The sequence below is a fragment of the Treponema vincentii genome, from assembly GCF_010365865.1.
Classification (GTDB): domain Bacteria; phylum Spirochaetota; class Spirochaetia; order Treponematales; family Treponemataceae; genus Treponema.
In genome coordinates, this window is the sequence record NZ_CP048020.1 from 1381611 (window position 1) to 1438692 (window position 57082).

Consider the following 57082-nt stretch of genomic DNA (forward strand, 5'->3'; position numbering starts at 1 on the left):
ATATACTCTTCGGGGTTATCTGCAAAAAATATGTGTAATTCGGCTTCGCAGTGGTACTCATCTATGCTTTTTAATAATAAGGTTTTAATCTCTTCAAAAGTAAATTCAGCCGCACTGTTTGTTTTTTCAATCCACACAATATTTTCTTTTGAGTTTTCCGCTATTATTTTACATTCTTCTACCGTGTCAAAAAAATAATCACTAACTGTGTTGAATTTTTCATCACAGAAAAACAAATAAAAACCTTGCTCATTTGCATAACTGCAAATTGCAAGATGTTTTATATCGAGAGTTTTCTTTCCGTCATTGCAGTCGACGGTACCAAAATCATCTTTTTTTGTATAGTATTTAACCTTTGCACCGTCTAAATAATTTGGGAACACTTTTTACCCCTATTAACTATATTATGTGTTGTCTATTCAAATCCCATTAAAAGACCATACATTTCGTCTTTTACAGTCTTTGATTTCTCCAAGTCTTTTTCTGAAAGCTTTTGAGCAGTTTTTGAAAGTACATATATGCAGTCGATACAAATTTCAAATGCTCTCATCGGTACAGCTCCATTTTTCTTCCATTGCTTAAATCTTTCATTTAATTTTTCAAAGAATATATTAATAAGTCTTCATCAAAAAATCCGTTTTTCTGTTTAGACACAAACCGAATGTATGTTTCCCTTAATTCCATTCATCATACCATTTGTTTATGCCCTTCTTTTAGCGACGCTTTTTTCATTTTTATTTAAACACACCATAAATAAAAATACCTCCGACAATAGCAAAGAAAATACCGCCTACAAAACCTATTATGCGGGCAACAGGACGGCCAAAATAACGACTTATCTGTCCCATTCCCCATTTACTTTGATAGTGAGCGTCCGGCGCATACAGCCAATCCCAATCTCTGATGGCGCCTATAATGAGGCAAACTCCGAAAACAAAAACCACAACCGCTATTATTTTTCCGAAAATAGCAGGATTATTTTTTATCCATTGCTCAATACGCTCGTCCATAGTTTACCACCTCCTCTTGTCCCATTTTTCTAAAGATTATTGAATAATTTCTAAACCATGTAAATATGCAAATTTGATTAAACTTGCACCGTAAAAGTCTTCAAAATGCAAATCGATGTTTTCTTTTGGAATTTCTTTTAATGAGTTATAAAACGAAATATATTTTTTCTTTAACTTATTTTCTTTGATAACTTTATTAAAGTATCTTTCAGCCGGCTCTTTACCGCCAAAATAGTAGATATAGTAGAGCAAAGCATACCCTTTTAATGAGCCGTTTAAAATTCTTTCGATATTTTTATTTGTATCTTCAAAGTCTGCAAATAAAGGCATAATGTGTTTATGTAATAATCCCGTAATTTGCGTTACGGTATCTTTATAGCTTGCTCCGGCCAACTGCCACCAAGCACCCGTTTTTCTTCCGGCTAAAGAACTAAGCTCTCCGCCGTAAATAATTCCCTCACCGGTTTTTCCTGCTTTTTTCATAGCCTTTGAATAAATGTTGATATGCGGGATAAACTCAACATTAGATTCACAATTGTATTTATTAGCTTGAAAATATATTTCAAAGATAATGTCTTTGTTATTTGCAATTTTTCGTAAAGTCTTTCCTTTACCTAACACTTTAAAGTCAGGGAAATTGCGTGCTATTTCTTGCCATGCTTTTTCGCAAAGTTCTCTTGGTTTCATAACTTCCTCCTAAAAACTCATTTTCGTCATCTTTTTTTTGTATAGTATTTAATCTTTGAACCGTCTAAATAATTTGGGAACACTTTTAACCCCTATTAACTATATTATATAAGTCTTCATCAAAAAATCCGTTTTTCTGTTTAGACACAAACCGAATGTATGCTTCTCTTAATTCCTCTTCTTGTTCCGTCTTTTCATTTTGGAGAACTGATTTTTCATATTTATTCTCACTATTAAGATAATATTGTTTTTGTATTTCTTCTTTTTTTCTACCTTGAAGATAACCTATATTCCTCAAAATTTCTTGACTACAATCCAAATCAAACACATCTACCCAAGCATTTTGATTTTTGACATGCCCATACAATGTTGGGTTTCCACCCGCCAATGTTCCACCAAAGGCTAAAAAAGAAAACAAAAAACGCCTCGATTGAAACGCGTGTGAATTATATAATTTCACCTATTTCTAAGAATACAACATTTTCATAATTGTTGTTTTTACAAAACTCTTTTACTCGTTCTGTACACAATAAAAAACCAGAGTTTGTAAGGGTAAAGAAGTCAAAGTCGCCGATTACATCAGAACTAAAAAACAATCCTTTTCCTTGCTCTCTTGGAATAATGACATCGCCTCTTAAATCTGCAACTCCTATTATTTCTTCTATCCCCCGTTCACTCCTTATTATCGTACTTTGAGGAAGACAGTCGAAACTTATCGGACTAAAAAAAGCGGTTAAGGGAATAGCTTCCTTGGGTAGCCATTTTAAACGTCTGATTTCTTTTGCGTTTAACTCTTTATCTGTTTTATTGTATCTCAATTCCACACTTTTCAGCTCTTTGAAATTTTCTTTTAACAATTTAAAAATCGAGTCCTTACAGACATTTATCGCATAGCAAAAAACAAAATCACCAATTTTATCTCCACCGCTACACCAATCATCCCACCAAACATCCAAAACATCAACTTCTTTAATGTTTTGTTTATTACTTGGTCGAAGAATGGCAAAACTATCTTTTCCCGCATAGCTCGTTATATTATATATTTTCATTTTTTACACTTCAGTTTATATTTATCTATTCCAAATTCTTTTGTTAATTTATCCCTTATATTCAATTATCGGATATCACTTCAATCGTAATCCCTGCAAATACGCCATTTTAAATTCCCCGGCTCCGACAAATTCATTGTATTTAGGATCGATTTCATTTTCATTCATATTCAATAAGGTATTATATAATTTCATATATTGCCATTTGTACCGGCTTTGGTTTATCTTCGTTTGGAATACTCGCTCTGCCGTTTCTTTTCCTCCGAATACAAGAAAATATGATAATGAAATATCAAAGTCCTGCTTGATGCCGTATTCGATAATTTCGTCCGGCGATTTACAAAAGACATCGAACAACGGAAGTACCGTATCGGTAAGGTTTTTTTATATTTCAGAAACTGTCCGTGCATAATTGGTTTTTGCAAGATCCCATGTTTTATATTCAGGGCCGAGGATATAGCAAAGCTGTTTTCCCCAAACTATTCCGGTGCAATATTCGTTTTTATAGGCTTTAATATCAAATATTTTTACGGCTTTTGAATACACAGTGATATGCGGAATGATGGTAACGGAATTTTCATCATTATAGTGTGAGGATTGAAAATACAGCTGCAACGTAATATCCTTATTCGGTTTTTTTGAAACGGTTTGTCCTTTTTGGACCGCTTTAAATCCATGCGGAATTAAGACCTCCGCTATCTCGTTGCAGCCCTTTAAAAACAATGCCCTCGGTTTTTCACTCATAAAATACACCCTCTGTATCGTTCAATATATGTACCGATACTTTTAAACTTTATCATACTCATGGTTCGTCCGTGCTATACAACAACATATCTAAAACATTACCGGTTTTAATTAGAATAATCACCAAACGCTCGTAAAATCTGAAAATTGAGATATATTTTTTAGAAATATATCCTCATAGTGAACTTTCGTATTTTTGATGCGTATAAATCCAAAACCTGTATCATCATGAGGATAAGCAATAAATCCTAATTCATCAAAACCAAAAAAACAATGCCCGTCAATTCCTTCATCCATCATCATTAATAAAGAGAACATAGATATAATATCATAATCCGTAGTGAGAAATTTTTTGAATCCTAAAGATAAGCAATTATCATTATCATAAATAGAAGCACTAATTGTTCTTATATATCCAAAATCAATTAAATATTTTTCTATGTATTTTATGTAATTGTTTATGTTGCTGTTATTTAGATTATATTCTTTTACTTTGAAAACATTAGAGACTATGATTATATTATTTGTATATTTTCTAAAAAAATGCATAAAATACCTGACTATTTTATTTGCACGAAAAATAGTGAAAGGTTTATTTCTTCTGCAATATCCTTTCCAGCCTTTACTATCGGTATAAGAATTCAAATTTACCAATTCTTGAATATTAAAATTTGTGTTATTCATTATCGTGTTCATCTATCTACTTTCTATACCCCGCATCTACTTGTATCATCAAGATAGGCGAAACAATCATAAATCTTCCATCAGTTTTTGGTAATACTTCTCTAATTGTTTTATATTCCGTGCTCTTTTTAAAGAATCGGCATCATTTTTATCCGTATAGGTCAGCCATTTATTATATAAGTCATATAAAATTTTCTGTCCGGTTTCGGTTAAATCGAGATTCGTATATAAGAGTTTTATCATTCGGCCTTCTCTGTCTACAGGATTTTCCTTTATCAGCTTTTTTTCATAGGCAAAATTAAGAAATGTAAGATTTTCTTCATATAGTTTATAAATGGTTCCGGGATAGCCTCTATAACTTTGAAATAAAAATCCTATATCAATGACCACTTCTTTTAGAAAATATAATTCACGATAGACATAATGTATGATTTTTTCAAGGTTCTCCTTATCTTCAAGATTTGTAACTTCAATGAATTGATAATACTTCCAATTAAATAAATTTATCGTTTTAAAACAAGGCAGTATATTCTCCGTTTTTTCAAAAGTTGGTGCATAAAGGACATAAAACTTTTCCTGATACAGCACTCCGATTCGTTTCCCCGACACAAGTACAATATACTCTTCAAAAATAGCCTCCAGTGAAAAATTATTTATTCCTTTGCATTGTTTTTCCATATATTGAGCAAATTTTTTAGTAGTCATTTATTTCCTCTCTCCTAATCCGAACATAAGCCATATCCGGTTCTAATGTATCAAATTATACACGATTTTACGGTATTTTTCTATCCTTTAAAAAGCGTAAAAACAGCTATTCTTATTATAGAAAAAAACGATTAAAAATGATATAATATAAACAATATTTAATTGGTGAAGGGCTTTTACATGGCAAAAGAAACAAATACTTTAGAAACTGATGTTTCTTTAACTGTTGCATTTTAAGGAAGGTTTATTTTCAGCCGCTAAAATGGCGCGGCTGAAAAACACGTCAAGTTTGCTTTGTGCAAACTTGCGGATTATATGTGCGCATTCTGCGCACGAATGCAACAGTCTCCAAAATTGATATTTTGTTCGACTGTTGCATTTTAAGGAAGGTATGAAATGGCACGATACGAACTTGGCGCAATTTACGAAATAGATGCAGGCGAAAAATCCTATTATGCCCGCCTTTTAAATTGCGATTTATACGGAGTATTCGCCCCCCTTTCCGGTAAAATATCCGAAGAAGCATTTGAAAATACACCATATCGCCTGTATATTTCTACCGGTAGCTATGCAGTAAAACGAGGCTTTTGGAAAAAGCTTTTTCCTTCGCCCGATAAAACGGATATTGAACGCTGGAGCCGCCCTCTGCATTTAGTTGTATTTACACCTTGGGACATTGAGGGGGCACTCAACCGTCGAACTTCATTTGACAAATGCGGCCATACTGAAATACTTGATGAAAAAACATATATTCAATGCCTTAAACAGGGCTTTATTTCAATCATTCAACCTATGTACGAAAAAATCCCTCAGTTCCTCAATAATTATTACGATGATTGGCCTGCAAGTGAAATTTACAGCGACGTTCTAACAGGAATCGGCGCGGCAGAATATCAACAAAAACAAATGAGCAATTTAAAGAAATTGGGATTTGATATTTATGAATATCAGCATAAGAGGGGCTAGGTAAAAACCATGGTAAAAGCATATCCGTTAATATTGGAAAATACGACCTTTGTAAGTCATTGTATAGTCGGAATATATCCGCTAAAAGATAAAATAGCGGTTGTTCACTGTGCTTTCAATCATGCCGATAAAGAAAAAAATAGTGCAGAAAAGTGCATATGGACTTATATCCTGCTCGATGTTTTTTCTAAAGATTTTACCGAGCATACTAAGAGCCATCTTATATATCATCAAGAAGAAATTGTCTATCAAAGAGATGCGGCTTGTTATATAAAAGATGGTAGATTCTTATTGAATACTAGAAAGTATAAAGGTCTTGATTCTTCAATATCAAAGCTGATAGAAATATCCGATACTAATCTCGTTGAACTCGGAAAATCACCTGAACCTATTGATAAAATATATAATGACGGTAAAACATATTACTTTGATGAATCTGAAATATATATGTTTTCACAATATATAATGGCATGTAAAAATAGTAAATCAAAAGAAATAATATGGAAGCTGAAATTAGGTTCATATCTTTATACTGAAGTAAAAGAAGAAAATGGTGTGTTATATTTTGGAACCGCCGGGCACGGAGGAAGGTTTTTTGCCGTGAATATAGATGACGGCAGTCTCCTTTATAGTTATAAAACAGGCGGAACTGAAAACTTTATACAGTATAAGGATTACATCTTGCTTGCCGATATAAAAAACAAGCCAATATTGTTAAATAAAAAAAAACGGTACGGAATTTAAAAAAATAGATTTTAATAATTTTCAAATTACAGCAGATCAACAAATGATTGTAATTGATGATACTTTGTACACAATAGCTTTTAATGATAATACAGTTTATGCGGTATGCACTGATTTAGTATAATTAATATAAGGAGAAATAAAATGCTTACATTGAAAGAATTAATTAAAAATCAAAAAAAATTTAATGAAAGCTTCTTTGTGGAAGTTTCGAGTAAACTATGGAAAATTGGAGAAATAGAAGAAATTAAAAATCAAACCGATGAGGATTTATTCCTTTTTCATATTGCCGTTAACATCATCGGAAATTGGAAGGGAGATGGTTGGTGGGAATTTATCTGTAATTATCCGCAGCTTATCCGTTATGTTCCTGACACATTGGCAGCATTAAAATTATCCGATATGAAAACAGCTTTTGAAAACGTGATAAAATGTTTCCCTGAAAATACGGTTTTTGAATATTCGAGCACCTATGTAGATACGGTCAATTTTCTTCAAAATGTCAGATTCAAAATAAGCGATACATATTTAAATTCGATTCCTGCAGATAAGAGAAAAGAAATGTCCGAGGCGTTACATAAAAGCATTGACGACCTTGAATCCTTGACGGATAAACGCTGGGCTTATGATGCAAAAGATGACGGCTGGTCGGATGTAATTAATTTTATCGGAGAAAAGGAATAACAGAGAAAATGATAATGCAGTATATCGGAGAATTAACAACATACGGTTACGGAATGGCTATTATTCCTATTGATTTGCTTACGGAATATCTTGCTTCAAAAAAATGCAGGGCAAAGAAGCTTTTAAGCTATCTGCAAAAGAACTTCGAGCTTTTTCTGGAGCTTGTAGAAAAAGGCAAGCTTGTCCCATTTTATCGTATCAATTCTTTTGAATATCATATATTCGCCTCTATAAATGAAGAAACTGTCATACCTAAAGGATTTAAAGAAATATGCAAGTTTGAAAAATTTTATCTTGAAGTGGGCGATTTAAATAAAATATGTTTTTCCTGCTTCGATGATTTGGACTATGATTTTGAAAATATCAAAAAAAAAATATTACAGATCACACGGAATATATTAAAACCGGTCCGAAAGAAATTATGGAGCCGTATAATTATCGTTTAGGTTTTGATATACCCAAAGGAAAATATGAATTCGATCTTATAGGCTTGGAAAAAATAGAGAAAACTGAAAGAGAAAGCAAGAATTATGGTTATGCTTTTGTGTTCAAAAAGAATGAAAATGCCGTAAATAATAATTTGACAAAATGTGATAATGAAGATGATACTTATAAATTTAATGTACCGAAAAAAATACATGAATTATTTAAAGATTAAAAGAGAGGTGCTTAACACTTCGAGAAATAGGTAAACAAGGATTTAATTATGATAACAATCGGAAACATCGGAAGATTTGAATCTATACCGCAAATTTTAAACGATGTACTAAATGAAAATATTTCTGCATTGGAAGAACATCTATTAAACGGGTGGAAGCTTAATAAAGCAATCAGAGTCGGCAAATACACCGAACTCTCTCCTTTGGATTTTGCATTGATAATGGAAAAATTTCAATCTATAAAATGGCTGACGGAAAAAGGAGCAAACCTTAATGTAAAGGAGCATCCAAGTTTTCTTCTCGCAGTGAGATATTGTAATGAAGAGGTAATAAGGTTTCTTGTTTCCCATGATGCAAAGATAGATGTAGTAAACAATGTAGATTCGGAAGCTTTTTTAGAAGCGTACTATGGTAAACGCTTTGACAATTTTTCGATTATACAAGAACTTGGGCATACCGCAGCTAAATACGGCGGACAGCTCTTGCGTCACGCGGTTTCTGACCGTAATTATAAAACTCTGGAATTTCTAATTGAACACGGAGCAGATATTAATTACAATAAGTCCGATATGGTATATTCCAATCAACCGACTCCATTGTGTGTAGCTGCAAGATATGTTGATTTGGAAATGTGTACATTTTTAGTAAAGCATGGAGCGGACGTTACGATTGCCGAAAAAAACGGAATGCGTCCATATAGCATAGCCTTGGAAAAAGGCGATGAGGAAATGCCAGAATATTTTAAATCATTAGAGCCTTCCGAGTTTCATCAAACACAAAATAAATTAGATGAATTAAAACCGTATAAATTGCCAAAGAGAATAATTGAATTTTTAACCGGTGAAAACCTACACTTTGATTTAGCGGATTCCGACTTTGGATATATTGAGTTCTTTAAACTGATTGATACTATTCCATTTAAATTCGGCCGACAAAAATTATTAAGACTTTCCCGCTCTCTCGGAGATTACAGTCACATTTATATTGTGTGGAACCCGAAAACAAAAAAGATTGCAAGCTATGATATGGAACATGAGGAGCTCATCGATTTGGCAACCTTTGATGATTTTATAGAAGATATGACAAAGTATATGAACCGGATTTTTGAATAATAACTGATAATGAGAAAAAAGCTTAATGAATATAAAATGCATAGACAGATATTTCTATAATATAGATGAGGAGATGATAGATTGGGGCGATTAATTTTTATTTTACTGCTTTCCGTTTCAGGACTTATTTTTTTAGCGGTTATCTTCGGAATGTATATTTATATGAAACGAACTATTTCCGGTGGAAAATCATTGATGGAAGAAGCAGTAAACGAACAGACCGATACTACAAAAATGGCGCTCAGTGAGTTTTTAGTATATGCATCTTCGATACTTGGGGCGGTATTATTTGCCTTACAGGTGATAAAAAAGGGAGGCTCAGGATTTTCTAATTTGGCAACATATATTATTTTGCCTCCGGTTATGGCTCTCTTTAATGCACGAAAGCGTACCGGAAGAAGTATTTTTGTGTTTGTGGCTGTCGCAATATTTTCACTTTATACGTTTTTGGTATATATCATAATCAGCGTTCCGGTGAAGGCTCCTGTTTTTACGATTAACAACACAAAGATTAAGATGGCATATACAACTGTTGCCGATATAGTTGCGGACGGATTCGATATTTATGTAAAACAGGCTAATCCTTCCGGCAGAGATTATAAAAAACTGCTTTCTTGTGGTGCTTTTAAAAAATATCCCGTTGATCGGAGTATTCTCGTTGAAAAAGGATTCCGAAGAAATAATACTGCTATACCTTATGCTCATTATCTTCTTGTAAAAGACGGCTTTGTGATCGGGAGCATCGGTCTTTACGGTCATAAAAAAAAGGATACGGTATTAGAAGACTGTAAAATCATTCATTTAAAACTTGATGAATACTGCATTTCCGATGCAAGAGCAAATTCAATTCGTTATTGTCTTGATGATGTTGAGCTGCTCGTTCCATTGCAACAAGAAATATTGCAAAAAACATTCGATAAAAAACTGTGGTTAGTACCGCCAAGAAATACGAGAGACATAACTCAGCTGCACTACGGTATTAAATGGTCAACCGGAAGCGATCATCTCTTTTGGAATGAATACTTTGCTTATATTCATTTTAATGAAAGTAATGATATGACCGACTTTGAGATTTCAACCGAAATAGCACGTGATTGGAATGAATAAGAAAACTCATTCGTTATAAATAAAAACCCCGACGCAAAACATCGAATCTTGCGAAATCTCCGCTCTATTTTAAGAGCTCTCCGTATCTCTTAGCCGTAGGATTCTCATTGCTTCTTGGGCTATCGTTTTATTTGTGTCATGCGTCATTTTTTTCAACAAATCGATGGGCAATTTTTTGTTTCTGATGATTGCAAGGCGGATCGAAAAGTCGGGGTCGTTCATCAGTGTTTCAAAAATATACCGGTCGTTTTGGTTTTTCATCGCAACGGTGAAGCGAACGTCCGCATTTTCGTCTGTACATAAAAGACGCAAGACTTCGGCGGGAATATGTTTGTTGTGAACGAGCCACGCTTTTTTTTCGGGGTAATGGTGCAATATTTCGCCGATGACAGCGGGGGACAGCTCTTCGGTTCTGGTTTTGTTGTTGTCTTGAATGTTATCGTTTGCGGCTAAGTGCAGGTATTCTTGTATGGTATTGATCATAGGTGTCCTCATGCGATTGTTGATTCTCTTTATAATTTTTTTGCGGTAGTGTTTCTGCAAACTCAATATCATTTCTTCCAGTATGATAAGCGATTCGAAAGATACAAAAATTATAGTCTGCATGCCAAGCGTAATCCGAGACTACCTGCATGAAAATCGGGAGTATAAAAGAGCCTGACCGGCAGCGCTGCGTTATATATATCGGTATCTATACCGCCGCCCCGATAGGTCGGTAAGCTGACCGTATGTGCAGGGTTTACGTCGTATTCTCCGTATCCGAGGGTACCGTCCGTTACGGCAGGAATGGTGATCATCGTAAACGATACGCCGTTTACCGTATACGTCTTACCGGTAGGCAGTATGTCTGCATTTTCGGCATTTACACCGGCACTGCCGCCTGTCATTGCAATAAGCACCGCTCCTAAAAATAATGTTTTATTCAATTTTCTTTCCTCCAAATATATTTATATTTCGGTTTTATAATACTGCTTTACCACAGTCTCCTTTCCCAAAATTACCTTCAACATTTTGTAGAATATTCTACATTTTTATTGTATCACTCCAAACTTCATAGAGCAATTAAAATAGAGTGATTAAAATAGAGCAATTTTGATAACGCACATTGTCTTAAGATGATAACATGTTAAGATAATGTGCGTTTTTATATCCGTTAGAGCAGTTAGCAAGGGCGTTTTTACCAAAGATACATGGTCTTTTTAATTTTTCATGAAAAGTAACTTTATGCAAGGAAGGGAATCTGTTTGTAAAATTGAAAACTGATGGCATAGTTGAATCGCTTCAATCTCTACAAGGGTTGTTTTTGATGATTTGATGATTCTCTGTTGTTAGACTGTTATAGAGTCGGTTTGGAACTTTTTAAGTTTCTGAAATGCTCTATTTTTTTGAACAAAATATTGAGTTTCAGCATTACAAATTAAAAATAGGATACATCATATCATCCTACTAAGTTATCTATCATTGTAGTTACAACAATGATAGATAACATCTATGAGCCAAGTATGATGCAAGAGACTGTGAGAGAATAATTTATAAAAGCTCTTGACAAAATAACAGATAAAAGATATTATAAAAAACCGAACGGTCGGAATTTAATAAGAAGGTGTATCAGCTATGGCGAAAGAATATAATGCAAAGGCTACCATTGAGGCTATTTTATCCGTATCAGCGAAGCTGTTTTTACAAAAGGGATTCGATAAGACCAGCATGATGGATATTGCAACAGCTGCCGGAATATCCAAGGGGGCTATTTATCATCATTTTAAATCGAAGGATGAAATTATCAAATCTGTTATGGAGAAGCAGGAGCAAAGTGTAAAGGGTACAATAGAAAACTTTATGGAAGAGACCCGGTTTTTGAGTGGAAAAGAACAGTTGCAACTTATTTTGGAGAAAAATATCGAGAATCAGGAAGCACATTATTTAGATGATGCAATGAGTGTACGCATGAAAAGTGCAGAGTTTGTCCTATCCTACATGCAATCTTGTGTCAATAAGGATTCTAACTTTGTTTCAAAAATTATTAAGAAAGGAATACAAGATGGCTCTATCGTTACAGATTTTCCGGATGAATGTGCGGAAGTTTTTATGCTATTGCTCAATGTGTGGTGTGATCCGGCTGTTTTTGATTGTGATGGTGAGAAGTTATCCTCGAGACTCGGATTTTTACAATATATGATGAAGTCGATAGGCATCGATGTATTATTCAGTGATGAACTTATTGAAAAATCGTTGGAGCTATTGCAAAAATTATATCCAAAGGAGGATAAGACCGATGAATCATCATTTCATTATAGAAACAAATAACCTTACAAAAACTTTTGGCGGTAAGGAAGTAATTAAAGGTTGTAATATGCATGTAGAAAAAGGTACGATTTATGGTTTTTTAGGTGCGAACGGAGCGGGGAAAACAACGGTATTCAAACTTCTCTCAGGACTTCTTACACCGACTATGGGAAAATTACAAATGTTTGGAATAGATAATCTTTCAACACCGAGTGATATGTTATCACAGATTGGTACTTTGATAGAAACTCCCATTTTTTATGAACATTTGTCGGCAGCAGAAAATTTGCGTATGCATCTTGCCTACATGGGCAAGGAAGGTGGGAATGTAGAGGATGTCTTGTCAAAAGTCGGATTAAAGGATATTGGTGTTCAGCCGGTATCTACTTTTTCCTTGGGAATGCGTCAGCGTTTAGCGATTGCAAGAGCAATTATCCATAAACCACAACTATTGATTCTGGATGAGCCGATTAACGGACTGGATCCTATGGGAATTAAGGAAATGAGGGACTTATTTTTGTACCTTGCAAAAACAGAGGGTATGACATTACTGATTTCCAGTCATATTTTGACAGAAATAGAGCATATTGCGGATACAATAGGGGTCATTGTCAACGGAACGATAGTGAGAGAGGTCTCGATGGATAAGGTGAAGGTAGAGTATCCATCAGGTCTGGAAGAGTATTTTATGGATATTATGATAGGGAGAAAAGAAAATGAAAACGCTGATTAGATTGGAATTAAAAAAGAATAACATCAACACTTATATCTTAGCGGATATTATCATAGCGATTACGATGATTGGTTTCCTTTTCCTTTTTGCATATGCCCCTTTGATAGAGCCGAATGATAAAGACATGGCAATTTTTGCAGGATATGATAATCTTATTTCTCTATTTTGTGTTTTTAACATGGCAGTATTTTGTGTGATGTCTGCAGTGATGTATTGCAGGTTTGTTATTGAAGATTATTCGGGTAAGCGACCTATTTTACTTTTTTCCTATCCGGTCAGTCGAAAAAAGGTTGTGTTATCCAAACTTTTGATTGTGTGTGGATTTACGATTATATCAATGGTTATCTGTAACTTTATTGTTTTTTTGATATTCGGTATCACTGAAAATTTCATTCATCTTGTAGGAAACAACTTTACAGTTTCTATTATCTTGAACATTGTTGAAAATACCATATTGATGTCAGCGATAGCTGCAACTATCGGAGTGATAGCAGTAGGAATCGGATTTATCAAAAAATCAGTGCCGACAACTATTATTTCTGCAGTTCTCCTTGCTTCGTTAATGTGTAATATTGTGGTAAATGCAAACCCTAATCGAGCAGCGATGTATGTGTTAGCAGCGGCAATGGTAATGATTGGTATCTTGTGTTCGATATTTTTGATGAAAAAAATAAATAAGATGGAGATTTTATAATGGAACAAAAAATAGAAGGAACAGTGGACAATTTTCTTGATAGAATGGCATCAGAATTATATTTGGGAAGTGTATGGTTTGGATTGTTGCTAATCCTTGTTGGAGCAGTGTTGTTATTCAAAAAAAGAAATTCAAACAATAACAAATTTGTTTGTTATGCTTGTATGGTAATAGGATTTCTCGCTATTGTAAGTGGACTGATGCAGATGTAATCCACTGAAAAAGGGGTTCTTGAATGCGTATCGGCTCTACATGAGACCAGACTATTTACGCTACAAGACAGGATAAAAGTATGTATATCAAAAATCGAAATTCCTATGCTTACAGTACGAGAAAATACTGAGAGAAGACGAATAGGGTAGTATAAGATGTTGAGAATACGAACAACAGGTTCTTCCAAAATCAACCATGCGGTTTATAATCTATCTTCTATTTTATATTATAGCTTTAACACTGCGATAAGTTCTTCCCCATCCGTATCTCCTGTTTCAACAAAACCGAATGAGCTATATAGTTTACGCGCAACTTGATTTTCAAGTTCATAAGACAACCAACAATATTCAGCTTTTCCGCAAGGAAAAGTCTTAACAAAATCAAGAGCCAATTTAACTGCTTCTTTTCCAAATCCATTGTTTTGATACGCTTTATCAATCATCAGACGCCAAAGATTATAATTTCCTTTTGCTATTTCAGGTGCATGAATCCAATAGTCATGAACATCAAAACCGATCATCAAAAATCCGACCGGTATTTCATTGGTATATATCCCGAATGGAAATGCATAACCATTTGCGGTGATTGCAATGTAGGCTTCAATGATGCTTATATCATTGGCAGCAACAAAGCTTTTCTGTGTTTTCGATACCTGCAGTTTCAGAATATCCCAAATGTTTTTCCCGTTTACTTTTTCCAAATGAAGCATGCTATATGCTTTATGACTTAAATTTATTCTGCAATATTAATTCCTTTCTTGATAAGTTTTTTCTTTGCTTTTTCGGAAATATAAATAACGGTGCCGTCAATAAGTTTTAAGTTTGGAAACTGTGCCAATTCCTCATCAGAAATAGACTTAATATCAAATAGATCATTCTCGCCGTCCCATTGCGGAATAAGCTGCATATTAATTTCATTTCCGCCATCAAGAAACAGCTGTGTTACCTTTGGGGCCAATTCAGCAGGAATTTCCAATTGCTGAAACCAGCTTTTTACTTCAGGTATCATTTTATCGTAGTAATCATCGGGATCTATTTCTTTTTTTGCATAATCATTGCAAAAATCATATACATCAAATTTCGGTTTAAGCAGTTCTTGTTTGTACATCAGCTCTTGGATAATAGCAAGTTTAAAATTGAGGTTTGTAAATGTCAACACTTCACCTTCCGTCTTTGGCAGCGCCCATTTACCGCTCGACACCCTCGGCGGTTTATACCAAAAACTTATATCCCGTATAGGTTCAGGTTCGGCACATACCAAATCGGCTATCTCATCGGTTTTTGATTTTCGTAAACGTTCCTGAAAAGATATTGCATTCAGAACCGAGTTTAATTTACTCGACAATGAACAATTTATTTTCCAGTTTCCCACTTTCATTTCTAAAAATATATAAGCATCTCTCAATGTTTTTTGAGGTATAGCTTCCAAAATAGTTTTACCGTTTATCGTAAAAATGCCGGGAAACACCTGCGTTGGATTTACATCGAAAAACGAAAATTTTACTTTTTTCTCCCATTCCCTATCTTCACATATTCTTATGTCTAGTTCGCTGATACATCCTTTGGAAACAAAACTTTTTACTCCCATATTATCCCAGATATATATTTCCTCTAAATCATCTTTACTTACTGTTCCATCAGTCGGCTTACGCAATACTTTTCTATATTCACCGAATTTCTCCGCAAGAATATCTATTGATAGGTTTTCAATAAACTCATCATTAATATACAAACCGTTTTTAGTTAAATTGATATGAAGTTTCTGTTGCGGCATAGCCGACTGTTTATCCTGTTTATTTGATTCCAAGTTTTTTATAATACTCATTTTATAACTCCTTACCATATAATATTTCTTTAATAGCTCTTATGTCAATTTTATACCATGTTTTATTAACATACATAAGCGCATCCCATAATTGGATTTTTAGTTCACTGTCATCACTATATCGTATTACTATTCTTAAATGAGGTGCAGTCATTTTAAACATCTTTCCATCATTACTCTCATCATCATATTTTGCAGTATTTAAAATATCCGTTATTGCCCTTATATCATCATGCTTAATTGTTCGTAAGGCTGTATCCGTATTATTGGAAAACTGCATTGATACAATTTCATCAGGGCTTATAATACATTGTTTTGAAATAGTCATAAAGCCGTCCTTTCCATCAGCAGATAGTGCAAAAGTAATGAATATAAATATACAAAATGCAATTACTTGTTTCATTCTTTCCTTTATTCGTGCGGAGGGTTTAATACCCGCCGTCCTCGGCAACGCTCTGCGTCGGGGTTGTTGATTACAGCATGTTCACAATTTCAATCGTATTTTCAGATTGAAGCAGGCTGAACAGTTGTTTATAAGTACTTATGATTTTTTCTCTATTTTCTTTATCTGATAAACCTAAAATATAGCAATCGCTATTTGTATCGATAAGATATAATACCTTGTCACTCATTGCAGCAAGCCTACGGAAAACTTCCGGCGCTTCAAATTCCGTATCTTTATCCAAGCGAAGCATATTCGCTTTTATCTTTTTTGCTAATAGATTGTAACCGTATACAATATCTCCCACATCCGCCTTCCAATCGAACATTGCCAAATAGTTCAAATCTATAAAATCGTTTATCAAAGAGACACAAATATCTTCTTGCTCCAATGCTGTATGGTATATTTTCTTGGCTTTTTGCGGAGATATGCCGAGTAATTTGCAAAGTGATAAAAAAGTTTGTTCCGTATCGGCAGGTAAGCTTTTGTTCCGGCAAGCAAGTTTTCCTTTTGCCTCCCAAATGCGTCTGTCTTCTTCTTCAAGTATTTTTATTTGCAGTTGTCCGTATTGTGCTAAAGCCGTTTTTATATTCTCAATGATTTTTTTATCAAAAATAGGGTTGTTCTTTCCTATAAAATTGAACCACTCTTGTCCCTGTTTGCCTGTGATGTCATAATCATAAGAAACAATTTCACAACGATCTCCGATTCTCACAACGGCAAAGATTTCATCTTCACAATAATCAACCATACAGATACTTTCGGGTATAAATGCTCTATGGTCGCCATTTTCGTAAAAGCGATTGGTGTATTTTGAGTTTTTAAGCGAAATACAATCAAAAATATTTTGTTCTTTAATTTGTGTCTCTATCATTTCTTGAGCCTGACTCGAAAACTTTGCGTTGTTTTCCAATATCTGCTGAAAGAGTTGTATATCAAATGCCGACCCACCTATGAGTTTTTCGTCTTTGTAGTACACCCACGATACAGTTCGGCCGATATTTTTTCCATTCATATTCCACTCCTTTTTTTATTTATTTCAATTAAGCAATAATCGTTTTACATTTTATGAAAAGCTCTCTCAGCGGCGTAATGCAGTTTTTTCGACAGGTTCTCGAATTCCAAAGACCAAATCGATTCATCGTATTTCCATTCAAACGGTGTTTTGTAATTTTCCCAAATTGTACAAGCCTGCTCATTTACCTCTTCAATGAGCCCCGTAATCTTCAAAGCCTTACCTGCCTCGCTCATCATCAAATGCCAGTTGTCCAAATCGGCAGGGTCTTCGGTATGGATGGATTTCTCTCGCGGAAGATAATACACAAAATCGCTTGTATCAAAAGGGAACAGGGTATGGCATAGCGCAGTAGTGTAAACTTTTTGAGCTAATACGGTAGGCAGCTGCTCGTCGGAATAACCGAAGGTGGAAACATATAAAAAGCCGCGCAAAATGCCCGCTAAATTTCTACAAACGGGAGCAAAAGCATAATTTGAAACCTTAGTTGTTATGGCTCCGTTTCGTATAAAACTTATGGCACTGTCGATCTCTTTTCTTCTTAGATTTATATACTTTATCTTTTTAAACCGCCAAGAGTACATCAGTTCCAAAGAATTGTCAATGACGTGCAAATGCTTGTCTCTTTTTTCCTCCGCCGTGCCGTTTAGCTTGGCAATCCTCGTAACAGCCTGTCTCCAAAACAGGATTAATGTTTTTGCCCATTCGAAATACTGCAAAAAGAGGTCATTGGGTTTTCCTTTTTCAAAAGCAGTTCTTATTTCTGTAAGTTTTATCATGGTTTTTATCTCATTGTTCCTTTGATGGTTCAAGCCCGAATCCTAAGTATACTTAATCCTTTCAACCGAGCTTCTTCATCAACTAATCCTCTTCCTTTCATATTCTATTGTATCATTTTTCCTTATCGTTTTTAAGAGGGGCGATGAAAATCTGACAGTAGAAAAAACACCTTAAAAAGGGTAGAATAGTGTCAAATATGTAATGAAATGAGAATTGTGCGTGGAATGTAGGTTATGGAAATGTTGATTATCGATATTTAAGGAATGACTTATCAATCGATAAGCCGGAACGTTCTGCCAGTGCATTATTTTCACAAAAGAGATACAACAAAGAAATACGGAAGAGGAACGATATGAAGTATATGGATTCGGATAATATGCATACAAGATTGGAGACTTACTGATCGTTCAGAGAGATGAGAGGAGGAGCTGAAAATGTATCTATGAACTTATACGTGCAAAAACGAACCGACGCCGTAGGGCGATTATGGTGAGCTTTTAAAAGATGCATTGTAAATAGTCGGAGTAATTGGAGGTTGCGAAGGATATATGAGCGTAGTAATGAATTTTTGGATAGCCATACCGGTAGATGATTTCTTTTGGTATAGCAATGACATAATGAAAAAATACGGCGTATCCGCTTATGTGGAAGTAATTGACAATAAGTCCGGAAATCGGAACGTGTATACTTATCGGGAAGACAGTCCTAATGTATTTACCGAATATTTCTTTGAACAAAGTTATCATTCTTTTTATTTTTCATGTTATCCGTTTGATGATGAAAAAAGTTCTATTCCGTTTGGCGCCTTTTATACACCTGAAATAGCTCCTTTTACAATCGAAGGCAACGGCGGATATGAAACGGAGCGTACACGAGAACAAATATATTTAAGACAAATTGATAAGCGGCCTGATAAAAACATCAAAAAATTTTATTCGGCTTTACAGCAGAAATTAAAAACTCTGCCGGGTATACAAAACGGCTATGTAATGGGAAAATACGAATATAAAAACCGCTATTTTTTGCCGTCATCAAAGATAATTATTCCCAATAATCCGCATAATAAAAACATAAAAGGAACGTGGGAGGACTATTATCTTAATTATCAGTATAATAAATGAAACAGAAACGACGGATGATATTGTGAAATGGTTACAAGGAATTTTCAAATAAATCAGCATTGAATGACATATACTATCAGTGAAAGGGAGATAACAAATGCTAAAGATCGGAGAAAATCATACGTTTGAAGATGACTGGAACGGAAGACAGAGCTGTCTGATGTATTTAAAAGAAGATGGATCTGCATCATGGTCAGTAGATGTCGGATTTGCTAAAGGTAATTTTAGGGACGAAACAATAGCACCTTCTATTTGCATAAATTGGATAGGTACAAACAAAAACTCAGCAGCAAAATTAATTGGAGAATCCTTTTCTGTAATGACAATAGAAGAAAGCGATGACAGAGAAGATTCATTTTACATTTATGAACACGAACCGATGGTTTCATACAAATTAAAAATTCTTGAAATAAGGAATAGCGAGGCTCATATCCAATGCAGCGGAATATTAATAGTGGATGGATATACTGAACCCTATGAACAGGAAAAATTTGAAATCGATAGTTGGATACCTGTCATTGAATCGGTTAATGACTGGGAAAAATTCGGATTATAGGAAAAGTTAGGCGAGCGGAGGAACTATGAACGAGATTGAGAAATATAGAATATTGAGTGCAGGAAAAGCCTTTGGTCACCGTGCCAAAATTGCTTTGGTGTTGCTTGATAGCCGCACAGCCTATGAAGAACTTAAAGAGGAAGCGGCACAAACTTCAGTTGCCGGAAGTTATGGTTGTACCGGAGGTTTTCCATCCGAAATACTTGAAAGAATAATAACAGAATTGATATGCCGCGATACCCGCAACACCTGGTATTTGCCAGACAATGTAAAATTTTGGGACAGGCGTTTCGGCAGTCTGTTTGAGACCAAGTTTTTTTGCTATGATGATGATGTAGAAACGTGGAGTAAGATACTTTACAAATTCTTTGTAAAACTCAAGTGGATGCCGAAAAGAGAAGATTATACTTCAACAAAAAGCTATAATAACGTTTGGGGATATTTTGCAGAACTTTTAGCGGTTGTAAAACAAAATAATCATCCCGAATTTGATAAGTATTATGAAATTGCAATCAAAAACGGAATGGCTCCGGCGGCGTTGGAAAGAAAGTTAAAAGAGCTGTCTGAAATAAAACAGTCCTTTGTCGGAGTTTAAATCAAGTAGTGAACTGACTGTTATGTGAATATGGGAGAATAATTATGAATTACTATAATTGGAATGCAAAATGGGCAGGAAACTCTATTACAGAGTTAAAAGAGTATACAGGAGAAGAAATTTTAAAGTTATATTGCTACGGATTATCTGAAGAAAAATATCCTTTAAAAAAAGACAGAGACAGCATTTTAAAAAGCTGGATAGATTATTTTAACAATACAAAAACAAACATTAAAAAGCTTTTAGTAACAGGTATTGTAAATCAGAAGTTATTGGAATCGATATGTAATCAAACATCACTTGAAGAACTCGTTATATTTCAGGGCAATTTCTCGGACATACAGTGTATTGCAAAATTAAAAAATTTAAAGGCACTTTCAGTATATGCTTCATCAAGAGTAAAAAGTTTGCAGCCCATAGGCGAAATAAAAAATTTAGAAGTGCTTATATTATCTAACTTCACCGGCGTAACGGATTATTCTCCGTTGGGAAAATTAAAGGATCTTAAACAGCTGGGAATTCATAGTTCTATGGGAAATATAATTAAAGTAGATTCTTTTGATTTTTTAAAAAGTTTGAAGAATATTAAAAATCTTCATACAACGGGATTTAGGCTATTGAATGGAGATTATTCGCCTGTTTTAGAACTTGAAAAATTAGAATTCCTATCTGTTAATATGCCTGCTTATGACTATAAAATATGGAATGATAGGTTTGCAGAAAAGTTTAAAGATATTCCACAAAATGACCATGTTCGTCAGTTTGTATTTATATAATTTTAAAACCGAGATGATGATGATTACTGAATGGATAGAAAGAATAAAGCGAAAACACAATTGTAAAGCACATTTTGGGAGTGATAGTTTTCAAATGAAAGACTGTATCGTAGCTCCAGTCCACCTGATCCCGGAGGAGATTTATGATAATCAAGAGTTTGATTTCTATATCAAAACAAAGTATGATGTTTACCTGCTCCGTATTATAAATAATGAATCTAACTGCGGTATTATTTATCCGGCGAAACTGAATGGTATTATATATATCGTAAGCAATTTACCTATTAGCAAAAAGAATATAACCGAATCTATTCAAAAAACATTAAATCGATTAGAGGAATATGGCTTTCCAAATTTAAAGAACTCAAAATGCAAAATCGCATTTCAAATGGAGTAATAAATTGAGCACTTACACAATGAAAGAAAAAACTTTGGTTACTCTTAAAGATGAAATATCTTTTGAATATCCGTTTTCTGATGATATGCCTATGATTTACTTAGGCGAGATAGCTAATATGCCGGAACATGGAATTTTTATAGGCAAATCCGGAAAATGCTATTTTGGGTATCATATTTCAAATTTTAGAGAATTAAGCGAAGATGAGATATAAAATATTAAGACAGAAAATATTTGGAGAAGTTTACAATGAATAATCAGATGGATTTTATACTGCCTGCTTTATATTATAAGTTTTTATCAGAAATGGGAGAGGATGGAGAATTTACAATAGAGGATACCGGAATAATTTTATATTCAAAGGCGGATTTGGTAGAAAGAAATGCTATTTATCAGATAGAAGAATGGGAGCCGAATTTTTTTATGATTGGACAGGACGGTGACTTGGCTTTCTTTATAAAAAAAGATTCTGATGATACTATTTATATGAATGACTTGGGAGCTTTGGGTTCGATTGAAATGAAGCGTGTAGCCTCAGATGTATATGAGTTTGTCAAACATTCAGGTGAGGGGATTGATTGGAGGACTTAATGGAATTAATTGAATACATGCGGCTAAGAAATAAAATGACACAAAAAGAATGGGAAGACTCTTTTGAGAAAAAGAAACGAGAGATTATTGTTCTAAGGCACGAAGGCGGCGGCGGAAGTTTGAGAAACGGTTTTTGGGACTGGGCTGCTTATTTCTTAGCTTATGTGGACTGTGAAACAGGTGAGCTGCATAAAGAAGAAGGGCGTATAGTATATCCTGTCACAGACAAAGAAAATTTACCATATCAATTTGAAGACGAAACCATTTACAAATTAAAGGTGCGTGCAAAGCTTCCTGAGGAAGTTCCAAACGGTGTACTACCGACAAAAAAACATTTTTTAGTTGTGGAAGTTCTTGAAAAAAATGCGGCTTGTAAGGAATTGGAAAAAATACTTGCAGAGTATAGAAAACCTATAATTTTACAAGATGATATATTAGGTGAACTGATTTATGATAAGCCTCTTAAAAGTTTTCAAGGAAGTATTATTTGGCAGGATAGAAAAATAAATATTATATTAGATGTAGATAAGGATAATAAGGGTGAAATAACAAAGGCGAAAAAAGCCTTGAAAACAATGCTTTCAGAGCAGGCAAAATGGGATGCAGATCTGCGTAGTTTTGCTGCAAAAAAGCTTACTAAACTCGCCTGCGAATGGGCAGAATCTGATGAAGAAGCTGCTGAAATTACAGAAGAAAGTTTTGCAAAAAGAATTAGCCTCAGTTCAATTTGGATGACATCGGGAGGTTCATTTTCTGCTTATTTTGATGATGATGATCTTTTCTTCGGGCATTGTATAACAGTATGCGGAAGCTTAAAGAAGGGGATTGTGTCAGCTGATATTGAGGGATAAAACATATACTGATATTTATGGTAATGAAAGGAAAAAATGGAAAAACAAGTGCTTATAAATCAATGGTTGCATGAGCAGGAAATAGCTCATATTAAAGGCTGGGATTTCTCACATATTAGAGGAAGATATAAAGAAGAGGATGATCTCCCATGGGATTTTGAAAATATTATAAAATCCCATTTGAATGATACAGATTATTTATTGGACATGGAAACCGGAGGCGGCGAATTTCTTTTGTCTTTTATGGTAAACGCTAAACATACTGCTGCGATTGAAGGATATGAACCAAACATCAAAATATGTGAGGGCAGACTTCTTTCTTTAGGAATAGATTTTAAAGCATGTGACGGAGGCGATATTCTTCCTTTTGAAGATAATTACTTTGACATTATTACTAACAGACATGGTAAATATAATATAAAAGAGATTAAAAGAACTCTTAAAAGCGGAGGAGTATTTCTTACGCAGCAAGTCGGTGCAGAAAATGACAGGGAACTTGTAGAGCTTTTGATAGGTGATGTTGAAATTCCGTTCCCAGAAGCTTATTTAAATATTGCAAGACAGGAATTTGCTGATAACGGATTTGACATTGTGGAAGAAGATGAAGTCTACAGACCGATAGAATTTTATGATGTAGGTGCACTGGTTTGGTTTGCCAGAATTATTGATTGGGAATTTCCCGGATTTGAAGTGGAGAAATATCAAAACAACCTTTTTAAAGCACAGGAAATTCTTGATAAAGAAGGTGTAATTAAGGGGAAAATTCATAGATATTATTTTGCGGCTAAAAAGAAATAATAAATTTTAGTTTGTTTTTGAGTAAAACAGTAAGCTATAGGAGATTAATATGAATCGGCATGATAATTTTGATTTCACTTTGGTCTGCACTGTAAAATTTTATAGAGGAAAGAGAAGCTTACCGCCTGATTTGAGTAATGGAAAATATTGTCCTCATTTTATGATAAAAACAGATACAAGATATTTGGGTATTTGTTTTATTGAAGGGCAGAAAGCGGACTTTGAGACTTTAGTAAAAAGTCTGGTTGTACCATTGTATGAAGAGGTTGATTATTCCGGATTAGTCTGCGGAACTGAGTTTTATATAATGGAAGGCCAAAATAAAGTTGGAGAAGGAATTATAGATGAAATTATTTAATGATACAAGTATCAAATACTTTTGATACCCACATAGTACAATGGAAACTTAATAATTTTGGATTATAACTAAGGAGAAGACTAATGGCAAAGAAAAGAATTACCTTACCTAAAAATTTTGATGAACTGATTACAGCAGGAGATGTTGAAGCACTTAAAGCCGTCTATGATAAATGTGAGCTTACCGCTCATGACGGCAGATACAGCTTAAATACGGCGCTTCATTATGGCGGTGTTCCTGATGAACTTGTGATCTGGCTCGTAGAACAGAGCTTAGATGTAAATACACTCGATTATTATGGGCGTACACCATTATATAAACATGCCACTTTGGGCAGAGATACCGTAAAACTGCTGTATGAATTAGGAGGAGATATACAAAAACCTGATACATATGGGAGTACACCTCTGCATACGGCAGCAGGTTTTTTCCGGCCTAAGATAGTAAGTTTTTTGATTGAAAAAGGTGCAGACATTAATGCAAAAGATGATATGGGACGAACTCCTTTAGCCGAAGCCCTTGCTACTTGTAGGAATATTAATATTGTCCAGGCGGCAGAAATTGCAGAAATGTTAATAAAGGCGGGCGCTGAGGTAGTACCTGAAATGGCGGAAAGAGTCGAAATAATCGGTAAGGATTTTGAATTTCACAGAGAAAACTTTAATAAAGATTATCTGGCTGAAACAGAAGCGGGACTTGAGAAACTCTATACACTATTTAATGTAAAGCCTGCTCCAAAACGTAAAATACATGACGGCGTTTCTCCTATTATTGTAAAGACGGGGTCTTGGAGGGAACAATACGATGAACTTTGGGAGATGCTGATTCCTTCAAGCGGAGCTGCAAAAACAGTACAGGGAGAAGTCATCCGTATAACAGGCAGGGTGCAGGATGAGCTATATAGAAACGGCGGAGTAAACTGGGATAAAGATTATAGAAATATGCTTAATACCCTGCCAAATCATTTTGCTTCAGGCACGTCGCTTTCTGAGGAAGAACTGAAAGAGACCAAAGAGCTTATTTCAAGCATACGTGCAAACGGTAGTGATGAAGATGCTATAACAGAGCGTTTGTGTGAACTTTCAGTTCTCTGGGTGCTTTCAAATCCGACACCTATTCCTTTAGGAAAAACAAATTATAACAGATGATTGAGAATATAAACTTATAAAAATAGTTCTTTGAGGCGGCAAAATGAGCGGAGAAATCTCACACAAGTATTTTTTGTTCTCTTATAAATAAGCAATAGGAAAAGATGGAATAAGCCGTATTATCTTATTGAAAAACAAGAGAAAGAAAATAACTTTGATGCGAACATAAAAGGAGAATGTATATGCATATTTTTAAACCAATAGTCATTTTATTATGTATTGTGTGCAGTGCAATCTTTTTAAATGCCTGTTCGCATATTAAAGAAGATAGTGAAATGATAATCAAATATTTGGATAATAGATTTGGTAAGGATGCATATACCATTAAGAAAGATAAATATTATCGCCGCTGGCTTGTGACATTAAATGAATATCCCGATCTCATCATTTTTTATACCGTTTCCCGTGATCCTCTTTCCATGACATCACCTTCTATAAAAACGAATTTTGATGAGATTTTCGGCGAGTATATCATTGAGGAATACAAAAAAAATTATGAACTTGGTAATGATGAGATTTTTTGGGAAATCCCTATAAATTTTATATACTATACGAAAGTACGTTCACTTGAAGAATTGAAAGTTCCTTATGATAGAGCGATGGAATTTATTGCATTCGTTTCTGAAAAACATCCGATGCTTATTGATGAGAGATTACTAAACATACGAATGGATATTGACGGCATCAGACTGAAAGGTGTTGCCGATAATGATAGCATGATATATCTTGATATATCTGAAGTAAAAAACGATGGGCTTAGTATTACGGCATACGAAGACATTTGTAAAGAATTAACTCCAAAGTTAAAAACGCATTCGGATAATCCGAATGGATTTACATTTCATGCAGATATTGGGAAGTCTTGTATTTTAGGCAGTGATACATTTGAAGATTGTTTCTTTAAAAACCTTATTGTAAAGCAAGGAACGATTGAAGAATTAAAAAAAATCATTTTGCAACCGGGGGAAATAAGTAACGCTTATATTTTTAAAAGTGATAATCAATATGAGTTTACAAATATAACTTTACAAGCTAAAAACTTATCGGATTCACCATGTTCTTTGCTTGAGGCAACGATTGTCAAAGCAATTATAGACGATGCAAAAGAAATATATATTGAACCGGTATGGATTGATCTTGTTTTTGATAAACGAAGAGAATGGAAAGAACCTTATGAAGTACTAGGAATTTCTCCTCCAAAAACAGAGCAAGAGAATATGGAAGGTGTGCAATATAAAAATATTAAGATTTTATTTGAAATGAATCAATATTACAAAGAAGTTAAAAGAATTACATTAACCTTTCTATAAGTAAGCAAAACTAAATAAGCAGCACTTGTTAAGGAATGCATTAGAATTATGAACGGAGAGATGAGAAATGGCAATAGACGGTGTAAAAATTATAGACAGTGACGATGGGTATGACATTTACAATACTATAGTAGAACGATATAAAGACGGTGAAAATATCGACACAATAATTGAAGATATTTTAAATGACGAGAATAATTTTTGTATAGATTCATTTTACACGGAGATTTACTGGACTGCATTCGCTTATTCTTTGTGGAAGGTCGGACATTTACCTGAGAAGATAAAGAATAAGGCATTAAAAATAATTGCAAAAGGTGCTGATGATTTCTGGCTTGAAATTGACGGCAAAGCTTTAAAGCAAAGACAGAAGGAACTTGATAAACTGGCAGTACAGCTGCAAAGTGAAAATCAAAAACCGATTAAGGTACCGAAGGCAAAAATTAAACGAAATCCGTATTTTAACGTGGGGGAAGTGCTTGCCGTTAAATTTGAGAATGAGTACGGCGTCGTTTTTGTTTCAGATGTTGACCAGACACCAAGAAAAATAGAATATCATTTAGCTTGTACGCGCTTGCTGCAAAAAGATAAGCCGACTATGGATGATTTTTTGAATAGCGAAATTGCCTGTAAGAAGCAAAACACGAAATATGCTCTGGATACGGATTGCTGGTTTAATCACAAAGATTTAGGACTCCTATTAGATAAACTTGAAAAGATAGGTGAAGTCGTTTTTGAAGATTATTCTTTAGGATTATTAGCGCCTGCGCATACGTTGGAGAATATATACGAAGAAATTACCGCCGACAAGAAGATTTGGCAACTTCGCTTTATAGAAACCTATCATTTGATAAAAGAAATTAACATAATATAGTGGACACATACATGATGAAAAAATTTGAATTTGTAGCAGGAACACCAAAAAGCGACATGATTATGGGATTATGCTTTCCGATAAGCTTTATGTTTCCTATATTACTAACCTACCTGCTGTTATTTTATTCTGGAATGATTACTTACAAAATTCATCCGCTATTTAAATTTTTAGTGTTTTTACCTGCATTTGTTATATCATATCTTATTATAAAAAAAATTCGTAAAAGTGTAGCAAAAAAATTTATTGTTTATATCGATAAGATTAATATAAGAATTTTAGAAAATGAAAAAGAAATTATAGCCGGTAAAATCTCATTTTGTAAAATCAAATCGAATCATGATAAATTGCTAAAGGTTGATATAGGAATTGATAACCGGAAAATATCATTTATATCAAGACCGAAAGAATACAAAACAATTACAGGCGCTACATCCTTCAATCCTTTCGGGATAAGCGATATATCAGACATGAGCCGATTATTGACCTTGGGAAGAGAAGTACAAGAGCTTATTGAAAAACAAGGGGAAAATTAGATTTACCGACATAAATGAATAGCATGTTTATACCTCCCTAATTCATCCATTTTTTCATTATTTCAGTGAAATCGGAAATCATTAAATTGAAATCATAATTCGGTGTTTTCTTTTTTTGTTTTTCTGCAATAGTTTTAAGTGCAATTAAAAAATACTCTGCCAGTTTTTCTTTTTGCTGACGATGTGTTAATAGGCTGAATTCTTTTTCAAAATGTATAACTACATTTATCTTGCCTGTATCTGCTCTAAATGCCCCGTATTGAAATCGGGGACGTAAGTAATATCCGTTTTCGGAAATTTCTTCTTTTGTGTATAATTTCTGTAATTCTTTTGCGGCTTCTTGACTTGATAATTTGCGTCCCGATTCATCGATGATATAGTTTGTTTTACAATGAGCGTTATCATAATAGCTGAAAGCACATTTCAATAAAATACAATTTACGGCTGTGCCGTATTTTTCGGGACGCATCTTTTTATTTAATTCATCCTGAAGTTTTTCTTTAATGCTTTCTATAACCGGTTTGGAATTTTCATAACAGTTGGATATTGCATGCACAATCCAAACAGGATTTTTAGGAATCCAATTGCGTTGACTTTCAATTTTCATGTCTTCTATATTTTCGGTTACAGGGTAATCCCAACACATCGATTGCTTCTTGTCTTTGCGGTCGGGGGCAGGATAATAGGAAGTTCTGCCCTGCTCCATCGTAAAGCCCATTTTTCTTTTTGACCATATTGCCTCGACAAAACGGAGCTCTCCAAATCTGTTGCAAAAAAAAGTACGGGGGTTACCGTTAAAAAACACACCTCTTGACGCTTCCAAAGGTTCATGGTTTCCCCAACCGATTACGGCAAGACATTCGCAAAGACGCACTGCCTTGTTCCACTCCGATACGCTTTTATAATCCGCATATTTTAAAAATTCCGCAAAAAGTTTTTCACGTATGTTTTCAATGAAGTTTTGAGAATGTAAAAAATCTTCCAGTTCCGATAAGTCGTTAATTGCATAAATTTCATTCATATCCGTTTTTCTTTCCATATAGTTTAACTATTGATTCCGAGTCCATTGGTTTAACAGCAATCCCAATACATCCACACCTTATTGAAGTTTCTGTTTTTTAAATCGTCTTTGTTGATAAAAAAATGAGCTGTGCCGGTATCGCCGAACATAATCTTATCATCGCTATCGATTTGCAAAAGCGAAACATCATTCTTATGTTCTTGCCCGTAATCGCGCGGATCGGTTTGTGTAAAATATGAATAACCTCCTATCTTGTGCCCCGTGCCGTAAAATAAATCATCAAATACTTCTTTTTGTGCAGGCACAAGCGTATCATAAAGCTCCCACGGGCTTTTTCCGTTGAACATACAGCTACACCGAAAATCTTCGGTACCGCCGTACTCTTCCGTTTCTTTAAACTGCAAACGGTGCTCGCACCATATCGGACACTCTTCGTACAAATCTTCGGTTAAGAACGGAAAATCAGTTTGAGGCGGCGAGTCCGTATGCTCGTGGAAAAGTACTTTTATTTCTTCGCAATCGCACCACTTATCTGCCGAAACGAAAAACTGCACAATACCATTTTCGGGATAATCGTCCAAATGAGGAATTTCCGAAAAATTTAATTGCGCCCATAAAACAAGCGGCTTGCCATCCTTGTCTTTCGGATAGTCCGTACCGACAGGCAAATAAGGGGTTCCCAAAAACTTGGAACTTTTTATATCCGTTGTTTCACCGTCGTTTAGGGCTGTCGCAAGAATTTCGACAGAACGCTGCCTGTATTTTTGTAAAGCGGTTTCGTATTCTTTCATAAAATCGGGAATTTGTTTCATGATCATATTCCTTATATTTAATCCTTACTTAGAAATCTGACAGCCGATTTGCGAGCCTTTTCTATTTTTACTGCATCTTCATTTTCAACAGCGATAGACGATATCCATTTTTTGCCGAATAAACTCTGTGCCGACTCTATCATTACGCCGCATGCAAAAAGGTCTTTTTCCGCAGCGATTGCCTGTCTAAAAACATCTTTTACATCCGGGAGTATTGTTTGACTATGCAGTCTATTACATGATAATTGCCATAGCCCCGAAGCTGACCATGCACGGCAAAGACTATCCTCGTCGTGAAGCATTCTGTCATTAAAAATACCAATCTCTTGCGCTGTCCCAACCCACCCGACAGCTATCAGCACTTTTCGCCTCAGAACACAGTCCTTCGTATTTAAATACGAAACAAGTATCGGTACAAGACAATTGCATGCAGCCGTATAAAAATCGCGATGTTTCGACCTTACAAGAATTTCGGCAATGAGATAGGCGGTGAAGACCCGTATTTTTTCGGTTGAAGCTTTGTTTATAGCCGCAAAAAGAAAATCAATTCCCGCTAAATCGTGTTTATCGAAACTGTTATCCAAATGCAACGAATCATCTCGCTCCCAGTCTTTGCAAATCAATTCGTAATGATAAGCGAGCTGATTACTGCCGCCTAAATCGGCTATAAAACCGATACATTCGCTAAGAGGAAAACCGGTTCTTTGTAAGTCGGCATACTTTTTTTGTAAATCTTCTTTTGTAAGATTTTGACGGCGTAACCGTTCCGCTTCAAGTTCTTGTAAAATCTTTTCCGTTGAATTCGGCATTACTTTATTTCCTTTTTAAAATCATGAAAAAAGTATTTTTGCTCTTCCATAAGTTGTAGGAAGCCGATGCCAAGGAACATCTTCCATTTTTAAATTATGAATATAAGAATTGTTTTGCATACAATATCACTCCTTGCATATTTTTAGCAAATTGTGTTTTACAGCTTATATCTTTCCATCATATCCATCAGTACCGAGGCTGTATCAATTTCTTCTGAAAGTAAATCGTCAAACTCTTCTTCAAGCTCATCTTGTCTATCACAAATCCATGATAAAAATTCTTTTGCTTTTTCATAATTTTGATGAATAAAATAATATTCACCTAAAATACATTTTGCAGATGTAACACTGGCAAGATCATCATCGAGTTCGATTACTTTATTCAAAGTTTCCAAAGCTTCATCATACAATTTTTTGTCTAGTTGAAGCATACCCTTTTTTAGATATAATTCTCCGTTCATCTTTTACCCCCTATAAAACCTTTTTGCAGCAAATATAAATTTGCGAAAAAGAGTTTTTTCAAATGTGTGCCGGAAAGCACACATATATAATAATGCGATGTTTGCCTGAAAGGCAAACTCGAAGATAAACAGTGAGGCTGAATTTCTGCCGAACTGTTTATCGCTCCTCCTTATATTTATTTTATCATTTTTCAACCGTTTTTGTAAGTGCTGTAATTATATTGTCCAGTGTTTCAGATACGGAATTAAAGCCGGCTTTTTTTGCAGTCTTAGGAGTTTTTTCCAGTGAAAATGATACGGCTTCTTTTAAAGCTTCTACATCTTTTAGTGAAATAAGATTTTCCTTCGCCACAGTATTCTCAAAAGAGTCCGTAATAATTTTATCATCATTCAAAAGTGAATAACAATTGCGAATCATTATGCCGATATGAGAAAGCGTTATATAATCCCGTTTTTTCTGCATAAGCTCTATGATTACAGGCCAAACTTCGGAAGTTTTCTTTAAATACCAAAGCAGGCTTGCTGCAGCTTGCCGTACAGAGGCATCTTGATGCCCTAAAAATAATCCTCCGAGCTCACGAGCCTTTATTTTGAATTCTGTGTTTTCTTTTTTTGCGATAAAGTTTTGAGAATCTTGTATCAAATAAGCTAAATCAATATAACGTTCACAATATGTTTTAATCAAAAATAAATATTCCCATAACAGTTTCGGATCTTTTTCGGATTTTACTATTTTAAAAAGTTTTGTGTAATTTTTAGTTTCAGAAAACCAATCTCTTATCGGATAGGTATTTTTCGTACCCGTTTCCAAACAAGAAGCTTGTCTTAAAAACTTTATCCCTTTTCTTCTCATGCTAATATCGCTGCTTTGCGCTTGCAGCAATGCTTCATCTAATGCTTCTTTTGAATACTTTACCATATTCTTAACTAATCCCTCTTAAACTTTTAAGAACAATTTCTTTAAACAGCTCGCCATCAAAATTATATCCGGCTGCTTTAAGCTTTTTTTCAATAATTCCGCCTAACTGTATCAACGAGTTTTCCATGAATAGAATAAACTTTCTATCCACTGGAAGAACAGGTTCTAACGACCAATAGTTTTTATCGATACAAAACTCTGTCGTATATTCTGTCTTTGCACGGAAATATCGGGTTGCAGTAATACCCGTTTTATCGCAATAAGAAGAAACATCTCCGCTGATATATACGTTGATTTTTATTCTATCTAGCCCTTCAAAAAATATTTTTTTAAAATGCTCTTTCAAGGAGTTTCTCATTTTTATTATCAATGAATGAACAATTTTCCCACCATCAACCTCAACCGTAATTTCACCGCCGATTACCGTACTCAAAATAACTTCTATATTGCTGTCTCCTCATATTTATTCTATCATCTTTTAGCAATTTTGTGAGTGTACTATTCTTTTATATTGTTACCTTTATTGTAAGATTATCAAAAACGCTGTCAAAAAAATAAAGAGAAAAAATAACAATAATGGGAATGATGATAAGTTCAATGTAGTATAGCTTAGCCGAAATTGTATTTTGTTGAAAATTTTTTATTTTTCTTGTGAGCTGACTAATAGCTAAAAACAAATTCGTTATTATAAACGATACCAAAAATCTATACCCCTCGATAACAATATCAAAAGAAAATTTAAGAGTTTTGGTAAAAACGCCTGTCTTTGGTAAATAGTACCCGATGATATACACCGCAATATTCAGTATGATGTAGTTCAAAAAAGTTTTAAGATATTTATTTTCAATTTTTGGAAATAAATCGGGAAGTCCGCCCCAAAGAGGAGCCGAATCATTATATCTTCTTTGTTTTATCAGTGTGAAAAATCTTGTGATTAACACTATATCGGCTGTAAAAATTAAAAGAGTAAAAATTACCATTACTGTTGTAGTTACAATTTTATTCATGTTAATTTCTAAAGATATGCGGAAAATTTACTGTGAACACTTCCTGTTCTTTGGGAGAAAGATTCTCGAAGTCTTTATTCGTGCGGAGGGTTTAATACCCCGACGCTTGCGTCGGGGTTGTTGATTTATCCTTGCGAATATCTTTTTTACAAATTCATTTTCAGAATCCTCGGCTAAGTAAGCAATCGTTAAAACAGTTACGCCGTCCAAATAATTCGGAAACATCTTTTAATCCTAAAAATCCCGTGTCAGGTCAAAAATTTCCAAGAGTTTCTCTTTATTGATAGATAACTCAGGTGGCAGTAAATCTAAAAGTTCTGCAAGGGCACAATAGATAATCTCCCGTTCCTCTGTTTCAATAAAATATTTGCGTTTGTCCATCTTATTAAAGGCTTCAGTGTATGCCCTCACCAAAGCTTCGGCAGTCCGAGCAGCTTCGATCGGCGAGCTTTGTTCCAATTTGAGAATTTCGGCTCTTGTTTTTTTATATACATCTGCTGCTTTCTTGGCATTCGCTGCAGAAATATTTTCTTGTCCGTCCCATGAGCGGAACGGATTGTCAAGGTTCTGCGCCAACCATTCCGGCTTTCGCGGCTTTTGTATCCAAAGATCAAGCCCTTCTTCTTTTCTCTTTTTATAAAGCTGTTTAGCTTTTTTGGCTGCATTTTCCGGCAGGCTGCTCATCCAAAACCAATGTAAGTTAGGTAAACATTCCGGCTCCGGAATGTCTTCGGCAGAAAAACCGAATAAATCAACCGTGGTAAAGCCCTCCAATTTTGTAAATCGGAATAGCATAGAAAGGTTAGAAAGAATACCGGGTTTTCCCCATAGCCGCAATTCCTTCAGCATCGGGTATGCTTTTAAAATCTCGGCTACATCAAGTTCTGTAATCTCTGAGCAATGCAGTTTGCCCAAGTCTTTTAGCCCCTGTATTTTAGGCACTATTTTAGTTGCTGTTAAAAGTAATAAAGCTCCGTTTTCAACAGCATGTATTTTACAGTTATTTGTTACTTCACCTAACAGAATAAGTTCTTCCAATTCGTTATTCAGATACAGTTCTTCCACGCCGTTCATATCAATGGAAAGCTGATGTAAATGCGTATTGGAAAAATCCAATCTTTTTTGCTGATGATTTTCAAGTACCAGCTCATCTAAAAACGGACATGATTGTAAATATTCATATAAACCGGTATGCCATTTTTTACATGCCAAATAGGATAAGCATGGAAAGGCCTTTAATTCCAGCACATTTTCAAAAGGAACATCATCATATATGCGATGTTTGGAAACCGGTCTTTCTTTTCCGGCAAATATAATTTTTTCCTTACTGCTCTCCGCTTTTTTAAACGCATCTCTTTGCTCTTTAGGAATTTCCTGCCATTTAAGTTGACGATATACTTCGTATCCGTTTCCCCAAGACATTGCATAGGTATTTGTGCTTTCATCGGTTAATGGCTGCATGTTACCGATTAACATATGGTTCGCAGGCACCATGACATCAACATTACAAAGATGCAGACCACGTTTCCAGTACATAAAGTCCTGATAAAGCGGCTTTAGTAAAGGTAATTCTTCCTCTTTGAGAGGCTGTTCACCCGACCAATCTAACCAGAGCAGCACTGCTTTCGGTTTTTTCTCACCTTCCTCTATCTTGGTTATTTGGCATGCAGTATATTTTTTTAAATATGAATTATACACACAGTATACATCGCCGGTTTTAGCTTTCATAATATTTATCCTTTTTTAATTATATCACAGTTTTTGTTCTTTGATAATCCTATCTAAATATAATTTATCTACGCTGATCCATTCAATGCTTTCTTTCCCATTTTTATAATTGCAATATTGGAATATCATCTCATCCCTTGTTTGAAATAATGCATTCACAGCCCAATTTTTTTCTAAATCATCTATTTTACAATCAATAATAAGCTCATCAATTAATTCAAGTGCGGATAAATCAAATACATAGCACTTCCCTTCAGTGGTACAAAATATTCCGAACCTATCATTGATTTTCTGTACATTGGATAATGAATCTTCTTTAAATAAAGAATATGTCTTTTCAGCAATCGGCGTAAAATCGGAGGAGGAAATTTTAAAAAAGTTTGAGCTATAAAAATCAGCAAGCAAAGCATATTTATCGAAGCTAAACATATACGATAAATTCTTCGGAAACTTATATATTATTTTCAGCTCATTTTGAGTTAATTCTATGCAATAATCTTGAGAACCGTCTTGTCCTGCTGCAAAGGATACTACTATGCGATTTTTTTCATTTAAACTTGTAAAAGCTATATCTGAATCGCTCAATTCATCTTCCATTTTTATAGAAGCAATTTTGTTTGCAGCTTTATCGAATGCCATTATGCGTACACAATTTTCGTCCAGCCGTTTTGCAGCCCAAATAATCTTATTTGAATGAGGAGATTGATAGATAATATCAGCTTCGGGGTTGTTGATTATTTTTTCAATCTCGACACTTGGTTTCCTGTTAATGCCCTCTAAACAACCTTTGCTTTTAGTATAAAATTTAGCATAAATCATAGTTTGTTGCTTTCTCTCTAATCCTCATCTGTTTTGTAAGTGCCGATGAAGACAAATTTCTCGGGATTATTCTTAATGTAATCTGTCAGCTTATCGCTAAAGTCCTCGTTTTCATAGAAGAACCTGTCATGCTTATCTAAAAAATCATAAAGAGCTTCTTCATCTTTTTCTTCCGCTTTTGAAAGCATATCCCAGCGCTGCTTCCTATCAAAAGAAACATCTCCGCCAAAAAATTCTATCACCTCCAGCAAGTTATTATATAAATTATCTATGCCGAAAAGTTTGAAAGCCTCCAACGCATCTTTCCACACAATACCGGTGGAGTTAAAAAATAGTTGATGATGCCCGCCGTTATCGGTTTCCGCTGCATACCACTGCAAGGCTAATAAGTAACGCTGCTCCGCAGTAAAATCTTTAGCCGATTTTAAATACTCTTCATAAGTTCCGTAAATATTTACGGTCCACCACATCGGGTTGGTAAGTCGATAAAGGTCAATTTCCTCACCCATTTCTTTAATAACTTCTACAGTTAGATTTTCATTAATTGTTTTCATATATCAAGCTCCTTATATTTAATTTTGCAGGGGCACGAATAAAAGGTTTTTACATTGACATTTCCAACCGCTAACTTTCCCAATCGATGGATATGATTTTTGCATCTTCACCGAATTTTACGCAGAGTATTTCATCGCTTTCATCAGGCGCAATCATAAAATCCATTGTGATATGCGGCCCTTCACTTTCAATCCATAAGCCGATATTGGTTATCTTCATTTTCGTTACAAACTCGGTAATATCACTCGGTAAATCTTCCAGTCCGCATTCTTCAATATGAAAGTCAATATAGTAGCTGTCATCTTTTAAATATGTTATCAGCGCTTTTCTTGCTTCTTTTATTTTATCGTCTATGTTCTCAAGAAACTGTGCATAAAGGTCGAGTATGCCGGTAGACGGTTCTACATTTTTGCCGAGCCAAAGCCATGTGTCTATCCCCTGAACCTCTTTTTCCCAAATTACATCTACATCATCTGTTGTCGCAAGATTCAACTGACCGAAATATTGATGTTCCATTTTTTTCATAACTTAATCTCCAATAAAACCTTTTTGCAGCAAATATCAATTTGCGAAAAGAGTTTTTTCCGTGCTTTTGTAACGCAGTTAAAAAGCACATATAATAATGCGACGTTTGTCGAAAGACAAACTCGGCAGATAAACAGTGAGGCTGAATTCCTGCCGAACTGTTTATCATGACTCCAATAAAACCTTTTTGTAAGTATATCAAAAAATGAAACTTTTGTCTGTGGACACAGGTACTGATAAATACTATATTATTTAATCTTTATGTGGAGGTTTATATGATACCGACAAAAGAATGGATTGAAAAATATGAAAAAGTGAAGGAACTGCTTGTATCTCCGGTGCATTACGGTAACTTGTTTTCTCAAGATGGAGTACATGGGAAAAAGTTATTTATATTGCCGATGGGAACCGTGCATTTTCCTACGGGAAATATTTTGGTGCGTGATCCGCTTGTCTACCTTGACAAAAACGAAGAGCCGTATCTGCAAAAAGTACCTACAGGAATTTTTCCATTAGAAACTTTGGTTGTCGAAATAGAAGAAGACCATTACCGATATGTTGCAACACGGGTAAAATTTTCCGATGAAAAGGCTGCCGTATATCGTGAAGCCTTGATAGGCAATGAAGATTTGGACGACGTCAATGGAGAAAGTTTTTTCGGATTTAATGTCGATGCAGGGCTTGCAACGGTTGTCGATGTAAAAACACGGGATGCCTATTGCGATTTTGAAAGCCGTTGGGCAAACGAAAATCCCGACAAAAATATATACGACGATTATTTTGCAAAAGAGTTCAAAAAGAGTTATGCAGCAAATCCGCGCTTTCAACGCGACGGCGGGGACTGGATTAACTATCCGTTAGAAGGAACGGACTTGACCGTTCCTATGATACAAAGCGGTTTCGGTGATGGAAAATATCCGGTATATTTCGGCTACGATAAAAACGATGTTGTCTGTGAGCTTGTCATCGAATATATTTTTGCCGGATAAAAATAGCGATGTATATTTGATTAACTAACTTTCCCAACCGATTTATCGAATCGGTTAAGGACTGGAAAAAATTCGGATCATAAGGTAGCAGTATAGAGAGCGAAAAATATGGATAATATTAATTTATTACAGCTAAAACAAAGGCTTGATTCGATAGACTGGAGCGGTAATTTCGAAAAGGCGGATAAAGAGCATTATGAGACCCTCGACAGACTGTGTGAATATATCGAGGTAGAACTTGGCAGAAATCCGAAATCTGAAACGATAGATAATGCCCTCTTACTCCTTGCAGAAAACATAGGCTGTGCCGAAGATTTTGCAAGATACGAAGAAAACTTTGTAAACAAGCTTGCAGACAAAGGGCTGCTGACCAAAGAACGGACTAAATTATTTTACAATAATACAAACAGAAGACAAGGATAGAACTTTATTGTGTAGGATAGAAAATTATGCAGGTAAAATTAGATAAAATTTCAGAGTGGACGACGACAGGATTCGAGCTAAGCAACGGTGCATATCAATATGCTCCTATCAATGCAAAAAATCATTTTGCACGAGGAAAAGACGAATTTGTTATCTGGGGCAACGGTGATGACGGCACGAGCTACGGTATCGTTTGGATAAAGGCGGGGCGATGGTCATTCATTCCGTCTCCCGCACAAAAGAAAAGCTGGAATAAGCCCGTTTTGTTGGATACAGGTTCCGATATTTTAGTTATTAGCGGAGAAGACAAAAAAGCCTGGTGGGTGTCGTCTCCCGAGCAGAAGCCGTGCGAAGTAGTAAGTGAAAACCTGTGTGCCGCAGAGAATATCACGGAGATTTCCACACTTGGCGAAAAGGGGGTTTATCCGATTATTTGCCGTGTCGACGGAGAGGTCTTTGCCGCAAATAGTTTTACCTCTCTACATTATGATAATGAGACGCATACGCTGCACTGGGACAAGCAACTCACCCCTGTGTTTACAAATGAAAAAGTCCGAAGCAATTTTATGCAATCCTTGGAACGGGCAGAGGGTATCCATCACAAAATGGATTTTAGTTACTCCTATCCCCAGATAGGCAGCCTTATGATAAAAGATAATTCGATTTATGCCTTCGTGGAAGCTGATACGGTAAATCCTTGCCGCTTATCACAATTTAAATATTATTGGTATCTCGAACTCACCCAAGACGGTATCTACAAGAGGAAAATATGGGGAAAGGAAAAATTGGAAAAGCTTGCACAAAAGCATGGCTTGAGGGGAAAATTCAGCGCCCAAAAAGAATATCTGATCCTATCCCCGATTTTCAAGACAGATGAATGGAAAGGAAACCAAAAACTGTTGAGATTGTCTGACCTGGAACTTCTCGATATTACATTCCCAAGAGGATATTCCAAATTCAGGATTATGGATATTTGGGATAATCACGTATTTATCAGCGATGAGATAAATCATATCGCCCTGTGCAAAATGGCGGTATAGGTACTTTTTGAGAGGAGGTATCGGTACTCTCTCTTATCGTATCCCTTGCCGTTACAATAGTCGACTTGACAAACAATATCCTTCTCTTTAATATTAAATTAAAATTCAATTTTGATAAAAAGACAAGCGATTTTGAGATGCAAGTATTGAAAGAAGAAGTGAGAAATAGAATTCTCGCCGCAGCAGAAAAAATATTTTATGAACAAGATTATAGAAGCGCCAAGCTGACGGATATTGCAGATGAGGCTGATATTCCTGTAGCACTCATTTATACTTATTTCAAGAATAAGGAAGTTTTGTTTGATACGGTTGTTGCCGGTATAACCGAGTATTTTACGAATGCGCTGGAAAAAGAAGAAGCTATGGAGTCGGGGCTGCCGTCAACACGTTTTGAAAAAATCGGCGCGGAATATGTGCACGGGCTTTTAAAAAATCATATAAAGCTCGTCATTCTGATGGATAAAAGTTCCGGCACCAAACACGCCGGAGCAAAAAACCGATGGGTTGAACGACTGCAGTTGCATATCGAAAAAGGAGCCGCGCAGTTTGCGCATGGCTCCTATGATCCTGCACTGTTTCATATTCTTTCCAATAATTATGTTGAGGGGCTTTTAGAAATTGCACGCCATTATAAAAACGACGAATGGGCGATGGAAATGTTCACGTTAATGAACCGATGTTATTATCACGGAGTTGAATCGTTATAACCCATAGTTGTGGCATAAACAATGGAAGAGAAGGAGCGGCAAACCGCTCCTTATTTTAGGTTATAATACTGAATATATATTCAATATTATTTAGTTTTGAAGACATGGATGTTAACACTTGATGATGATAAGGAGTTATTTGAAATGACTGAAAAAGAATTGAAAAAGCCTATGACGGATAAACAAGTTGGAGCGGCGTATGTTTTTACGCTGGCTAAGGCGGAGCGAGGAAAGTTGGCTACGGGTATGGTACTTGCAGCGATCGGCTCGATGTTGTCGTTGGTTCCGTACATTGCGGTGTACCGGATTTTGGAAATGATTATTGCTCGGTCGATGAGTGCGGAAGCGCTTTTACATTGGGCTGTTATGTGTGTTGCAGCAGCGGCGGTACAGGCAGTGTTGATGTCGATTGCGGGAATTTGTTCGCACACGGCGGCATTTAATACGATGCATACGGTAAAGATAAAAGTCTTGCAACATATCTCGTACCTGAATGCAGGCTTCTTTCAAAAAAATGCAGCGGGTAAAATCAAGACAACCCTGTTCGATGACATCGATAGAGTGGAAGCTTTTTTAGCGCACAGCACTTTGGAACTCACGCAGGCGGCGGTTGTTCCCCTTGCGATGTTTGTATTTATGCTGCATCTCCATTGGCTTATGGCATTGGTTATGCTCGTTCCTATGCTGCTCGGTATTGCCGCTCCGATGATGATGATAGCGGCAAGTAATTTTTCGGGATTGGCGAACGATTTTGCAAAGGATATGGAAGCCTTGAATGCATCGGCTACGGAATATATTTCTGCAATGCCGGTGATGAAGATGTACCGCGTAACAGCCGAAAAATTTCAACAGTACAAAACCGCTTTACAGACGTATACTGTTTGCTGGAAAAAGATGTGCAGCGCTTCGTGTAATCCGCTTTCGGCAGCATCGGTTATTTTGGATTCGGCAATCTTATTCACTCTGCCGGCAGGAGGGTTCCTTTATGTAAGAGGCTCACTGTCGGTTTCTTCTTTTTTGATTTTTATTCTTTTGACGGTGTGCTTTTATACATCGTTTTTAAATTCGGTTACGATTGCTATGCAGTCGATGGAACTCGGCGGCGGACTTGCAGCGGTTAAAAAAATTTTGGAAGAGCCGCAGATGAAAAGCGGAACAAAAACGCTTCCGCTAAACGGCCGTTATGATGTCCGGTTTGACGGTGTTTCATTTTCGTATGGAGAAGACGGACGGAATGCTTTAAATGATGTTTCGCTATGTGTAAAGGCGGGAACCGTCAACGCCTTTGTCGGAGCTTCCGGTGCAGGCAAGACCACCGCCGCCCAGCTTATCGGACGATATTGGGATAGCTCTGCGGGCACTATTTCTATCGGCGGTATTCCCGTTACGGAACTGCAAACGGAGAACCTTATGGCGCTTACCTCGTTTGTATTTCAAGATGTGTTTTTATTGGAAGACACGCTGCTCGAAAATATCCGCATGGGAAGTGACGCTTCTTTGGAGGAAGTACGCAAGGCAGCACAGGCAGCTCAAATTGACGATTTTATTATGAGTTTACCCGACGGTTATGAAACGAAAATCGGCACAGAGGGTATAAAGGTTTCAGGCGGAGAGCGGCAACGGATTTCTATTGCGCGTGCGTTAGTTAAAAATGCGCCTATCCTCATTTTTGATGAAGCAACTTCATATTCGGACATTCAAAATGAACATAAGATTCAAGTCGCATTGCAAAATTTGCTCAAAGGAAAAACGGTCATTATGATTGCGCACCGTCTGCACACGATAAAAAATGCGGATACTATTTTTGTCTTTGAAAAAGGCAGCATCGCTGAACAAGGTAGCCATACTGAACTGATGAATAAAAACGGTTTGTATGCACAGATGCAGCGCACGTATATATTCGCTCTCAACCACGGTAGTATAAATGTAAAGGAGGAAAACTGATATGTTAAAACTGATTGCACATATATTAAAAGAAAAACGGAAAGCATTAAGGCTGCCGATTATTTTAATGTCGCTTGATTCCGCGGGCGGTATGCTCTTATACATTATGCTCTATTTTACGGTGGTAGGATTAGTACGTAACACATTGACCGGAGAAATTATCATTACCTATTCGCTGGTTTGTTTGGGAGCGGTGGTGTTCCGTTTAATTATTTACCGCACGGGTTACTACCTCTGCTTTGCTCGCGGGGCGGAAGTATGTGCGCACATGCGGCTTGATTTGGCAAATCACTATCGCGCGTTAAGCCTCGGCTATTTTAACCGGCACAGTTCAGGCGCTCTTTTGGAAACCCTTGTAAAAGATATTACCAATTTTGAACTGATCATTACGCATACGCTTCCCGCACTGGTAAAAACTGCGGTAACGGCGGCGCTGATTTTAATCGGTATGTATTGTATCGATGTTTCCTTGGCGATAGCGCAAACAATAACGCTCCTTGTGCTTGTTCCGTTTTTGCATTGGGGAAACAGCTTGGCGGAACATTTCGGAAATGAAAAGCATCGACTCACCGCTCGTATGATTTCCATTGTGCTGGAATACATTAAAGGAATAAAAGTGTTTAAGGCGTATAATCTAACCGGAGAAAAATTTGACAGAATGCTGCAGTCGTTGGAAACGGTAAGAAAAACCAATATCAAAGCGGAAATAAAACTTTCGCTGCCTGCTGCCGTCTATTTTATAGCAGCTCATTTTTTACTGCCGCTTGCTCTTTTATCTTCGGTATATATTCTGAAGAGCGGATCGGTCAGCCCCGAAAAACTCACCGCTTTTATGTTGATGAGCCTTGCGCTTTCGGGGGTATTAATTTCATTTGAACACGCATACGGTTTACTAAAAGGTTTAAAGCCTGCGGCGGAACATGTGCAAAAAGCGTATACGGCTCAACCCCTACCGTGTTTACAAACCGCTGGAACTGCAAAGGTAAATACCGGCACAACGGTGGAAGAAACAAGGCAGGAACAAAGACAGCCTTTTGACGTTTCCTTTGAGGATGTTTCATTTTCTTATCGAGAACCGTTCCATACGTTTCAAAACCAAAGCGGTGAAGCTAATGCCGAACGGGAAATAGACGGTGCAAAACAAACAGCGGTATTGCATTCTATTTCTTTTGAGGCAAAGCAGGGAACGATAACTGCTCTCATCGGCCCGTCAGGTTCAGGCAAAACCACGATTGCCAATTTGATAGCCCGCTTTTGGGATCCGCAAAAAGGTACGGTTAAAATCGGCGGAAAGGATATAAAAGAAACAGAACCCGATACGCTTTTGCAGTCTGTCAGTGCGGTATTTCAAGACAGCATTTTACTGTCGGACACCATTTACAATAATATTAAAATCGGAAAGCCCGATGCTTCGGAATCGGAGGTTATCGCTGCGGCACAGGCAGCTCAATGTCATGAGTTTATCAGCGAGTTGCCCGACGGATATAACACCCTGCTTGCGGAAGGCGGGGCTGCTCTTTCAGGCGGCGAAAGACAGCGCATTGCTATTGCCCGTGCTCTTTTAAAAAATGCACCCATCGTGCTTTTGGACGAATCGACTGCCTCACTCGATGCCGACAACGAATGGAAAATCAACGCCGCCTTGGATACGCTGATGCAGGGTAAAACCGTCTTTGTCATCGCTCATCGGCTGAACACCATTCGTAATGCAGATCAAATCATCGTATTGAAAAACGGCCGCATCGAAGAAACAGGGACTCATACGGAACTTATGCAAAAGCGCGGCACCTACTTTGAGATGATACAAGAACAACAAAAAGCCGCCGGATGGGAAGTCGCAAAGAATTTGTAATTTGTAATTTGTAATGGAGTTGTTTATGACAGAAAAAGAGCTGAGGAAAAAAGCAGTCGGGAATAATGTGAGTTCAAATATATTGCTTTCTTTAAAGATACTATTTGATTTAATACCGCAGGTACTGCTCGTTTATCTCATAAGTTCATTGATTGCACAAGATATAGCAGCGGCAAAGGTGAAGTATATTTTTCTTGCAATGCTCACTTCCTTTATTCTAAAGGGGGTGTTTTATTATTATGCGACGAAAGTTGCTCACGAAAAAGCATATAAAAAATTGACGGAACTAAGGTTAGATATTATAGGTCATCTGAAAAAACTCAGTTTGGGATTTTTCAAAGAGCATAATACCGGAGAGCTTACCAATATCGTTCAACACGATGTAGAGCAGGTTGAAGTATATCTTGCGCATGGATTACCTGAAATAATGGCTGTTACGCTTCTTCCTGCTATCATCTTCATCGCAATGATTTTTGTAGATTGGCGTCTTGCACTTGGCATGATTGCAGGTGTTCCGCTGATGTATGTGGTAAAGCTTCTTTCGCAGAAAACAATAAATAAAAACTTTGCACTCTACTTCAACCATGAAAGTAAGATGAGAGAAGAACTGATGGAATATGTAAAAAATATTTCCGTGATTAAAGCTTTTGCAAAAGAAGAAGTGATGAGTGAACGGACACTAAAGACGGCAAGAGAATATATTTACTGGGTGAAAAAGAGTATGGGAGCAATTACCATTCCAATGGGACTCATTGATATATTCATGGAAATCGGCGTAGTTATTGTTATGATTTTGGGAAGTATATTTCTTTATCATGGAAACATTACAGCACCTCATTTTATTCTTGCTATTATTTTGTCCTCTGCATTTACAGCCTCTATAAGTAAGACTGCTACTTTGCAACATTTTTCTATTGTGTTTAAGGAGGCCTTAAAAGAAATAGGAAAGATTTTAACCGTTCCGATTCCGAATAAAAAAATGGCACAAGGTTTGGAATGCGGCGATATAGAATTTTCAAATGTGAATTTTGCTTATGGTAAAGGCAGTTTTGAGCTTAAAAATATCAATTTAACTTTTAAGAAAAACAGCTTGAATGCCTTTGTCGGAGCAAGCGGTTGCGGAAAGAGCACCGTAGCCAATTTGCTTATGGGCTTTTGGGATGCAGACAGCGGACACATAACGATAGGTGGAAAAGACATAAAACATTACAGTCAGGAGAATATTGCAGAACTTATCGGAAGTGTGCAGCAGGAGGTTATTCTTTTTGATGTAAGCATTTTTGAAAATATTGCTATCGGTAAAGTCGGAGCAACAAAAGAAGAAGTGATAGAAACCGCAAAGAAAGCACGATGTCACGATTTTATTTCTGCTTTACCGAATGGCTACGATACAAAAGTCGGTGAAATGGGTGTCAAGTTATCAGGCGGAGAAAAACAGAGAATTTCCATTGCGAGGATGATACTGAAAAATGCACCGATTTTGATATTGGATGAAGCAATGGCCGCAGTTGATAGTGAAAATGAAAAATTAATCGGGGAAGCGATTGATGATTTACGTAAGGATAAAACGGTTATTACCATTGCTCATCATCTGAATACGATAAAAGATTCGGATCAAATTATTGTTATGGATAAAGGTCGTGTGCTTGATGCAGGAAAGCACAAAGAGTTAATGCAAAGATGTGATTTCTATCAAGATATGGTTGAAGCACAGAATAAGGTCGACCGATGGAATGTGAAAGACGAGGAACAACGTCTTTCACAGGCGACTACCGTAGCCGACTGCGAGCGTATGGAGAGTGTTGCAGAAAATGTTTAGAGAAATGTTAAAATTACTTACCAAGATCGGCAAAAGAGATTTGATTATATCAAGTATATTCTTTGCTCTCTATGGGTTAAGCTCCATAGCGATGATTGTTATCGTCTTTTCTATCTTGTTTCAAATATTTGCCGGAACGAGTATAAAAAGTCTCTATGCCTATTTTATCGCAATTGCACTGCTTGTTGTATTTAAGGGCATCTGTAACATGATTGCGGATATGAAAAAGCACAACGCAGGATTTGATATTGTTCAGCAGATTAGAGAGCGAATGATTATTAAACTAAAAAAATTCAGCTTAGGATTCTATACTAATGAAAGGCTCGGTGAGATTAACACAATCCTTCATAAGGATGTCGATACTATGTCCCTTGTTGTAGGACATATGTGGTCAAGAATGTTCGGGGACTTTTTAATAGCGGCAGTTGTATGTATCGGTCTTGCAAGTATTGATATAAGGCTTGCACTGATAATGACAGTATCCGTTCCTATTACTCTTGCGTTTTTAATTATGACAATTAAAAGATCACAGAAAATTGAAAATAAGAACAACTCCGCTCTTTTGGATATGGTGAGTTTATTTGTTGAATATGTTAGAGGGATACCGGTATTAAAGAGTTTTTCCAACAACAAAAGTCTGGATAGTGAACTGATAGAAAGAACAAAAAAATTCGGAGAAACAAGCAAGGTTGCTTCAAGATTTAAGGCAAAACAATTATCCGTATTCGGTTTTTTACTTGATATGGGATATTTACTGCTTCTTGTATTTGGAGTGATGTTTGTGATAAACGGCAATTTGAAAGTATTTAATTTTATCATCTTTGCCGTTATTTCAAAGGAATTTTATAAGCCCTTTGCGTCGATGGAACAGCACTATATGTATTATGTTTCGGCAGTAGACAGTTATGAGCGGCTTTCAAGGATTTTATATGCAGAAATAATACCTGATAAAGCGGACGGTATTATTCCGGAACATAATGATATAGCTTTTGAAAATATCGAATTTGCATATCAACAAGATAAGTTCAAAATGGAAAATATAAGTTTTGACATTGCTGAGAACACGATGACCGCGCTTGTAGGAGAATCGGGAAGCGGTAAGACGACGGTTACGAATTTGCTTTTGCGATTTTACGATGTACAAAGCGGAAGTATTACGCTCGGCGGAATTGATATTCGGGATATTCCCTACGATGAGCTTTTGGATCGCATCAGCATTGTTATGCAAAATGTTCAGTTATTTGATAACACCATCGAGGAAAATATCCGAGTAGGAAAAAAAGGAGCAACGAAAGAAGAAATTATCGAAGCTGCAAAAAAAGCAAGGATACATAATTTTATTATGAACTTGCCGAAAGGCTATGAAACGGATATTGGAGAAAACGGAGGTCTCTTATCCGGCGGGCAAAGACAGCGAATTTCCATTGCACGCGCCTTTTTAAAAGACGCTCCGATTTTAATCCTCGACGAGATGACCAGTAATGTCGATCCCGTAAATGAGGCTTTAATACAGGATGGTATTACCGAACTTGCAAAAAACAGAACGGTCATAGTGATCGCTCATCATTTAAGGACTATTCAAAAGGCAGATCAAATTCTTGTGTTTCAAAAAGGAAAATTGCTTGAAAGAGGAAAGCATAGAGAACTTTTGGAAAAAGATGGGTACTATGCTCGGCTGTGGAAAGCACAGTATGAGGTGTAGTTATGATAATGCTTAAGAATATACAAGATTAAATGATTTGTTGGAATGAAACCGTATCTTACGTATCCATCGAAATATCGAACCAATCGGATTCTTCGGAAATAAGCCATTCAAGTCCGCGCCGCCGTTCCATCAAAACATCGGGATTTAAGTCCTTGATTTCCGTTTCCGGGCGGAGCCGCTTTTCCTCCGTTGCCCAATGGTAACGGTAGTGAAGATCGAGCATATCCAGTATTTCTTCTATTCCGCGTAACTTACATTGTGCTTTAAACGCAGTTTTCCCATCGGTATCGCCGACCAGTTTTATCGCTCTCTCCACATCACAGATGGTGTTCGGATACGAAATATCTTCGACCAAGCCCAAAGCCCACACAAGCGACCAATAGGCTTCATAAGTCCAGCAGACATCGATGACATCCTGTTCACTGTATGCCCCGTCAAAAAGCCGTTTTTCTTTTTCCAAAAGGCAGTCCGATACTTCGTAGTTTTTAAGCAAACGTAAAAACAGTTCCTTCGATTCTTCATACCCTTGCTCATTATGAATGTCTTCGGCCAATTGAATTGACAAAAGGCATGCGATGGCTCTGTTGCAGATTTCTTCAAAGCTTTTAAGCTTTGCCTCTTTTGAGGATTCCACCAAGGGCAGTTCTTCCATACAGGCAATGCCCATTCCCTTTATTTTTGCATTCGATTTTTCACGCCGATCTTCAGGTCTTATGTACATAATAGTTCTCCTGTTTTTTGCTTACGTTGCCATTATATCAAAAACTGAACTCATTGATAACTACTGGAAAAACACCTTCAACATGGTATAATGTTAGCTTAGCACATTTGACTTGATAAACAGACCGAAATATGATGCAGTTTTATTCAAATAAATTCTATCACTGAAAAGCGGATAATGTATACGGAATAAAGCGTTAAAAAAAGGAATTGTAAATGATGAGAAGAATAACATTTCAATGCAATAAATATTCACCCGGTGTATTGTATATTGTGGTGTTATTCGGAGTAATAGTTGGGCTTTTGACTTTTTATGCATTTCTTGCGTTCTCCGGTATTGAGAAAGGACCGACCGGAAGATGGACCGGTATATTTCAGAGAACATCCCATGCATGCTGTTTATGTGATATTCGGTTTAATTCCTATTGCTATGTCGCTGCCGGCATGGATTGCTGCAAAATGTTGGAGCAGCAAGGAGGAAGAAGCACAGCTGGAACTATATGAAGATCATGCCGTTTTATATTGGAAAAATAAAGAATTTCTCATCAAAAAGGGAGCGGTAAATATTAAGATTCCCACACCACAACCTTATTGGTATAAAACTTACGTATTAAAAATACCAAGACACAGAGTCGTTTTGGTTGGCTCTATAAAGGAAACAAAAGAAAAGAGAAGAAGGCGACCTTCTTTGGATGTTGCAATGGAGGAGATATCAGCTTACAAAGAGTAAAAAGCCGTATACAGCTTAATTTCGATTATAGTCGAAAATTTAAATAAAATCAATAGAAATTTCGATTATACTCGAAATGGTCTTCTCAAGACATTGAAGGCATCGATAAAACCTCTTAAAAAGGATCAAGAAAAAAGATAAAATAAGGTATGAACGGCAGAATATCGGCTTTATCGGATAAAACAAAAATACGATATGGTAAATTTTTGACGGCAGTCTTTTTTACGTATGCCGCACTTTTTTTATTTCCCTTGAAAATTGTGCCGAAAAATGTGCCCTATTCGTATGCGCTCTATGATAAAACGGATGTCCTGCTCGGCGCATCGGTTGCTTCGGACGGTCAGTGGCGTTTTTCGCCCGGCGAGGTTCCCGATAAATTTGCTCAAGCGGTGATCGTTTTTGAGGATAAACGTTTTTATTATCATCTCGGTGTTGATCCGATTGCCATAGTGCGTGCGGCCGTGTCCAATATACGGGCGGGACGGATTGTTTCGGGAGCCTCGACGCTTACGATGCAAACCATGCGGCTGCTTGCAGGGAATAAGCCGCGTACATTCGGACAAAAGTGTCGGGAATCTTTCCTCGCGGTTATGGCGGAAATCCGGTTGGGAAAGGCGAAAATCTTGTCGCTGTATGCCGCTCATGCGCCGTTCGGGGGAAATGTCATCGGTATTGAGGCTGCTTCTTGGCGGTATTTTAACCGTTCGCCGGCTTCGCTGACATGGGCGGAGGCGGCAACACTTGCCGTACTGCCGAATCAACCTTCGCTGGTGCATCCGGGCGCAAACAGAGCTGTTTTGCTCAAAAAGCGTAATACATTGCTGCAAGAGCTTTATGCGAAGGGGCGTATCGATGCGCAAACCCTTGAACTCTCGCTTGCGGAACCGCTGCCTGAAAAGCCGTACCCGCTGCCTTCCGGCGCCCCCCATTATTTGGAATTGTTAAAGAAGCAATACCCCCATACCGCACGGTTTTACACTGATCTGGATTCCGGTCTGCAAAAAAATCTGCACCGGATTCTGGAACGGCATTCGCGTGAACTTTCCCGAAAAGGGATCGATAATGCTGCAGCGCTGATTATCGAAACCGCTACCGGAAAAGTGCTCGCATACTGCGGTAACACGGGGCTTGATGGCCGGAATGGAACTACATCGGCAGTAGATATTGTGCAGGCGCGGAGAAGTTCCGGCAGCTTGTTAAAGCCGTTCCTTTATGCGGCGATGCTGGACAGCGGCCGGTTATTACCGGATCAACTCGTCATTGACATTCCGACTCGTATCGGCAGCTATAAACCCGATAACAATGTGCCGCTCTATCGCGGGGCCGTTCCCGCTTCCGAAGCGCTTTCACGCTCGTTAAATATTCCCGCCGTTAGAATGCTGCGTGAATATGGGATCAGTCATTTTCTCGACTATCTGAAGCGGTGCGGTTTTACCACCTTTACGCGGTCTGCCGACGAATACGGCTTGCCGCTCATCCTCGGCGGCGGTGAGATTACGCTCTACGAAGCGGTATATGCCTACGCACAGCTTATGAACGCCGCATGCAGCCGGAGCGGGTACTCCGGCGAACATGTCTTTCCCGTATCGGCCGGTGCTGCGTGGTTGACGCTCAAAGCATTGACCGAGGGGGTGCGTCCCGATGATGAAGCGCTCTGGCGTGTTTTTGCCGGTTCCAAAAGAATCGCGTGGAAAACCGGTACCAGCAACGGGAACCGCGACGGATGGGCTATCGGCACTACGGAAGCATATACGGTCGGTGTGTGGTTCGGCAATGCAGAAGGGCAGGGGAGACAAGATCTCCAAAGTATCCGCACGGCAGCGCCGGTATTGTTTGAAATTTTTGCTTCCCTTCCCGCAGCCCATTGGCCTGCTGCGCCATCCGAAAGTTTAAAGGAAGAAACTTTCTGTGCGGATTCAGGATATATTGCCGGACGGTACTGTAGCCGTACCGTAAAGGGCTTTCGTCCCGCTCAAGCACCGCAGGGTACGGTTTGTCCGTATTGCACCGCCGTATCGTTTACACCTGACGGGAGATTTCAGGCTGATATGTCGGACATGACGGGAGTATACGAAGGCCGGTTTCCGCTCATTCAAAACCGCTTTGTGCTGCCGCCGGCAGTAGAGTATTATTATACCCGGTTTGCAGCGACGTATAAAAAACTGCCGCCCTTCGTTGCGGGGCATCAAGGTACTCATCCTTCGCAACTGGCAATCCTTTTCCCCGAGCAAGGAGCGCGTATCGTTATTCCGGTAGAAATCGACGGCAGTGCGGGCGCCATGATTATGCAGGCGGCTGCGCGTGATATCGGTACGGTTATCTATTGGGATATCGACGGCGTATATCTCGGCGGTACGCAGGGAACGCACACAATGACCGTTCGGCCTAAGATCGGTACCCATGTTCTTACCGTAACCGATTCGCTCGGCGCCCGCCGTGTCCGCACCTTTGAAGTCCTCGACGCAGGATAGGAGGGAACCTCTAAAAACTTGAGTTTTTAGAGGTTTTCCTTAGATTTACTTGCGATGTTTTACTTTAAGTCATTACAATATAAAGACTTAAAGTAAAACTCGTCGGGCATCTCTAAAAACTATACCTGAGTTTTTAGAGATGCCCAGGAATAAGTGCAGGCGTCTCTCCTCATCACCCTTTCAGTGCATAAAAAACGGTAAAAATGAGCTCCATTCGCGGAGGCGGATCGCTTCTTCGATATGCGGTGCCGCAATGACTTCTTCCTGCGCGAGGTCGGCAATGGTGCGCGCAATCTTTAAAATTGCGTGGCTGCCTCTTCCCGAAAGCTCTCTTTTTTCGGCATTATGGGTAAAAATACGCTCCGCCTCGCCGGTTAGCGGGCACACTGCTGACAGGGCAGACGGAGTCAGGTGTACGTTTTTGTAAGACAGCTGCGCTGCCGATTGCGCAGCACCGGCGAGGCTGGAGTTTACCGCCTTGTTGTGTACAGGCGTTCCCGCTGCTCCGCCGTTTAATCCTTTATGCAGATATGCGGCGTACCGCTCTCGTTGTATTTTATCCGAAGCAGCGATTTTTTTGCGCATATCGGCGGTATTGTAACACGGCTTTTCCGGCAGCCCGTATGATTGAGGCGGAAACACCGGAATCCGCAAGTCGATGCGGTCAATCAACGGTGCTGTCAGTTTTTTCCAGTATTGTTCAACTACGGCAGGCATACACGTACATACTTTGCCGTCGGCTCCGAGATTTCCGCACGGACATGAGTTGAGCGCCATAAGCAACTGGAAGCGGGCAGGGAAGGTGGTCGCCCTGCCGGCACGGCTCAAAGTGACGGTTCCCGTCTCCAGCGGCGCACGGAGCGTTTGCAGCACTGTTTGTTTAAACTGCACAGCTTCGTCCAAAAAAAGGGTTCCGCCGTGCGCAAGGGAGATTTCCCCGGGCATACATTTTCCGGCGCCGCCGATCATTCCTTCAAGGCTGGCATTCGGATGCGGCATTCTAAACGGTGGGCGTTTAATCCGCACATCATGACCGCGCATACTCGGTAAAAGACCTGCGATGCTGTAAATATGGGTAACTTCTTCCGCCGTTTTCGGGTCTAGGTCGGGAAGGAGGCTGGCAAACCGCTGCATCGAAAGCGTTTTACCACAGCCGGGCGGCCCGTAGGCAAGCACGCTGTGTCCGCCTGCCGCTGCGATGTGCAAAGCTCGTACCAGCTCGCCTTGCCCGTATACCTCCTCGAAAAAGCCGCCCGTACCCGTATTTGCCGCGGCATCCGCTTGACTCGGTTCCGACCATGAAGCCGCTGTGAAAATCGAGTTGCCTGTGTGGTCGATAGCCTCCTGTGCCGGTGTGCCGCCGTTTTTTTCGCCTGTGTTTGTTTCGCAGTCTTTTTCCGCACGTAGCTCCGTTTCAATCGCATAGAGACATTCCAAAGCTTCCCGTAGCGTTTCAACACCGTATATGTGCACCCCCTGCTGGATACGGGCTTCCGCTTCATTTTCTTTCGGTACGATAAAGTACTCAATCCCAGCGGCAGATCCTGAAATTAAAGCTCCCAATACGCCCCGCACCGGCCGTACCCTCCCCGATAGTTCCAGCTCTCCGATTACCATAACCGGCATATCGAGCGCGCAGTCTGCCTGCAATACGGCAAGGGCAATTGGCAAGTCAAACCCGCTGCCTTCTTTTTTCTGATCGGCAGGGCTTAAATTGATCAGTATCCGTTCTTGCGGGAAAGGTAAATCGGAATTACCGATGGCAGCGCGCATCCGTTCCCGCGCCTCCTTCACCGCCGAACCCGGCAGTCCGACAATATCGACAATCGGCAGCCCGCGCCGCAAATCCGCTTCAACCTTGATAATCTCTCCTTCATAGCCGAAGGAGGCAAAACTCATAATAGTCATGTTCAGCTCCTCATCCTGTCACCGCCTCATAAAAAACACGATGGTTGCAGTTTCTTAAAGGATATATAGGGCATGATCAGCAATTCGGCTAAAGATTTGAGGAAAAAAACTGCTGTTTTCATGAAAATGTTAAGGAAAAATGTGCCGTTTTAGCATCGGGGAGATTAAAAACGATGGAAATTAATCTTTAAGACAAGCGAATCCGTATTAATCGAGCGGCTGGGCTGTCTCTTTTTCTTTGATAAGGATAGTGCCGGTGGCGCCTTCGTTAAAGGCAAATTCTTTTGCAGCGGTATTTGCTGCAAAGCTTTTACCTTCGATGGTAATTTCATCTTTTTGAGTGATTGTTACCGTTTCATCCGCAGGCGCCGATAAGAAGTTTTCTTTTTTTTTCCAAATGAGGGCGGGGCTTCGGATAGAAAAATCATCTTCAATCAACTGAAAGGATACCGTGTCGCCAAGCGAGTATTCTTCCGCTTTTTCATCGATGTATAAAATACCGGTTTGTCCCTTCATAGACTCTTTTTGTGTTTTTTTATCGTACTGTATAAAACTGATGTGCTTGCCCGCCCAAATTTTTTCTTCATCGTACATTTCGAGCTCTTGTGCATACACACTTAAATCGACGAGTGTATCCTCGTATCGCTTTAATGTGACGTTTGTAAATATCATATCAGGTTGAGGCACCGTTTGTTCCGGCAGTTCCTGATAATTAAACGAGCACGCCGTGCAGATAAAGATAATAAGGACAGGCCACAGCTTCATCTATTCCGCATCACTTCCGGTTGCTTCGATGACGGTTTCGGTAATGATCCCTTCCGCTTCCGGTTTACGGGAATAGCTGACGGAAAGATTCTTACCGCGGTACGGAAAATCATTGAGTTTTTCAATAATTTTATCTGCATCTTCATTCATTACCTGCACGAATGAGTAATTGTCGAGAATGCGGATATCGCCGATTCGTTCGCGGCTTATGTCTGCATTTTGGATAAGCAGCGTAATAATATCACGGGGAAATACACGGCGGCTTCTGCCGACACTCATAAAGATGCTCACCGATTCGGACGGTTCAAGCATCGGGCGTTCTACCGGCGGACGATCGGAAAAATAACCTCGTGAACGATCTCCGAAACGGGGATTCGGACGCCGACTATACGGTTTTGAGCGGGGGAAGGCAGAGCCTTCAAATTCTTTGATTAAATAAGCAGCAATATAAGAACGCAGCGTAAAGGGTACATTCTTTCTGAAAATCTTACGATAGGCGTTAAGGACATCCGGATCTTCTTCCGTTTTAACTGTTTCTACTGCTTCTTTAAGAAATGCGGTGATTTGTTCTTCATTTAATGCGGGGGTATGTTTTACCACAATATTCTCCTCTTCAACTCAGCTCCGCCTCATCGGAGCATAACATAACTGAAAATCATTCATCGTGCGCCGGATTAACCGACACTGTAATGCGACAATACTGCCATAGATAGATAATTTACTCAAGGGCAGGTTTAATTTTTCCTGACGATGTTCAAAATATCTTCTTGCGTTAAGGCTGTAACTATAATGTAGTTAGCATCTATAAATCGATATTTGCCTTTCGGCAGCCGTGCTATAAAATCGGAATATTCTACCTCTCCTGCCTGCTGATAAGAGTCTTTATCATCGGGATCGCCGTTTATAATCATTAAGGCTGCTTTCCAAGCGTTTACATCTTCATTTTTTACTATGTTTATATTCTTGTATTCCACGCTTGGTTTATAGGGCAAAATGGTTTCTACGTCTTGGGTGAGGGCATACATTCCAATAATTTGTTTAGTGTTCTTATCCTCAAAAAACATCTGATTTGCTGAAAAAGCGTCTAAATACTGAATCTCTTTATAGAATGTGCTAAATGCCGCTATCGGATTTTCAGCATTTAGAAATCCTTCTATAATTTTTTTGTTCAGCGCAACTTCACGGAAAATGCCCAAACTGATGTATTCTTCTGAATCTTTATCAAAACAAGATTTTATTCCGAATAAGATATCATCGGTATAATTGAATTGTTCAATGTTCTCAGCTGTGAAATATTCATCTCTTTCACTTACAATATCACTGCCTAATTTCTTTGCCAGATCTTTGATATATTTTAAAGCAACTTCCCAGTCTTCTTGTGTGCTTGGGGTGAAAATTCTCACGGCATATTCATTGAGATCCTTTTCAAAAGAAAGTTCAAAACCGCGGGAACTCCGTTCATATACTCCACAGAGCAAACATTCATAATCTGCAATTGATGAGTTATAGAATTCCTTTGCATCAAAATCATCTTCTGTCTCATCAAAGGTAAATTGCTCTATTTTTTGTGAAGAAAGCGCTAAGCATTGTTCCACTGTCATAGGAGCCTTACTTCCCAAAATACTTTTTTTGTTTTTAATATAAAACGATATGCTCATTCGTTTCTCCATGTACTTTAGGTGGTATGTTAGATGGGAATGTCTCAAAACTCAAAAGTCGGTTGCTTTTTCGCCATCCTTGCCTTATTGGATATTGATATAAAAACCGGTGATATACCGTATCCGTGCATCCGCTTCCGCCCAATACTTACTTTGCGGAAAACCATCTGTAAGCGTTTTATATGCGTCGAGGGCAAGTCTGATATTGCGCATGGAACCGTTTAATTCATACGCGCGTCCTTTCAACAACCACCCTTCATCCAATTTCTCTTCCGCAGTGGTAAAGAAATTGTTCAGATATGTTAAGGCCTTGCCTGCATCCGCAGCTGCGATTGCCGTACGTGCCTTTTCGAGCAATTGATCGGGGCTGAGTACTTCTTCGCTTGCTGCTGTGGGGCTTTGTCCGGTTGAATCGCCGGTATTTCCGGCAGCTGAGGATGCGGCTTCCGCCGTTCCGGCGGTCATAGCCTGTTCCGAAGTTTTGCTTTGCGAACCGGTACTCGCTGTTTGCGGAGCTTCGGAGGCTGCTTGTACCGTGTGTGTTGTCGTGCCGGTTCCGGTGTTTGCGGTCGAATTGCTTGACGACTGAGAAGCGGCTGCTTGCGTATTTTTGTTAGCTTGCGCTTCTGTCGTATCGGAATCCGCTTCGGTTTGATAGTCCGGCGCTTTTACCATTGCTTTCGCTGCGGTTGAGCGGGCGGCGCTCACCGATACAGCTACCGCATCGGTGACAAACTCATTGGTAAATACGTCGAAATAGGAGAAATGGAGTATATAATCCCCTTTTTTCTCCGCTGTAAACATAAAAATCGAATTTTCATCCTGTAGTTTCCGCTGCTCATACTTTAATCCCGGTTGGGAAGTTTGTTCGCCGACATAGACCCATCCGTGCCCCGGATAGGTGAGCTCTAATCGCTGTTTTTCTTCGACTGCAACCATGCGCGAAACCTTGGGCTTTTGTTCGGTTTCCGGTTCTTTGGAAAGCGCAACGGTAAATATTTGCGGAGAAAAAAGGTCGCGCATTTCTTCCTGGAAGGTCGGTGGAGGTTCGTAGCCGTGGCTGCCGCCCTGTTTTTCAAAATCACTGATAAGATCCGCAAGCGTTGTTTCGTACGCCGGTACGTTCTGCTCTACAGAAGGGACGGGCGTGTCTGCGGCTGCAAGCGGTACCGGTTCGCCCGTAGACGGAGCTGTCGGAACCTGCTCGACGGCTGTATCTGCCGTTGTTGTGGGCTGTGGCGTGTTCTCGGTGGCTTTAGCGATATCTGCTGCTGTCGTTGTCGTGTTCTCGGCGGTTACGGTATCGGAATTGGAAGCGGCCGATTTCAGCTCACCGGCAGTTTCGGCAGGTACAGACTCACCGGCTGCTGCAGTAGGCTCTGCCTCACCGGCGGTTTTTGTAGGGACAGATGTATCGGCGGCAGCAAGGGCAGGGGAGGCGGCCGCAGTCGAATCCTGCACGGTCGTCTTGCCACTATTTTCTTCGTTCTGTACAACTGCCTCGCTACTGTTCTGTTTGGAATGCTGTGCAGCTGCTGTTACCGTTGGTTCGCTCTGTGCTTTCGCGGCGGTTTTATCTGCGGCAGTGTTCTTTTGACCGGCCGTTTTACCTGCGGTAGCTGCCGGAGTATGTTGCTTTTGAGATA

The 57082-nt window shown here is 38.0% G+C and carries 67 protein-coding genes and 1 pseudogene (2 of these 68 only partly in view); 34 read left to right on the forward strand and 34 right to left on the reverse strand.

Features of this window, described 5'->3' with window-relative positions; genetic code table 11:
• The 10 genes from GWP43_RS14225 to GWP43_RS06510 all read right to left on the reverse strand — a co-directional run.
• Window positions 1-383, reverse strand: the 5' portion of a protein-coding gene (locus tag GWP43_RS14225) for a hypothetical protein (RefSeq protein ID WP_203232451.1). 199 nt of this gene lie to the left of the window's left edge; only the first 383 of its 582 coding nucleotides appear in the window; its start codon is at window positions 381-383; the stop codon falls past the left edge of the window.
• A gap of 32 nt (window positions 384-415) precedes the next feature.
• Complete coding sequence (locus tag GWP43_RS15240) at window positions 416-550, reverse strand: hypothetical protein (RefSeq protein ID WP_256478600.1); 135 nt, start codon at window positions 548-550, stop codon at window positions 416-418.
• 184 nt (window positions 551-734) lie between these two features.
• Complete coding sequence (locus GWP43_RS06480) at window positions 735-1010, reverse strand: Imm17 family immunity protein (RefSeq protein WP_162663479.1); 276 nt, start codon at window positions 1008-1010, stop codon at window positions 735-737.
• A 36-nt stretch (window positions 1011-1046) separates the two neighbouring features.
• Window positions 1047-1697 carry a DUF4304 domain-containing protein gene (locus GWP43_RS06485; RefSeq protein WP_162663480.1) on the reverse strand — a complete coding sequence of 217 codons (651 nt, stop codon included), beginning with the start codon at window positions 1695-1697 and terminating at the stop codon, window positions 1047-1049.
• An 85-nt stretch (window positions 1698-1782) separates the two neighbouring features.
• Window positions 1783-2115 carry a hypothetical protein gene (locus GWP43_RS06490; RefSeq protein ID WP_162663481.1) on the reverse strand — a complete coding sequence of 111 codons (333 nt, stop codon included), beginning with the start codon at window positions 2113-2115 and terminating at the stop codon, window positions 1783-1785.
• A 28-nt stretch (window positions 2116-2143) separates the two neighbouring features.
• Window positions 2144-2746 (reverse strand): hypothetical protein, encoded by a 603-nt coding sequence (locus tag GWP43_RS06495; protein ID WP_162663482.1) that lies wholly within the window; start codon window positions 2744-2746, stop codon window positions 2144-2146.
• Window positions 2747-2821: 75 nt separating this feature from the next.
• The gene (locus tag GWP43_RS14770; RefSeq protein ID WP_230978115.1) at window positions 2822-3103 is read right to left on the reverse strand and encodes a hypothetical protein; all 282 of its coding nucleotides are present in this window, start codon (window positions 3101-3103) and stop codon (window positions 2822-2824) included.
• Window positions 3104-3130: 27 nt separating this feature from the next.
• Window positions 3131-3490: a DUF4304 domain-containing protein gene (locus tag GWP43_RS14775; protein ID WP_230978116.1), complete on the reverse strand. Its 360-nt coding sequence runs from the start codon at window positions 3488-3490 to the stop codon at window positions 3131-3133.
• A 120-nt stretch (window positions 3491-3610) separates the two neighbouring features.
• Complete coding sequence (locus GWP43_RS06505; protein WP_162663483.1) at window positions 3611-4186, reverse strand: hypothetical protein; 576 nt, start codon at window positions 4184-4186, stop codon at window positions 3611-3613.
• Window positions 4187-4240: 54 nt separating this feature from the next.
• Entirely contained in the window at window positions 4241-4879 is a 639-nt protein-coding gene (locus tag GWP43_RS06510; RefSeq protein WP_162663484.1) for a hypothetical protein, read from the reverse strand.
• A gap of 396 nt (window positions 4880-5275) precedes the next feature.
• Between GWP43_RS06510 and GWP43_RS06515 the strand changes: the two genes are divergently transcribed.
• The 6 genes and pseudogenes from GWP43_RS06515 to GWP43_RS06540 all read left to right on the forward strand — a co-directional run bounded on the left by GWP43_RS06515 (window position 5276) and on the right by GWP43_RS06540 (window position 10151).
• Window positions 5276-5845, forward strand: coding sequence for a hypothetical protein (locus GWP43_RS06515; RefSeq protein ID WP_162663485.1), 570 nt, complete (start codon window positions 5276-5278; stop codon window positions 5843-5845).
• 9 nt (window positions 5846-5854) lie between these two features.
• Window positions 5855-6589 carry a LamG domain-containing protein gene (locus GWP43_RS06520; RefSeq protein WP_230978117.1) on the forward strand — a complete coding sequence of 245 codons (735 nt, stop codon included), beginning with the start codon at window positions 5855-5857 and terminating at the stop codon, window positions 6587-6589.
• Window positions 6590-6733: 144 nt separating this feature from the next.
• Window positions 6734-7273, forward strand: coding sequence for a hypothetical protein (locus GWP43_RS06525; protein WP_162663486.1), 540 nt, complete (start codon window positions 6734-6736; stop codon window positions 7271-7273).
• 14 nt (window positions 7274-7287) lie between these two features.
• Window positions 7288-7931: pseudogene (locus GWP43_RS06530) on the forward strand (hypothetical protein).
• Window positions 7932-7979: 48 nt separating this feature from the next.
• Entirely contained in the window at window positions 7980-9044 is a 1065-nt protein-coding gene (locus GWP43_RS06535; protein WP_162663487.1) for an ankyrin repeat domain-containing protein, read from the forward strand.
• A gap of 81 nt (window positions 9045-9125) precedes the next feature.
• Window positions 9126-10151 carry a hypothetical protein gene (locus tag GWP43_RS06540; RefSeq protein WP_162663488.1) on the forward strand — a complete coding sequence of 342 codons (1026 nt, stop codon included), beginning with the start codon at window positions 9126-9128 and terminating at the stop codon, window positions 10149-10151.
• 69 nt (window positions 10152-10220) lie between these two features.
• Here the strand turns inward: GWP43_RS06540 and GWP43_RS06545 are convergent, their stop codons facing one another.
• Complete coding sequence (locus GWP43_RS06545) at window positions 10221-10634, reverse strand: HEAT repeat domain-containing protein (protein WP_162663489.1); 414 nt, start codon at window positions 10632-10634, stop codon at window positions 10221-10223.
• Window positions 10635-10744: 110 nt separating this feature from the next.
• Window positions 10745-11077, reverse strand: a complete 333-nt coding sequence (locus tag GWP43_RS06550; protein ID WP_230978120.1) for a hypothetical protein — start codon at window positions 11075-11077, stop codon at window positions 10745-10747.
• A 688-nt stretch (window positions 11078-11765) separates the two neighbouring features.
• Between GWP43_RS06550 and GWP43_RS06555 the strand changes: the two genes are divergently transcribed.
• From GWP43_RS06555 to GWP43_RS06570, 4 genes are read left to right on the forward strand one after another with little or no spacing between them, the layout of a single operon-like run.
• Window positions 11766-12458, forward strand: a complete 693-nt coding sequence (locus GWP43_RS06555; protein ID WP_162663490.1) for a TetR/AcrR family transcriptional regulator — start codon at window positions 11766-11768, stop codon at window positions 12456-12458.
• On the forward strand, window positions 12427-13170 hold the full coding sequence (locus tag GWP43_RS06560; RefSeq protein WP_162663491.1) for an ATP-binding cassette domain-containing protein: 744 nt from the start codon (window positions 12427-12429) through the stop codon (window positions 13168-13170). The genes GWP43_RS06555 and GWP43_RS06560 overlap by 32 nt, the downstream gene beginning before the upstream one ends.
• The gene (locus GWP43_RS06565) at window positions 13154-13864 is read left to right on the forward strand and encodes an ABC transporter permease (RefSeq protein ID WP_162663492.1); all 711 of its coding nucleotides are present in this window, start codon (window positions 13154-13156) and stop codon (window positions 13862-13864) included. Before GWP43_RS06560 ends, GWP43_RS06565 begins: the two co-directional genes overlap by 17 nt.
• The gene (locus tag GWP43_RS06570) at window positions 13864-14076 is read left to right on the forward strand and encodes an LPXTG cell wall anchor domain-containing protein (RefSeq protein ID WP_162663493.1); all 213 of its coding nucleotides are present in this window, start codon (window positions 13864-13866) and stop codon (window positions 14074-14076) included. Before GWP43_RS06565 ends, GWP43_RS06570 begins: the two co-directional genes overlap by 1 nt.
• Before the next feature lie 227 nt (window positions 14077-14303).
• Here the strand turns inward: GWP43_RS06570 and GWP43_RS06575 are convergent, their stop codons facing one another.
• From GWP43_RS06575 to GWP43_RS06595, 5 genes are all read right to left on the reverse strand, one after another.
• Window positions 14304-14786: a GNAT family N-acetyltransferase gene (locus GWP43_RS06575; protein ID WP_162663494.1), complete on the reverse strand. Its 483-nt coding sequence runs from the start codon at window positions 14784-14786 to the stop codon at window positions 14304-14306.
• A gap of 23 nt (window positions 14787-14809) precedes the next feature.
• Window positions 14810-15901, reverse strand: a complete 1092-nt coding sequence (locus GWP43_RS06580) for a DUF6892 domain-containing protein (RefSeq protein ID WP_162663495.1) — start codon at window positions 15899-15901, stop codon at window positions 14810-14812.
• Between the two features lies 1 nt (window position 15902).
• Complete coding sequence (locus GWP43_RS06585; protein ID WP_162663496.1) at window positions 15903-16304, reverse strand: hypothetical protein; 402 nt, start codon at window positions 16302-16304, stop codon at window positions 15903-15905.
• 70 nt (window positions 16305-16374) lie between these two features.
• Complete coding sequence (locus GWP43_RS06590) at window positions 16375-17358, reverse strand: DUF6630 family protein (RefSeq protein WP_162663497.1); 984 nt, start codon at window positions 17356-17358, stop codon at window positions 16375-16377.
• A 44-nt stretch (window positions 17359-17402) separates the two neighbouring features.
• Entirely contained in the window at window positions 17403-18137 is a 735-nt protein-coding gene (locus tag GWP43_RS06595) for a hypothetical protein (RefSeq protein WP_162663498.1), read from the reverse strand.
• A 549-nt stretch (window positions 18138-18686) separates the two neighbouring features.
• Between GWP43_RS06595 and GWP43_RS06600 the strand changes: the two genes are divergently transcribed.
• From GWP43_RS06600 to GWP43_RS06665, 14 genes are all read left to right on the forward strand, one after another.
• A complete protein-coding gene (locus GWP43_RS06600; protein WP_230978122.1) occupies window positions 18687-19259 on the forward strand; it encodes a hypothetical protein in 573 nt (190 codons plus the stop codon).
• Between the two features lie 97 nt (window positions 19260-19356).
• Window positions 19357-19815 carry a hypothetical protein gene (locus GWP43_RS06605; RefSeq protein WP_162663499.1) on the forward strand — a complete coding sequence of 153 codons (459 nt, stop codon included), beginning with the start codon at window positions 19357-19359 and terminating at the stop codon, window positions 19813-19815.
• Window positions 19816-19840: 25 nt separating this feature from the next.
• Complete coding sequence (locus GWP43_RS06610; RefSeq protein ID WP_162663500.1) at window positions 19841-20410, forward strand: hypothetical protein; 570 nt, start codon at window positions 19841-19843, stop codon at window positions 20408-20410.
• Window positions 20411-20454: 44 nt separating this feature from the next.
• Window positions 20455-21186, forward strand: coding sequence for a leucine-rich repeat domain-containing protein (locus GWP43_RS06615; RefSeq protein ID WP_162663501.1), 732 nt, complete (start codon window positions 20455-20457; stop codon window positions 21184-21186).
• Between the two features lie 13 nt (window positions 21187-21199).
• Complete coding sequence (locus tag GWP43_RS06620; RefSeq protein WP_162663502.1) at window positions 21200-21583, forward strand: hypothetical protein; 384 nt, start codon at window positions 21200-21202, stop codon at window positions 21581-21583.
• Window positions 21584-21602: 19 nt separating this feature from the next.
• Window positions 21603-21797 carry a hypothetical protein gene (locus GWP43_RS06625; RefSeq protein WP_203232452.1) on the forward strand — a complete coding sequence of 65 codons (195 nt, stop codon included), beginning with the start codon at window positions 21603-21605 and terminating at the stop codon, window positions 21795-21797.
• A gap of 35 nt (window positions 21798-21832) precedes the next feature.
• On the forward strand, window positions 21833-22174 hold the full coding sequence (locus GWP43_RS06630) for a hypothetical protein (RefSeq protein WP_162663504.1): 342 nt from the start codon (window positions 21833-21835) through the stop codon (window positions 22172-22174).
• On the forward strand, window positions 22174-23025 hold the full coding sequence (locus GWP43_RS06635) for a DUF2262 domain-containing protein (protein ID WP_162663505.1): 852 nt from the start codon (window positions 22174-22176) through the stop codon (window positions 23023-23025). Before GWP43_RS06630 ends, GWP43_RS06635 begins: the two co-directional genes overlap by 1 nt.
• Before the next feature lie 36 nt (window positions 23026-23061).
• Complete coding sequence (locus tag GWP43_RS06640; protein ID WP_162663506.1) at window positions 23062-23823, forward strand: class I SAM-dependent methyltransferase; 762 nt, start codon at window positions 23062-23064, stop codon at window positions 23821-23823.
• Window positions 23824-23872: 49 nt separating this feature from the next.
• Window positions 23873-24181 (forward strand): hypothetical protein, encoded by a 309-nt coding sequence (locus tag GWP43_RS06645; RefSeq protein ID WP_002672586.1) that lies wholly within the window; start codon window positions 23873-23875, stop codon window positions 24179-24181.
• A gap of 83 nt (window positions 24182-24264) precedes the next feature.
• Complete coding sequence (locus tag GWP43_RS06650; RefSeq protein ID WP_162663507.1) at window positions 24265-25329, forward strand: ankyrin repeat domain-containing protein; 1065 nt, start codon at window positions 24265-24267, stop codon at window positions 25327-25329.
• Window positions 25330-25511: 182 nt separating this feature from the next.
• Window positions 25512-26639, forward strand: coding sequence for a hypothetical protein (locus GWP43_RS06655; protein WP_162663508.1), 1128 nt, complete (start codon window positions 25512-25514; stop codon window positions 26637-26639).
• Between the two features lie 67 nt (window positions 26640-26706).
• Entirely contained in the window at window positions 26707-27513 is an 807-nt protein-coding gene (locus GWP43_RS06660) for a hypothetical protein (RefSeq protein WP_162663509.1), read from the forward strand.
• Window positions 27514-27524: 11 nt separating this feature from the next.
• Entirely contained in the window at window positions 27525-28049 is a 525-nt protein-coding gene (locus GWP43_RS06665) for a hypothetical protein (protein ID WP_162663510.1), read from the forward strand.
• A 37-nt stretch (window positions 28050-28086) separates the two neighbouring features.
• Here the strand turns inward: GWP43_RS06665 and GWP43_RS06670 are convergent, their stop codons facing one another.
• The 11 genes from GWP43_RS06670 to GWP43_RS06720 all read right to left on the reverse strand — a co-directional run bounded on the left by GWP43_RS06670 (window position 28087) and on the right by GWP43_RS06720 (window position 36705).
• Entirely contained in the window at window positions 28087-29070 is a 984-nt protein-coding gene (locus GWP43_RS06670; protein ID WP_162663511.1) for a hypothetical protein, read from the reverse strand.
• 50 nt (window positions 29071-29120) lie between these two features.
• Window positions 29121-29888, reverse strand: a complete 768-nt coding sequence (locus tag GWP43_RS06675) for a YwqG family protein (protein WP_230978125.1) — start codon at window positions 29886-29888, stop codon at window positions 29121-29123.
• Window positions 29889-29899: 11 nt separating this feature from the next.
• Window positions 29900-30691 (reverse strand): HEAT repeat domain-containing protein, encoded by a 792-nt coding sequence (locus GWP43_RS06680; protein ID WP_162663512.1) that lies wholly within the window; start codon window positions 30689-30691, stop codon window positions 29900-29902.
• A 158-nt stretch (window positions 30692-30849) separates the two neighbouring features.
• Window positions 30850-31152 carry a hypothetical protein gene (locus GWP43_RS06685; RefSeq protein WP_162663513.1) on the reverse strand — a complete coding sequence of 101 codons (303 nt, stop codon included), beginning with the start codon at window positions 31150-31152 and terminating at the stop codon, window positions 30850-30852.
• 184 nt (window positions 31153-31336) lie between these two features.
• A complete protein-coding gene (locus tag GWP43_RS06690) occupies window positions 31337-32071 on the reverse strand; it encodes a hypothetical protein (protein ID WP_162663514.1) in 735 nt (244 codons plus the stop codon).
• 4 nt (window positions 32072-32075) lie between these two features.
• The gene (locus tag GWP43_RS06695; RefSeq protein ID WP_002672522.1) at window positions 32076-32516 is read right to left on the reverse strand and encodes an Imm12 family immunity protein; all 441 of its coding nucleotides are present in this window, start codon (window positions 32514-32516) and stop codon (window positions 32076-32078) included.
• Window positions 32517-32577: 61 nt separating this feature from the next.
• A complete protein-coding gene (locus tag GWP43_RS06700; RefSeq protein ID WP_162663515.1) occupies window positions 32578-33078 on the reverse strand; it encodes a hypothetical protein in 501 nt (166 codons plus the stop codon).
• A 234-nt stretch (window positions 33079-33312) separates the two neighbouring features.
• Window positions 33313-34806, reverse strand: a complete 1494-nt coding sequence (locus GWP43_RS06705) for a gliding motility protein (RefSeq protein WP_162663516.1) — start codon at window positions 34804-34806, stop codon at window positions 33313-33315.
• Between the two features lie 24 nt (window positions 34807-34830).
• Window positions 34831-35625 (reverse strand): hypothetical protein, encoded by a 795-nt coding sequence (locus tag GWP43_RS06710; protein WP_162663517.1) that lies wholly within the window; start codon window positions 35623-35625, stop codon window positions 34831-34833.
• A gap of 17 nt (window positions 35626-35642) precedes the next feature.
• Window positions 35643-36179 (reverse strand): DMP19 family protein, encoded by a 537-nt coding sequence (locus GWP43_RS06715; protein ID WP_162663518.1) that lies wholly within the window; start codon window positions 36177-36179, stop codon window positions 35643-35645.
• Between the two features lie 70 nt (window positions 36180-36249).
• Entirely contained in the window at window positions 36250-36705 is a 456-nt protein-coding gene (locus GWP43_RS06720) for a DUF2004 domain-containing protein (RefSeq protein WP_162663519.1), read from the reverse strand.
• Between the two features lie 275 nt (window positions 36706-36980).
• On the opposite strand from GWP43_RS06720, the gene GWP43_RS06725 reads away from it, so the two are divergent.
• From GWP43_RS06725 to GWP43_RS06760, 8 genes are all read left to right on the forward strand, one after another.
• Window positions 36981-37694 carry a DUF4241 domain-containing protein gene (locus tag GWP43_RS06725; protein WP_162663520.1) on the forward strand — a complete coding sequence of 238 codons (714 nt, stop codon included), beginning with the start codon at window positions 36981-36983 and terminating at the stop codon, window positions 37692-37694.
• 108 nt (window positions 37695-37802) lie between these two features.
• Window positions 37803-38117: a hypothetical protein gene (locus GWP43_RS06730; RefSeq protein WP_009216794.1), complete on the forward strand. Its 315-nt coding sequence runs from the start codon at window positions 37803-37805 to the stop codon at window positions 38115-38117.
• A gap of 26 nt (window positions 38118-38143) precedes the next feature.
• On the forward strand, window positions 38144-39157 hold the full coding sequence (locus tag GWP43_RS06735; RefSeq protein WP_162663521.1) for a hypothetical protein: 1014 nt from the start codon (window positions 38144-38146) through the stop codon (window positions 39155-39157).
• Between the two features lie 137 nt (window positions 39158-39294).
• A complete protein-coding gene (locus GWP43_RS06740) occupies window positions 39295-39864 on the forward strand; it encodes a TetR/AcrR family transcriptional regulator (protein WP_162663522.1) in 570 nt (189 codons plus the stop codon).
• 108 nt (window positions 39865-39972) lie between these two features.
• Window positions 39973-41808, forward strand: coding sequence for an ABC transporter ATP-binding protein (locus GWP43_RS06745; protein ID WP_230978127.1), 1836 nt, complete (start codon window positions 39973-39975; stop codon window positions 41806-41808).
• 1 nt (window position 41809) lies between these two features.
• Entirely contained in the window at window positions 41810-43660 is a 1851-nt protein-coding gene (locus tag GWP43_RS06750) for an ABC transporter ATP-binding protein (protein WP_162663523.1), read from the forward strand.
• Window positions 43661-43685: 25 nt separating this feature from the next.
• Complete coding sequence (locus GWP43_RS06755) at window positions 43686-45479, forward strand: ABC transporter ATP-binding protein (RefSeq protein ID WP_162663524.1); 1794 nt, start codon at window positions 43686-43688, stop codon at window positions 45477-45479.
• Window positions 45472-47181 carry an ABC transporter ATP-binding protein gene (locus GWP43_RS06760; protein WP_162663525.1) on the forward strand — a complete coding sequence of 570 codons (1710 nt, stop codon included), beginning with the start codon at window positions 45472-45474 and terminating at the stop codon, window positions 47179-47181. The genes GWP43_RS06755 and GWP43_RS06760 overlap by 8 nt, the downstream gene beginning before the upstream one ends.
• 58 nt (window positions 47182-47239) lie before the next feature.
• On the opposite strand, the gene GWP43_RS06765 is transcribed toward GWP43_RS06760, so the two are convergent.
• Entirely contained in the window at window positions 47240-47905 is a 666-nt protein-coding gene (locus GWP43_RS06765) for a DUF4272 domain-containing protein (protein ID WP_162663526.1), read from the reverse strand.
• A gap of 387 nt (window positions 47906-48292) precedes the next feature.
• Between GWP43_RS06765 and GWP43_RS06770 the strand changes: the two genes are divergently transcribed.
• The gene (locus tag GWP43_RS06770) at window positions 48293-48634 is read left to right on the forward strand and encodes a hypothetical protein (protein WP_230978128.1); all 342 of its coding nucleotides are present in this window, start codon (window positions 48293-48295) and stop codon (window positions 48632-48634) included.
• 149 nt (window positions 48635-48783) lie between these two features.
• Window positions 48784-51105 (forward strand): penicillin-binding protein 1C, encoded by a 2322-nt coding sequence (gene pbpC, locus GWP43_RS06775; protein ID WP_162663527.1) that lies wholly within the window; start codon window positions 48784-48786, stop codon window positions 51103-51105.
• A 180-nt stretch (window positions 51106-51285) separates the two neighbouring features.
• Here the strand turns inward: pbpC and GWP43_RS06780 are convergent, their stop codons facing one another.
• From GWP43_RS06780 to GWP43_RS06800, 5 genes are all read right to left on the reverse strand, one after another.
• Window positions 51286-53013 (reverse strand): YifB family Mg chelatase-like AAA ATPase, encoded by a 1728-nt coding sequence (locus tag GWP43_RS06780; protein ID WP_162663528.1) that lies wholly within the window; start codon window positions 53011-53013, stop codon window positions 51286-51288.
• 207 nt (window positions 53014-53220) lie between these two features.
• Window positions 53221-53778, reverse strand: a complete 558-nt coding sequence (gene lptC, locus GWP43_RS06785) for an LPS export ABC transporter periplasmic protein LptC (protein ID WP_162663529.1) — start codon at window positions 53776-53778, stop codon at window positions 53221-53223.
• Window positions 53779-54378, reverse strand: coding sequence for a DbpA RNA binding domain-containing protein (locus GWP43_RS06790; protein WP_162663530.1), 600 nt, complete (start codon window positions 54376-54378; stop codon window positions 53779-53781). It lies immediately after the preceding gene.
• A 134-nt stretch (window positions 54379-54512) separates the two neighbouring features.
• Window positions 54513-55436: a DUF4299 family protein gene (locus GWP43_RS06795; protein ID WP_162663531.1), complete on the reverse strand. Its 924-nt coding sequence runs from the start codon at window positions 55434-55436 to the stop codon at window positions 54513-54515.
• Between the two features lie 84 nt (window positions 55437-55520).
• Window positions 55521-57082 carry the 3' portion of an outer membrane protein assembly factor BamD gene (locus GWP43_RS06800; RefSeq protein WP_162663532.1) on the reverse strand. The gene runs 319 nt beyond the window's last position, so the window shows 1562 of its 1881 coding nt (coding positions 320-1881); its start codon lies off the right edge, out of view — the gene reads right to left on this strand; its stop codon occupies window positions 55521-55523.

Bases quoted from the DNA above. Each gene is read 5' to 3' on its own strand.
- GWP43_RS06570 (WP_162663493.1), top strand. From the start codon at position 13,864: ATGGAACAAAAAATAGAAGGAACAGTGGACAATTTTCTTGATAGAATG.
- GWP43_RS06620 (WP_162663502.1), top strand. From the start codon at position 21,200: ATGATGATGATTACTGAATGGATAGAAAGAATAAAGCGAAAACACAAT.
- GWP43_RS06615 (WP_162663501.1), top strand. From the start codon at position 20,455: ATGAATTACTATAATTGGAATGCAAAATGGGCAGGAAACTCTATTACA.
- GWP43_RS14775 (WP_230978116.1), bottom strand. From the start codon at position 3,490: ATGAGTGAAAAACCGAGGGCATTGTTTTTAAAGGGCTGCAACGAGATA.
- GWP43_RS06575 (WP_162663494.1), bottom strand. From the start codon at position 14,786: ATGCTTCATTTGGAAAAAGTAAACGGGAAAAACATTTGGGATATTCTG.
- GWP43_RS06525 (WP_162663486.1), top strand. From the start codon at position 6,734: ATGCTTACATTGAAAGAATTAATTAAAAATCAAAAAAAATTTAATGAA.
- GWP43_RS06560 (WP_162663491.1), top strand. From the start codon at position 12,427: ATGAATCATCATTTCATTATAGAAACAAATAACCTTACAAAAACTTTT.
- GWP43_RS06780 (WP_162663528.1), bottom strand. From the start codon at position 53,013: ATGACTATTATGAGTTTTGCCTCCTTCGGCTATGAAGGAGAGATTATC.
- GWP43_RS06495 (WP_162663482.1), bottom strand. From the start codon at position 2,746: ATGAAAATATATAATATAACGAGCTATGCGGGAAAAGATAGTTTTGCC.
- GWP43_RS06720 (WP_162663519.1), bottom strand. From the start codon at position 36,705: ATGAAAAAAATGGAACATCAATATTTCGGTCAGTTGAATCTTGCGACA.
- GWP43_RS06745 (WP_230978127.1), top strand. From the start codon at position 39,973: ATGTTAACACTTGATGATGATAAGGAGTTATTTGAAATGACTGAAAAA.
- GWP43_RS06585 (WP_162663496.1), bottom strand. From the start codon at position 16,304: ATGAAACAAGTAATTGCATTTTGTATATTTATATTCATTACTTTTGCA.
- GWP43_RS06675 (WP_230978125.1), bottom strand. From the start codon at position 29,888: ATGATCATGAAACAAATTCCCGATTTTATGAAAGAATACGAAACCGCT.
- GWP43_RS06625 (WP_203232452.1), top strand. From the start codon at position 21,603: ATGAAAGAAAAAACTTTGGTTACTCTTAAAGATGAAATATCTTTTGAA.
- GWP43_RS06630 (WP_162663504.1), top strand. From the start codon at position 21,833: ATGAATAATCAGATGGATTTTATACTGCCTGCTTTATATTATAAGTTT.
- GWP43_RS06715 (WP_162663518.1), bottom strand. From the start codon at position 36,179: ATGAAAACAATTAATGAAAATCTAACTGTAGAAGTTATTAAAGAAATG.
- GWP43_RS06545 (WP_162663489.1), bottom strand. From the start codon at position 10,634: ATGATCAATACCATACAAGAATACCTGCACTTAGCCGCAAACGATAAC.
- GWP43_RS06480 (WP_162663479.1), bottom strand. From the start codon at position 1,010: ATGGACGAGCGTATTGAGCAATGGATAAAAAATAATCCTGCTATTTTC.
- GWP43_RS06665 (WP_162663510.1), top strand. From the start codon at position 27,525: ATGATGAAAAAATTTGAATTTGTAGCAGGAACACCAAAAAGCGACATG.
- GWP43_RS06685 (WP_162663513.1), bottom strand. From the start codon at position 31,152: ATGAACGGAGAATTATATCTAAAAAAGGGTATGCTTCAACTAGACAAA.
- GWP43_RS06710 (WP_162663517.1), bottom strand. From the start codon at position 35,625: ATGATTTATGCTAAATTTTATACTAAAAGCAAAGGTTGTTTAGAGGGC.
- GWP43_RS06505 (WP_162663483.1), bottom strand. From the start codon at position 4,186: ATGAACACGATAATGAATAACACAAATTTTAATATTCAAGAATTGGTA.
- GWP43_RS06705 (WP_162663516.1), bottom strand. From the start codon at position 34,806: ATGAAAGCTAAAACCGGCGATGTATACTGTGTGTATAATTCATATTTA.
- GWP43_RS06520 (WP_230978117.1), top strand. From the start codon at position 5,855: ATGGTAAAAGCATATCCGTTAATATTGGAAAATACGACCTTTGTAAGT.
- GWP43_RS06760 (WP_162663525.1), top strand. From the start codon at position 45,472: ATGTTTAGAGAAATGTTAAAATTACTTACCAAGATCGGCAAAAGAGAT.
- GWP43_RS06590 (WP_162663497.1), bottom strand. From the start codon at position 17,358: ATGAATGGAAAAAATATCGGCCGAACTGTATCGTGGGTGTACTACAAA.
- GWP43_RS06595 (WP_162663498.1), bottom strand. From the start codon at position 18,137: ATGATAAAACTTACAGAAATAAGAACTGCTTTTGAAAAAGGAAAACCC.
- GWP43_RS06555 (WP_162663490.1), top strand. From the start codon at position 11,766: ATGGCGAAAGAATATAATGCAAAGGCTACCATTGAGGCTATTTTATCC.
- GWP43_RS06515 (WP_162663485.1), top strand. From the start codon at position 5,276: ATGGCACGATACGAACTTGGCGCAATTTACGAAATAGATGCAGGCGAA.
- GWP43_RS06765 (WP_162663526.1), bottom strand. From the start codon at position 47,905: ATGTACATAAGACCTGAAGATCGGCGTGAAAAATCGAATGCAAAAATA.
- GWP43_RS06605 (WP_162663499.1), top strand. From the start codon at position 19,357: ATGCTAAAGATCGGAGAAAATCATACGTTTGAAGATGACTGGAACGGA.
- GWP43_RS06670 (WP_162663511.1), bottom strand. From the start codon at position 29,070: ATGAATGAAATTTATGCAATTAACGACTTATCGGAACTGGAAGATTTT.
- GWP43_RS06565 (WP_162663492.1), top strand. From the start codon at position 13,154: ATGAAAACGCTGATTAGATTGGAATTAAAAAAGAATAACATCAACACT.
- GWP43_RS06755 (WP_162663524.1), top strand. From the start codon at position 43,686: ATGACAGAAAAAGAGCTGAGGAAAAAAGCAGTCGGGAATAATGTGAGT.
- GWP43_RS06655 (WP_162663508.1), top strand. From the start codon at position 25,512: ATGCATATTTTTAAACCAATAGTCATTTTATTATGTATTGTGTGCAGT.
- GWP43_RS06795 (WP_162663531.1), bottom strand. From the start codon at position 55,436: ATGAGCATATCGTTTTATATTAAAAACAAAAAAAGTATTTTGGGAAGT.
- GWP43_RS06640 (WP_162663506.1), top strand. From the start codon at position 23,062: ATGGAAAAACAAGTGCTTATAAATCAATGGTTGCATGAGCAGGAAATA.
- GWP43_RS06600 (WP_230978122.1), top strand. From the start codon at position 18,687: ATGAGCGTAGTAATGAATTTTTGGATAGCCATACCGGTAGATGATTTC.
- GWP43_RS06535 (WP_162663487.1), top strand. From the start codon at position 7,980: ATGATAACAATCGGAAACATCGGAAGATTTGAATCTATACCGCAAATT.
- GWP43_RS06740 (WP_162663522.1), top strand. From the start codon at position 39,295: ATGCAAGTATTGAAAGAAGAAGTGAGAAATAGAATTCTCGCCGCAGCA.
- GWP43_RS15240 (WP_256478600.1), bottom strand. From the start codon at position 550: ATGAGAGCATTTGAAATTTGTATCGACTGCATATATGTACTTTCAAAA.
- GWP43_RS06770 (WP_230978128.1), top strand. From the start codon at position 48,293: ATGCATGCTGTTTATGTGATATTCGGTTTAATTCCTATTGCTATGTCG.
- GWP43_RS06660 (WP_162663509.1), top strand. From the start codon at position 26,707: ATGGCAATAGACGGTGTAAAAATTATAGACAGTGACGATGGGTATGAC.
- GWP43_RS06735 (WP_162663521.1), top strand. From the start codon at position 38,144: ATGCAGGTAAAATTAGATAAAATTTCAGAGTGGACGACGACAGGATTC.
- lptC (WP_162663529.1), bottom strand. From the start codon at position 53,778: ATGAAGCTGTGGCCTGTCCTTATTATCTTTATCTGCACGGCGTGCTCG.
- GWP43_RS06730 (WP_009216794.1), top strand. From the start codon at position 37,803: ATGGATAATATTAATTTATTACAGCTAAAACAAAGGCTTGATTCGATA.
- GWP43_RS06650 (WP_162663507.1), top strand. From the start codon at position 24,265: ATGGCAAAGAAAAGAATTACCTTACCTAAAAATTTTGATGAACTGATT.
- GWP43_RS06725 (WP_162663520.1), top strand. From the start codon at position 36,981: ATGATACCGACAAAAGAATGGATTGAAAAATATGAAAAAGTGAAGGAA.
- GWP43_RS06750 (WP_162663523.1), top strand. From the start codon at position 41,810: ATGTTAAAACTGATTGCACATATATTAAAAGAAAAACGGAAAGCATTA.
- GWP43_RS06645 (WP_002672586.1), top strand. From the start codon at position 23,873: ATGAATCGGCATGATAATTTTGATTTCACTTTGGTCTGCACTGTAAAA.
- GWP43_RS06580 (WP_162663495.1), bottom strand. From the start codon at position 15,901: ATGAGTATTATAAAAAACTTGGAATCAAATAAACAGGATAAACAGTCG.
- GWP43_RS06680 (WP_162663512.1), bottom strand. From the start codon at position 30,691: ATGCCGAATTCAACGGAAAAGATTTTACAAGAACTTGAAGCGGAACGG.
- GWP43_RS06700 (WP_162663515.1), bottom strand. From the start codon at position 33,078: ATGAATAAAATTGTAACTACAACAGTAATGGTAATTTTTACTCTTTTA.
- pbpC (WP_162663527.1), top strand. From the start codon at position 48,784: ATGAACGGCAGAATATCGGCTTTATCGGATAAAACAAAAATACGATAT.
- GWP43_RS06635 (WP_162663505.1), top strand. From the start codon at position 22,174: ATGGAATTAATTGAATACATGCGGCTAAGAAATAAAATGACACAAAAA.
- GWP43_RS06610 (WP_162663500.1), top strand. From the start codon at position 19,841: ATGAACGAGATTGAGAAATATAGAATATTGAGTGCAGGAAAAGCCTTT.
- GWP43_RS06690 (WP_162663514.1), bottom strand. From the start codon at position 32,071: ATGGTAAAGTATTCAAAAGAAGCATTAGATGAAGCATTGCTGCAAGCG.
- GWP43_RS06485 (WP_162663480.1), bottom strand. From the start codon at position 1,697: ATGAAACCAAGAGAACTTTGCGAAAAAGCATGGCAAGAAATAGCACGC.
- GWP43_RS06510 (WP_162663484.1), bottom strand. From the start codon at position 4,879: ATGACTACTAAAAAATTTGCTCAATATATGGAAAAACAATGCAAAGGA.